Source organism: Amycolatopsis thermophila, assembly GCF_030814215.1.
In the GTDB taxonomy this organism is placed as follows: Bacteria; Actinomycetota; Actinomycetes; order Mycobacteriales; family Pseudonocardiaceae; genus Amycolatopsis_E; species Amycolatopsis_E thermophila.
The window spans coordinates 5,468,658-5,524,753 of sequence record NZ_JAUSUT010000001.1; the positions used below are offsets into that span (position 1 = coordinate 5,468,658).

Below are 56,096 nucleotides of genomic sequence, written 5' to 3' on the forward strand. Positions count from 1 at the left end.
GCCGGACGGGATGACCGGGTCGCACGAGCTGATCGTGTTCGGCGGTCACGTCGGCACCCACATGGACGCGCTGTCGCACGTCGCGGTGGACGGCCGCTTCCACGGGGGAGCGCCGGTCACGGTGGAGAACGGCCGCTACGCCAGTCACGGGATCGACGAGGTGGCGCCGATGGTGTGCCGGGGCGTGCTCGTCGACGTTCCCGCGCTGCGCGGCGTCGGCCGGCTGCCGGCGGGGGAGCCCGTCACCGCCGAGGACCTGCGAAACGCCGACGTCCGCCCGGGCGACGTCGTGCTCATCCGGACCGGATGGGCTCAGCTGTGGCACGACCGCGACGCCTACCTGGGCACGGACAGCGGCGTGCCGGGTCTCACGGCCGACGGCGCGCAGCACCTGGCCGCCGCCGGTGTCCGCGCGGTCGGCGCCGACACGATCGCGCTGGAGCACGTTCCGGCCGGATCCGGCCTGGCGAGCCTGCCCGTGCACCGGATCCTCCTGCAGGACAACGGGATCAACCTGATCGAGGTGATGAACCTCGAGCCGCTGGCCCAGGCCGGCGCGGGCGAGTTCGTCTTCGTCGGCGCGCCCCTGCCGATCGTCGGAGCGACCGGGGCGCCGATCCGCCCGCTGGCGTTGGTGGAGGGCCCGCCGGACCGGGTCACCCCCGGCTGAACGGGTCCGGCATCGGCGGGGCCGCGGACCGGTCCGGGCACAGCAGGTCCGCGACGATGACCGCGACCGCGCTGATCACCACGACGACCCCGATCGAGACCAGCGTGGTCAGGCCGGCCAGGCCCGCCACGACGGCGTCGGCGAGTCCCAGCGCGGCCGCCGTCCCGGCCGGCCACCTCACGAACCGGCTCCGCCGTGCCGGGGCGGTGCCGGTTCGCGGCTCGGGCCAGGACGACGGGCCGCGCGGTGATTCGGCGAAGAGCCCGGCCAGCGTCGCCAACCCCGGCTCGGCCGACAGGTCCCACTCGATCGCGGCGAGTGCTCGACGCTGCTGGGACGACAAGGTCATGACTGCTCCCTCGGCGGCCTGCGCCGGCCACGTCGGCGCGGGCCGCCCCGACTCAGCCGGCGGTCCCGAAGGACTTGATCTCTTCTTCCTCCTGGGGGGTGAGCTCGCGCGGCGCCTCTCCGTGGTCGAGTTTCGCGCGCTGGATGCGATGCCGGATGTCGTCGACGACCTCCGGGTTCGCGAGCGTGGACACGTCCCCGACGTCGGCGAAGTTGGAGATCCCGGCGATGACCCGCCGCATGATCTTCCCGGACCTCGTCTTGGGCATGTCGGACACGATCCACACGTGCTTCGGCCGGGCGATCTTGCCGATCTCCCGGTCGATGGCCACCGACACCTTGTTCTCGATCTCGGTGCTGGCCTGGCGACCGGGTTTGAGGGACACGTACATCTCGACCGCGCGTCCCCGCTCCTCGTCGACCACCGGGACCGCCGCGGCCTCGGCGACCTCGTCGACCGTCAGGCACGCCGATTCCAGCTCCTTGGTGCCCAGCCGGTGCCCGGCGACGTTGATCACGTCGTCGACGCGGCCGAGGATCCGGAAGTAGCCGTCGTCGGCCTGCACCGCCCCGTCACCGGCGAAGTACGGCCAGTCGTGCCAGTCCTTGCTCTGCGGGTTCCGGCAGTACTTCCGGTAGTAGGTGTCCACGAAGCGTTCGGGCTGGCCCCAGATTCCCTGGAACACACCCGGCCACGGGTTGCGGATGCAGATGTTGCCCGCGCGCCCGGTGCCCGCCTCGACCGTGTTGCCCTCCTCGTCGTAGATCACCGGGAAGATACCGAGCGCACCGGGCCCGCAGCTGCCCGGTTTCATCGGTTGCAACGCCGGCAGGGTGCTGCCGAGGAAGCCACCGGTCTCGGTCTGCCACCAGGTGTCCACGACCGCGGCCTCGCCCTTGCCCACGACACGGTGGTACCAGCGCCAGACCTCGGGCTCGATCGGCTCGCCCACGGTCGTCATGTGCTTGAAGTGGTAGTCGTACCGGGCGGGCTCGTCCGGGCCGAGCTTGCGCAGCATCCGGATCGTGGTGGGCGCGGTGTGGAAGATGTTCACACCCAGCCGCTCGGCGATCCGCCAGCAGCGCCCCGGATCGGGGTAGGTGGGCGCGCCCTCGTACAGCACGCTGGTCGTGCCCAGCGACAGCGGGCCGTAGACGATGTAGGAATGGCCGGTGATCCACCCGATGTCGGCGCAGCACCAGTAAGTGTCCTCCGGGTGGATGTCCTGGTAGTACTTCGACGTCCCGGCCACGTAGGCGAGGTACCCGCCGGTGGAGTGCTGGCATCCCTTGGGCCTGCCCGTGGTGCCGCTGGTGTACATCAGGAACAGCGGCGCGTCCGCGGGCATCGGCACGGGCTCCACCACCCGGCCGCGGTAGCGGGCGAGGACGTCGTCGGCGAAGGCGTCCCGGCCGTCGACCATCGGCGTGGCCGAGCTGTACCGGCCGGGATAGCGGCGGAACACCAGGACCCGGTCGACCTCCTGGCCCTGCCGGGCCGCCTCGGCCACCGCCTCGTCGGCCTTGGCCTTGTGGTCGACCAGCTGGCCGTTGCGGTGGTAGGCGTCCATCGTCACCAGGACCCGGCTGCCGGAGTCGGCGATCCGGCCGCCGCACGCGGCGCCGCTGAACCCGCCGAAGACCTCCGAGTGGATCACCCCCAGCCGGGCGCACGCCAGCATCGCCACCGGCAGCTCCGGCACCATCGGCAGGTGGAACGTGACCCGGTCGCCGGGCTCGAGCCCGCAGTCCTCGCGCAGCAGCGCCGCGAACTCGTTGACCCGCCGGTGGAGTTCCTGGTAGGTGATGACGACCGTCGCCTCGTCCTCGGGCTCGGGAACCCAGATGAACGCCGCCTTGTTGCGGTCGGCCGCCAGGTGCCGGTCCACGCAGTTGTAACAGGCGTTGAGCCGGCCACCCACGAACCACTGCCAGAACGGCGGATTACTGGTGTCCAGAATGGTGTGCCAGTAGGAGTCCCAGGTGAGCAGCTCGGCGTATTCGGCGAAACAGCCGGGAAAACGGTCCTCGGCGAAACGCTCGACGATGGCCGGGTCGGTGGCGTTGGCCTGGCCGATGAACTTCGGCGAAGGCGAGAAGTAGCCTTCCTCCCGCCAGTGCACCGCGATCTGTGATTCGGAAAGGGGAACCTCGTCCTCGATGGTCATGTGTCTCAGCCTCCCGGCCGATCTGGAAAACCGGCGGAAGGGGCTTCAGCGCGGATGATTCGCGCCAAAGCTCCTTCGTGCGCTCATCGATGCGGCGCCGATGACAGCGGGAACAGCGGCACCAGGGTCCGCTTCCAGGTGAAGTTGGTGACCCCCGCGAAGGAGGCGTACCAGGCCAGGACAGCCGTCACCAGGCCGAGCCAGCCACCCACCTTCGCCATGGCCGGCGAGGATGCCCACACCCCGATCGTCAGGAACAGGAAGGTCAGCGTCAGGAACACGAAGACGGCCAGCACGGCGCCGCTCACGCGCGCCGCGGCCACCGTCATGTAGGCGGTGAAGATCGTCCACGCCAGCAGGAACAGCCCGGTCGCGGTCGCCGCGCTGGCCCCGAGCCCGGGCTCGACGAACTTCACATATGCCGCGAAGGACAACCAGAACGCCCCGAACGAGGTGAACGCCAGCGCGCCGAAGGTGTTGCCCTTGCGGAACTCCCACATGCCGGCCAGGAACTGCGCCAGCCCGCCGTAGAAGAGGGCGAGCGGCAGCACCACGGCTTCCAGGGTGGTGTTGCTGATCAGATTGGCGTTGAACACGCTGAGCACGAAGGTCGTCATCGCGAACGCGGCCAGGCCCAGTGGTGCCGGATCGGCGATGTGGGCGCCCGGATCGACCTGTGGCGTGACCGGCGCTTCAACCGCACCTTTCTCCGTATGTACCATCACAACTCCTTCTCGCGGACAACCGGCTAGAAGCCGACGCCATCGTTGTGTGACGTACATCTCAGATTAGTCCGGTGTGGCGATATCCACCCGCTGCGCGCAATCGGTCAAGCGGGTGTGGGGCGGGCGCACCGCGGGCACTCGCGGGCGGGCGCCGGCCATTTCCCCGCGCAGTACCGGCAGTAGTAGCGGCGCGCCCACCACACGACGGCCAGTGTGGGTACGGTCGCGGTGAGTAGCAGCCCGGCGCCCAGGCACGCGGGGACGGCGAGCAGGTCGCCGAGAGCCACCAGCACCACGGCGAGCGCGACGCCCGCCGAGAGCAGGAGCACCGCGAGGAACGACGGGGGACCGCCCGGCCGCATCCGGGCGAGACGGCGATCGAGCTCCGGGTCCGCCGCCTGCAGCGCGCGCTCCAGCTCGCGCAGCGCCCGCTCCTCGTCGTCGCTCAGCTTCACCCGTGCCTCTCCTTCACTACCGCTCGCCCAGGATAACGGCAGGGAAATCGCGATCAGCGGCCGAAGTGTCGCAGCTCGCCGCCGCCACCGGTCCCGGTCGCATAGCGCGACCGGCCGATCCCGCGGAGTGCCGGCCCGGGGGTCGCCGGGCGTGAGCTCAGGCGCCGGCGAGGACGGGCTTGACGGCGGCGACCGGCCGTAGCACTGGTAGACGGGCCGCACCGCGTGGCTTGCCCGCCCGGGCCCGGCGGCCGGATCGGCAGTTTCGCGCGGAGCGCGATCTGCCTGTGCATGCGGGCTGAGGGCGCCGACTCCTCCACGTAGCCGGGCGTGTCGTAGTAGTCGCCGAGGCTGGAGGTGTGGGTGAGGGGGTGGTGCACGATCCTGGATGCGATGTCCGCAGCCGCCGGGGAAGCTGCCGAGTCGGGCGCCGTGGGCGAGTCTTCCTCGCTCGACTCGCCCACGCGGTCGAGCGCGCGGGTCAGGCCGGGCGCCTGTTGCCACCGTTCGTCCGCGGCGAGCGCAGCCGCACCACCACCGCCGACGGCGGCGCCGGGCTCGGGTTGGCTCCGGGTCCGGCCGCCGACGCTCAGTTGTCGTTGTACCACTGCGCCGTGCGCTGGTAGGCGTACGGTGTGCCGGACTTGTGCAGGTAGACGCGGAAGTTGATGTAGGCGTTCTCCGGGAGGTCGTGTCCGCTCTCGCTGGCGTCGGCGAGGTCGCAGTTGCCGCTGCCGCCCGCGCTGAGGGTGTAGGAGCCGCCGTTCCAGTACACGTCGAGGCCGACCGCCCAGCCGTCCGGTTCCTGGTCGCAGACGTAGACGTAGTCACCGTGCTCGGTGAACCACGCGACGCCGCCGGGGTCCGGGTCGGCGGTTTGGACCTCGTGATCGATGGCGGCCGCTTCCGGCGCGCCCAGCAGCGCGGTCGTGGTGAGAACACCGGCACTGACGAGGCCGGCGAGCTTGCGTGAGCGTTTCATCGCACCCTCGTTTCGGTGGCAACAGGAGCTGTCCGTATCGGAATGATCTTCGCATTCCGCGGGTACGGGGAGTGGACGTCCCGCTGGCGCGTGGCTTCACCGTCCGCCGTGGAAAACCCCGTGTGGTGCCCCGATGTGCGGCGTCGGTGCGGTTTCGGTACGGGTTCTCGGTTGGACGGAGAGGAGGGGACAGGGACGGGCTCAGATCAGTGGACCCAGGTCACAGTCTCCGCTGCCGTCAGCGGCCAGACTCGACCGAGCCGGAGGTGACGGCGGCACACGAGACAGGACAGGAGCCTTTCCGATGCAGTACTGGCACTTCAGCGAGTGCGCATATCCCGATCTGCCGGATCCGGAGACCTACGACTCGGTGCGCGTCACCCTGCCGAACGGCGTCATCGACCCCGAGCACGCCGCCGGGCTGTGGGACCGCTACATCCGCGAGTGGCAGGTGGCGGACGAATGCGGCATGAACGTGATGGTGAACGAGCACCACCAGACCGCGACGTGCATGAACTCGGCAGCTCCGTTGCTTGCGGGAGTGCTCGCGCGCGTCACGACGAAGGCGCGGATCCTGATCCTGGGGAACCCGGTGGCCAACCGCAACGACCCGGTGCGGATCGCCGAGGAGATGGCGTTGGTCGATCTCCTCAGCCACGGCCGTCTGGACGTCGGGTTCGTTCGCGGTGTCCAGTACGAGGTGGGTGCGACGAACGCCAAGCCGTTCCGCATGACCGAGCGGATGTGGGAGGCCATCGAGCTCATCACGCGAGCCATGACGACGCACGACGGACCGTTCAACTGGGAGGGTGAGTTCTTCCACCATCGCCAGGTGAACATCTGGCCGCGTCCCTACCAGCGGCCGATGCCGCCCGTCTGGATCGCGACCGGTACGCCGGCGAGCGCCATTGCAGTCGCCGACCACGGCTACAAGATCGCCACGTTCCTCGGTGGCACGAAGGCGGCGCGGCAGCTGTTCCAGACTTATCGCGACCGGCTGGAGGAGACCGGCAAACCTGCCGTCGGCGACGACATGTTCGGGTACGCGGCTCTCGCCTACACCGGACGGACCGACGCGGAGGGCTTCGAGGGGGCCCGCAAGTTGCTGTGGTACCTCCGGAGCAACAAGGTGGCGAAGCCGTTCACCTACCCGCCGGGTTACATGCCGTACTTCGCCCGGGCTGCCATGCTGCGCGGTCCGCAGGCGTCGCGCTCGGGTGCACCGGCTCTGTCGCCGCTCCCGGACCTGACGACGATGTCCGTGGAGGACCTGATCGAGCAGGGCATCCTCTTCGCGGGCAGTCCCAAGACGGTCACGTCCCAGATCGAGCGCTTCTACACCGAGGTGGGAGGCGTTGGCCATCTCCTGCTCATGGGCCAGGCCGGTCACATGGAGCACGACGAGGCGGTGCGGGGCATCGAGCGCTTCGCCGGAGAGGTGGCGCCGGCCGTCGACAGGGTCACGGGCGGTGTCACCGTCTGAGCGAGGCATCCCGGCCGGCCAACGTGATCACACTGGCCGGCCTGGTTTCGCTTGAGCGGAGCGGATCCGCGACGACCATGGCAACGATTACGGCCTGAACGACGGCATCGCTAGCGCGCTGCCGACGCCGGTGAGCAACGCGTACTTGACCGGCCGGCGTTCCCGCAGCGCGGGGGTTCCCGCGATGATCTTCCACCGTGGTCCGGACGCGAGCACGGCGGGGCTGACGGCGCGACTCGCCCTGGACGCGATCGCCGCGCCGCGCGGCGGGACGGTGGCGGTGACGGGCGCCGCCGGCGCCGACCACGTCGTCGAGCGCGGCGCCGATGTCGCCGCCCGCATCCGCACGTTGGTGCCCGGCGGCGTCGCCGGCCTCGTGGACGGCTCGTGGCAGGCCGCCGAGGTCGTGCCCGCGATCGCCGACGGCGGGACGCCGGGCGAGGTGCGGGGCTGGTCCGGTCCGGCAGCGCGCGGCATCCGGGTGCGCCCGGGCCGGACCGTCTCCGCCGCCAGGCCGAGGACGGCACCCTGACCCTGCGCGTCGCCGAGGTGCTGGACTTTTCCCACCCCGACCGAGCCCGCACCGGCGAACCCGCCGGGCCGGTGCCTTCCAGAGCCAACTCCGCGGATCCAGGTCACAGTCATCGACGCGGCGGGAGACCAGACTCCTGCTGAGCGAACAGGACCGGACCGGATGGCGAGGGTGAGGGTGAGTGGAGATGGTGGTGTACGTGCCCGACGACGGGCGAGGGGTGCCACAGTTGTGCAGGGCCGAGGACCTGGGCGCGCTGTCGGTCCGCGCCGCGGCGGGCGCACCGCGGTGGGAGCTCCTGTCGCGGACGCTGGGCGCCGCCGGCGCGGGTGAGGTCGCCGGCGAGCACGCCTGGCTCGACGTCGCGTGGCTGCGCTCCGCGGCTGGTGATCGCGATCAGAACTGGCACGACGGGTTCACCCGCATGCTCGCCTACGCCTCGGATCTGGGCTGGGTCAGCGCCGACGGTGGCCGGGTCCGCGCGCACGTCGAGTGGGGGCGGTGACCGTGCCCGGGAAGTTCGGAGGCAGGACCGCGATCGTCACCGGTGCCAGCCGCGGCATCGGGTTCGCCATCGCGGAGCGACTGGTCAGCGAAGGTGCGCGGGTGGTGATCACCGCCCGCCAGAAGGAGGCGCTCGACGAGGCCGTCGCTCGTCTCGGTGGCCCGGAGGTGGCGCTCGCCGTGGCCGGCAAGGCCGACGACACCGCGCACCAGGCCGAGGCGGTCGGTCAGGCTGTCGAGCGGTTCGGCAGCCTCGACATGCTGGTGAACAACGCGGGCGTCAACCCGTGGTACGGCCCGATGGTCGAGCTCGACCTCGGCGTGGCCCGCAAGGTCGTCGAGGTCAACTGCATCGCGGCGTTGTCCTGGGTGCAGCACGCCCACCGCGCGTGGATGGGGGAGCACGGTGGGGCGATCGTCAACGTCGCGTCCCATTCGGCGATCTCCCCCGCGCCGGGGGTCGGCTTCTACGGGGCCAGCAAGGCCATGCTCGTCGCGATGACCAGGCTGCTGGCCGTCGAGCTGGGCCCGGACATCCGCGTGAACGCGGTCGCGCCCGCGGTGGTGAAGACGAAGTTCGCCGCGGCCCTGTACGAGGGCCGGGAGGAGCAGCTGGCCGCGGCCTACCCGCTCAAGCGCCTGGGCGAGCCCGACGACGTCGGTGGCGCCGTCGCGTTCCTGTTGTCCGGGGACGCGTCGTTGCTCACCGGCCACCTGCTCGTCGTCGACGGTGGCGTGACTCTGGCCGGGGTGACCGCATGACGGTCGCGGGTCAGGGCGTGGTCGTCACCGGCGCCGCGGGCGGGATCGGTAAGGCGCTGGCCGCGCGGCTGGTCGCCGGGGGAGCACGCGTCGTGATCAACGACCTGGACCCCGTTGCGACGGAGGCGGCGGCGGCCGAGATCGGTGCGTACGCCGTGCCGGGCGATGCCGCGTCCGTGGCCGGCATCGTGGCGCTCGTCTCGGCCGCGCGCGAGCACCTGGGCCAGGTCGACGCGTGGTTCGCCAACGCCGGGATCGTGCGGGGCTACGGCCTGGACGCGAGCGAGGTCGCGTGGGCGGCGAGCTGGGAGGTCAACACGATGGCCCACGTCCGCGCCGCCCGGCTCCTGGTCCCCGGCTGGCTGGCACGCGGTGGCGGGCGGTTCGTGGTGACCGCGTCGGCCGCGGGTCTGCTGACCGCGCTCGGTACCGCGACCTACTCGGTGAGCAAACACGCCGTGCTCGCCTTCGCCGAGTGGTTGTCCGCGACCTACCGGCACCGCGGGATCGTGGTCCAGGCGATCTGCCCGCAGGGGGTGCGGACCGGCATGCTCGCGGCGAGCGGGCCGATGCGCACGGTGCTGGCCGACGGCGCGGTGACTCCCGAGGACGTGGCCGAGCTGACGTGGCAGGCACTGCACGACGACCGTTTCCTGATCCTCCCGCACCCCGAAGCCGGCGACCACTACCGGCACCGGGCCACCGACACCGACCGCTGGCTCGGCGGGATGAACAAGCTCCAGCGGCACCTCGAACAGGACGGGGCGGCCCGGTGAGCCACCTCCCGGGCCTGGATCTGACAAGGCTGGCCGGCTGGCTCGCCGCCGAGCGGCCCGGCCAGGCCGGAGCGACGCTGTCGGCGCGCCTGATCGCCGGTGGCCGGTCGAACCTGACCTACGAGATCGGTGACGGCGAGCGCGCCTGGGTGCTGCGCAGGCCGCCGCTCGGGCACGTGCTCGCCACCGCCCACGACGTGGCGCGCGAGTACCGGGTCATGGCCGCGCTCGAGGGCACTGGCGTGCCGGTGCCCGCCACCTACGCGCTGTGCACGGACGACTCGGTCATCGGGGCGCCCTTCTACCTCATGGAGAAGGTCGACGGTACCCCGTTCCGGAGCGCGGCGGAGCTGGCGCCGCTCGGGCCGGAACGGGTCCGGCGGATCTCGCTCCGCCTGGTCGACACGCTGGTCGCACTGCACGACGTCGACCCCGCCGAGGTGGGGCTGGCGGATTTCGGTCGCGCCGAGGGGTTCCTGGACCGGCAGGTGCGGCGCTGGAGCGCCCAGCTGGCCGCCTCCCGCACCCGCGACCTGCCGCGTGCCGGACAACTGCACTCCCTGCTGGCGTCGAACATCCCGGCCCAGTCCGCGCCCGGAATCGTGCACGGGGACTACCGCCTCGACAACGTGCTCGTCGACTCCACCGACCACCCCGCGGCGGTCATCGACTGGGAGATGGCCACCCTCGGCGATCCGCTGACGGACCTCGCACTGCTGATCGCCTACCAGAAGCTGAGCCGGCTCCCGGGCGGCGATCTCGTCACCGACGCCGCTTCGGCACCGGGACACCTCACCGAGGACGAAGTGCGAAGCCGCTACCGCGCGCGCAGCGGTCGCGACCCGGCGCACTTCGGTTTCCACCTCGGGCTCGCCTGCTACAAGCTGGCCGCGATCGTCGAGGGAATCCATTACCGGCACCTGCGCGGTCAGACCGTGGGCACCGGGTTCGACGGGATCGGCGCGCTGACCGGGCCCCTGCTGGAAATCGGGCTCGCTGCCCTGAAGGAGGACCGCTGATGGACTTCGCCTACGACTCCCGCACCGAGGACCTGCGCGGGCGGCTGCTGGAGTTCATGGCCGCACACGTCCACCCGGCGGAACCGGTGTTCGAGCGGCAACTGTCCGAACTGGACAACCCGTGGGCGTGGGACTCGGCGCCGGTGCTGTCGCAACTGCGGGCGGAGGCGCGCAAGCAGGGGCTGTGGAACCTGTTCCTCCCCGGGGCGAACGGCGCCGGCCTCACCAACCAGCAGTACGCGCCGCTGGCGGAGATCACCGGGCGGAGCCCGCACCTGGCGCCCGCCGCCCTCAACTGCGCGGCGCCGGACACCGGCAACATGGAACTACTGGCGCAGTTCGGCACCGACGCGCAGAAGCACCAGTGGCTGGAACCGCTGCTGTCCGGGCGGATCCGGTCCTCGTTCGCGATGACCGAACCCGACGTCGCGTCCTCGGACGCCACCAACATCGCCACCCGTATCGAGCGCGACGGCGACCACTACGTGATCAACGGGCGCAAGTGGTGGATCACCGGGGCGATGAACCCCAATGCCGCGATCTTCATCGTCATGGGCAAGTCCGATCCGGACGCCGAGCGGCACCGCCAGCAGTCGATGATCCTCGTCCCGCGGGACACGCCCGGCGTCCGGGTGACCCGGGCGATGCGCGTCCTGGGCTACGACGACCGCGAACACGGAGGACACGCCGAACTGCGTTTCGACGACGTCCGGGTCCCCGCCGCGAACCTCATCGGCGGCGAAGGGGACGGCTTCGCCATCGCACAGGCCCGGCTCGGGCCGGGCCGCATCCACCACTGCATGCGGGCCATCGGGATGGCCGAACGCGCACTCGACCTGATGTGCGCCCGGGCGGAGGAGCGGGTCGCCTTCGGCAAGCCGCTGTCCGGCCAGGGAGTCGTCCGCGACTGGATCGCCGAGTCCCGCGTGCGGATCGAGCAGCTGCGCCTGCTCACCCTCAAGGCGGCTTGGCTGATGGACACGCGCGGCAACAAGGCCGCGCACACCGAGATCCAGGCGATCAAGATCGCGACCCCGGTGACCGTCCAGTGGGTGCTCGACAAGGCGATCCAGGTGCACGGAGGCGGTGGGCTGTCACAGGACTTCCCGCTCGCCTACGGCTTCGCCCTCGCCCGCATGCTGCGGTTCGTCGACGGTCCGGACGAGGTCCACAAGGACGCACTCGCCCGCCGCGAACTACGCCGGGCCGCCGCGCGGCGACCGGCACAGGACCGGTGAGCACCAGGGCCGAAGTCCCGGACCCAGGTCACAGTCATCGCCGCCGCCGGGCGGCAGGCTTCAGCTACCAAGCCCCCGTGGGGCAGTGTTTGGAGGCACAGTGCAGACGCTCGATCTTGTCAGCGCCGACAGCGGCATCGAGTTCGGAGCCGGCGTGCACCTCGACGCTCGGCGCGAGGGGAACGGCAGCCGGGTCGCCCTGGTCCTGCCGGGCGCCGAGCGCGCCGAGGAGGACGCAGCGTTCCTGGCGGCGCTCGCGAACGACTTCACCGTGGTCGCGCCGAGCCACCCGGGCTTCGGCCGATCGCCCCGGCCGGACTGGTGCACCTCGGTCGACGACCTGGCCTACCTCTACCTCGACTGGCTCGACCGGTCCGGGCTGACCGGCGTCACCGTCGTCGGTCTCCAGTTCGGCGGCTGGGTCGCCCTGGAGATGGCGGTGCGCAGCTGCGCGCGGATCTCCCGTCTCGTGCTCGTCGACTCGGTGGGCGTCAAGCTCGGCGGGCCGCTCGACCGGGAGATCGTCGACCTCTTCGCGACACCGCGGACCGAGCTGGACAAGCGCCTCTACGCGGACACGAGCTTCGCGCTGGGCGACCTCGCGCACGCCCGGGAAGAGGACGCCCTCGAGGTGGCGCGCAACGAAGAGGCCCTCGCGATGTACGGGTGGGAGCCCTACCTGCACAACCCGCGGCTGCTCCACTGGATGTGGCGCATCCGCGTGCCGTCCCTGGTGATCTGGGGCGGGCAGGACGGCATCGTCGCGCCCGGCTACGGGCGCGAGCTGGCCGCGCGCATCCCCGGTGCGCGGTTCGAGCAGGTCGACCGCGCCGGGCACCGTGCTCAGGTGGAGTGCCCGGCGGAGATCGCCAAGCTGATCTCCGCCGCCTGATCCCCCCGGAACCAGGAAGGGTGCGTTCCCCGTGCAGTACTGCCATGTCAGCGAGGCGGCCTACCCGGACCCGCCGGATCCCGATCGCGCGGCGGCCCTGTGCGACGGTTGCATCCGCGAGTGGCAGGCCGCCGACGAACGCCCGCGAACACCACTCCACCGCGACGTGCAGATGGTCCGGGGGATCACCTACTTCACCGAGGGCGTCGCGCTCTTGGCCGACCGCGTGACGGGCGGACTCACCGTTTTGTGACATCTCGGGTAATGCTGCCGATCGGAGGACAACGATGTCCCAACCATCCCCGCTGGATTCGGAAGACCGGGTCTCCCCGGAAACGAAAACGCCGCCCCGCACCTCTCTCGCGCGCCGGTCGATCCTCGCCGCGGGCTCGGGAAACGCCCTCGAGTTCTACGATTTCGCGATCTTCGCGTCGCTCACACCGGTCATCTCGAAGCTCTTCTTCCCCTCGGGTGATCCGCTCGCCGCGATCCTGTCGACGTTGGCGCTGTTCGCGGTCGGCTTCGTCATGCGGCCGGTGGGCGCGATCGTGTTCGGGCGGCTCGCGGACCGGCGAGGGCGCAAGATCTCCCTGGCCGTCGCGGTGCTGATCATGGGCGTGACCACCGTGCTCATCGGCGTCATGCCGACCTATCCGCAGGCGGGGACCGTTGCCCCCGTGCTCCTCTGCGTCGCGCGGCTGCTCCAGGGGTTGTCCGTGGGCGGGGAGTTCGGGACGTCGGCCAGCTTCCTCGTCGAGCACGCGCCGGCGCACCGTCGCGGGCTCTACGGGTCCTTCGCCTTCTTCTCCTCGACGCTCGGCAGCGTGCTCGGCACCCTCGTGGTTCTGATCCTGACGGTTTCGGTGTCACCGGCGGGCCTGAACAGCTGGGGCTGGCGGATTCCGTTCCTGCTGGGGTTCCCGCTGCTGGTCATCGGCCTCTACCTGCGGTATCGCATCGCGGAGTCGCCGGCATTCGAGGAGATCAAGGCCGGCAACGCCCAGGAGCGCAGCCCGCTGCGCACACTGTTCACCCAGCACTGGCGGGCGTTTCTCATCGTGATCGGGATCTGCGTCGGCTTCAACATCGCCTCCTCCACGGTCCAGGTGTTCGTGCTCACCTACATCCGCAGCGTCGTGGGACTGTCCGCGGTGCAGGCGCTGAGCACTGTCATCATCGCCACCACGGTCGGGATCTTCCTGGTGCTCGTGTTCGGGCGCCTGTCGGACACCTACGGCAGGAAGCCGCTCCTCGTCCTGGCGTGCGTCCTGACGGTGGTCCTGCCCTACCCGAGTCTGCTCATCATCGGCCTGACGGGATTCGGCCCGGCGCTGCTGGGACAGCTCGTCCTGTGGATCCCCGTCGCCGCGTTCGGTGGCGCCATCCCGGCGCTGTTCGCGGAGCTGTTCCCGACGAAGGTCAGGGCGTCCGGGTTCGGGATCGCCTACGGCTTCGGTTCCGCGATCTTCGCCGGAACCGCGCCGTTCGTCGCGACCTTGCTGATCGAGCTTTCGGGGAACAAGACGTCGCCGGCCTGGTACATGATCGCGGCCGGCCTCATCACCTTGGTTGTCGTGATCGCGTCGGTGGATCGCCGGTCCCGGGCGCACGAGAAGAGCAGGCCGCGAGGCCTGGCCGGAAGGAGTTGAGCATGGGATCCACCGCGGGCCGGCTGACCGGGAAGTCAGCGCTGGTGACGGGGGCGGGTTCGGGTATCGGAGCGGCGACGGCGGAAGTGTTCGCCCGCGAAGGCGCGAAGGTCGTCGTCGTGGACGTGGACAAGTCCAAGGCGGCGGCCACGGTGGACCGGATCCGGGACGAGGGTGGTGTCGCGGAGCCGTTCGCCGCGGACGTCTCGGACGAGGCGCAGGTCGCCGGCGCCGTCGAGTTCGCGGTCGAGCACTTCGGCGGGGTGGACGTGCTGCAGAACTACGCCTCCGAACGGAGCCTGGTCGCCGAGGACGTCTTCGTCGCCGAGGCCGACCTGTCGGTGTGGCTGGGGCAGCTGCGCGTGGACCTGCTGGGCTGTGTGCTGACCGCCAAACACGTCCTGCCGCACATGGTCCGGGCGGGAGGGGGCAGCATCACCAACGCTTCGTCACTGGCTGCCTGGCTGTCCCTCGAAGGCCGCCCCGCCTACGCGACCGCGAAGGCGGCGGTGATCGGGTTGTCGAAGACGCTGGCCGTCGAGTACGGCAAGCAGGGGATCCGGTGCAACGTCCTCGCGCCGGGGCACATCGTCTCGCCCGCGACCGAGAAGATGTTCTCCGCGGCGCAGACCGAGGTGCTGCTGGACCACGTCGCGACGCCGCGGCTGGGCCGGCCGGACGACGTCGCGATGGCCGCCCTGTTCCTGGCCTCACCCGAGTCGTCGTTCATCAACGGGCAGGTGCTCGTCGTGGACGGCGGCATGTCCGCCTACGCACCCATGGTCCCCTCGTTCCGGCGCCTGGCCGGCCGGTGAAGGAGTCGACATGCGTTTCCTGGTGACGGGCGGGCTGGGCGTCAACGGTGCCTGGGTGGTCCGGGATCTGCTGGGCCGCGGGCACGAGGTGGCGGTGTTCGAGAGCCGTGACGACACGTCGCTGATCGAGGACGTGGCGGACCGGGTCGAGCTCGTGGTCGGCGACATCCGCGACGCCGAACGCCTCACCGATGCCGCCGTGCGGCTGCGACCCGACTGCGTCATTCATCTCGCGGCCTTCGTCGACTGCGAACGAGATCCGCACACCGCGATCGCGGTGAACGTCGGCGGCACCGCCGCCGTGTGCGCCGCCGCGGTGGCGGCAGGTGCGCGGCGCGTCGTCTACACCAGCTCGAAGGCGGTGTACGCGCCCGCGACGGGCAAGCGCGGGTTTCCCACCTACGAGTCCGTGCCCGAGGACGACGAGCTGCGGCCGACCGGCATGTACGGCATCACGAAGGTCGCCGCGGAGAACGTGGTCGCGTGGTACGGGCGCAACTCCGAAGTGGAGTGCGTCAGCCTGCGGTTCGCCACGATCTTCGGCCCGGGCAGGCTGCAACGGCACGCCGGCCCGATCAACACCTACAGCTCGATGATCGAGCTGCCGGCCTCAGGCCGCGGATTCGCGATCGAGCAGGGCGGGGACGAGCGGGACGACATCATCTACGTCCTCGATGTCGCCGACGCCATCGCGTGTGTCGCCCTGGCGCCCCGGCCGCTGCGCCACGAGGCCTACAACGTGGCCGGCGGGCACGCGGTGTCGATGCACGACTTCGCGGACGCGATCCGCCGGGTCGTCCCCGGCGCGGCGCTCGACATCGGGCCAGGACTGAACCCCATGCAGATGCCGGACAGTTACTACATGGCGCTGGATGGAACCCGGATGGAAGAGGAGTTCGGATGGCGTCCCCGCTACGACCCGGACCGCGCGATCCGGCACTACTACGAGCTCGTTCGAACCCGGCTCGCGTGACCAGGGAGGTGGTGCGGGCATGAGAGCAGCGGTCTACCGCCGTCCCGGCCCCGCGGCCGAGGTGCTCGAAGTCGTCGAGCTCGAGGTGCCCGAGCCCGGTCCGGGCCAGGTGCGCGTCCGGATCGCCACCTCGGGTATCAACCCCACCGACTGGAAGACCCGGGCGGGATTCGCCGGGCGCACCCCGGACTGGTTCCAGGTGCCGCACCACGACGGCGCCGGCGTCGTCGACGCGGTCGGCGACGGCGTCACCGACCTGCAGGTCGGGCAGCGGGTGTGGCTCTACCTGGCGGCGTTCCACAACCGCTACGGCACAGCGGCCGAGTTCGCGGTCGTCCCCGCCGAGCGGGCGGTCCCGCTGCCCGACGGCGCGTCCGACGACCTGGGCGCGTGTCTCGGGATTCCGGCCCTGACCGCCGCGCACTGCCTGGGCGGGAACCCCGGGGAGTTGGCGGGACGGACGGTCCTCGTCGCCGGGGGAGCGGGCGCGGTGGGGCACTTCGCCATCGAGCTGGCCAAGCACGCCGGCGCACGGGTGGTGGCCACGGTGAGCTCCGACGAGAAGCGCGCCCTGGCGGAGAAAGCCGGAGCCGACCTCGTCGTCCGCTACACCGACCCGGACGCGGCCCGGCGCATCCGTGACGTCGCCGGTCCCGTCGACCGCATCGTCGAGGTCGCGCTCGCGACGAACCTGGACCTGGACATGGCGGTGCTCGGTGCCCCCGGCACCATCGCCGTCTACGCCACGGAAGGGGAGCTGGCCCTGCCGGTGGGGGAGTTCATGAAGGCGAACACGACGCTGGAGTTCGTGCTGCTCTACGGGGTTTCCCCGCATCGGCTGGCCGCCGCGGTCCGGTGGACCTCCGACGCACTCGCGCGCGGCGCCCTGTCCGCGCTGCCGGTGCTCCCGCACAGCCTGGACGAGGTGGCGCGGGCGCACGAGACGGCGGAGCAGGCGCCGCCGGGCAAAGTCGTCCTGCGCCTGGCGGCGCACTGAAGGAGAACACACGCATGGACACCTGGATCACCGAACTGACGCCCCTGTCGTTCCTGCGACGGTCCGCGACCGTGCACGCCGGCAAGGTCGCCGTCGTGCACGGCGGCGAAACCTGGACCTACCGGGAGTTCGCCGAGCGGGTGGAGCAGCGGGCGCGGATGCTGCGCGCCGCCGGAGTGCGGCCGGGCGACCGGGTCGCCTACCTCATGCCCAACACGCCGGAGATGCTGGCCGCCCACTTCGCCGTGCCGCTGGCCGGTGCGGTGCTGGTCGCGATCAACACCCGGCTGGCGCCCGAGGAGGTCCGCTACATCCTCGATCACTCCGGCGCGACCGTGCTCGTCCTCGACGCCGAGTACGCACCCACGGTCGCTCCGATCGCCGGGTCGCTGGAAACGGTGCGGACGATCGCCGTCGCGGTCGACCCGCTCGGCCCCCGGGCGACCGTCGAGGTGCCCGGCTCGGTCACGTTCGACGTTCTCCTCGCCGGCGCGGCGGGCGACGAGGACGAGCTGGTGTGGGCGGTCCACGACGAGCGAGCGCCGATCTCGATCAACTACACCTCGGGCACGACCGGCCGGCCCAAGGGCGTGGTCTACACCCACCGCGGCGCGTACCTGAACTCGTTCGGCGAGATCTTCCACTCCGGACACGACGCGGACAGCGTCTACCTCTGGACGCTGCCGATGTTCCACTGCAACGGCTGGTGCACCGCATGGGCTCTGGTCGCCGCGGGCGGAACCCAGATCTGCCTGCGCGAGGTGCGCGGGGACCGGGTGTGGGAGCTCATCGACCACCACCGGGTCACCCACCTCAACGGGGCACCCACGGTGGTCAGCACGATCATGCGGGCCGACCGCGCCCACACGCTCGACCACCCGCTCGTCGTCACCACCGCGGGAGCACCGCCGAGCCCCACCACCATCCGGCAGATGGAGCGGATGGGCTTCCGGATCGTGCACGTCTACGGCCTGACCGAAACCTACGGCCCGTACTCGGTGAACGAGTACCAGCGGGCGTGGGACGACCTGGCGCCCGACGAGCGTGCCCAGCTGCGGGCCCGGCAGGGCGTGGGGATGCTGCAGGCGGACGGGATCCGTGTGGTGGACGAGAGCTTCCGCGACGTTCCGCGTGACGGGCGGACCATGGGTGAGATCGTGATGCGCGGCAACAACGTGATGCAGGGCTACTTCCAGGATCCCGAGGGCACGGCCAAGGCGTTCGCCGGTGGCTGGTTCCACTCCGGGGACCTCGGGGTGATGCATCCGGACGGCTACGTCGAGCTGCGGGACCGGGCCAAGGACGTGATCATCTCCGGCGGCGAGAACATCTCGACCATCGAGGTCGAGCACGCCCTCGCCGCGCACCCCGACGTCCTCGAGGTCGCCGTGATCGGCGTCCCGGATCCGCGGTGGGGTGAGCGGCCGAAGGCCTTCGTGGTGCCGCGGCCGGGGAGGAACCCGTCCGAGAGCGAGCTGATCGCGCACGTGCGGTCGCGCATCGCCCGCTACAAGGCGCCGCGCGAGGTCGAGATCGTCGCCGAACTGCCCAAGACCTCCACCGGCAAGGTGCAGAAGTACGAACTGCGCGAAAAGGAATGGTCCGGCGAAGCCCTGCGCATCCGCGGCTGACCGGAGTGACCGAGAGGTGCTGATGAAGGTAGGAAACGTCGACATCGTCCCGATCCTCGACGGCACGGCCCGGTTGCCCATCGAGAACACCGTGACCCACCGGCGGAACGCGCGGTGGGACTGCCCGCACCAGCCGCTGGACGAGCACGGCCGGATCTGGATGGACATCGGGGCGTTCCTCGTGCGGCTGGGGGACCGGACGATCCTGGTCGACGCCGGAGCGGGTGACGACTTCGCGCACGAAGGGTTCGTGACGGGCGGGCTGCCGGCGAACCTGAGGCGCGCGGGGGTCGCGCTCGACGACGTCACCGACGTGGTCTTCACCCACCTGCATCCGGATCACGTCGGCTGGTCGACGGTCCGCGGCGAGGTGACGTTCCCGCGCGCGACGTTCCGGGCGCATGCGGCGGACTGGGCCTACTTCATGACCGCACCCACGGCCGATCCCGCGCTGCAGGAAACCCTGGCCCCGATCGAGGGGCGCCTGGAGGCGTTCGACGAGGAGACCGAGCTGGTGCCCGGTCTGCTCGCGCGGCCGGCGCCGGGGCACACCCCGGGCTCGACGGTCTTCGTGGTGAGCGACGCCGGCGAGCGCGCGCTGCTGCTCGGCGACGTGGTGCACACGGTGGGGGAGCTCACCGACCCCGAATGGGAAGGGATGTTCGACGTGGACCGGGCCGCGGCCGGCGCCGTGCGCGAACGCATCGCCGAGGAGCTGGCCGCTTCGGGCGACCCGTTCGCGCCCGCGCACTTCCCGGAGCTGTCCTTCGGCCGCCTGATCACGGCCGACGGGCTGCGCCGCTTCCACTGGGCGTAGTGCTGGTCGTGCCCGCACCCGGCCGGGTGCCGCTGCCGAACGGCATCCAGGTGGTGGCGTGCGACGCGTGACCGGCGAGTCCGGTTCACCAGGCCCGAACGGGAGGACCGGATCGCCCGCCGCGTGGCCAAAGCGTCCCGCGGCGGCGGCCCCCGCTTCGATACTCACCATCGCCGCCATCTGGCGCCGCTGACTCACCGGACAATCCCTAGTAGTGCACCGCGCCGCGGTTGCCGCCCGCCACCGACACCGCATCGCCCGTCACGGCGGCCGCCCGAGGCGAGCAGAGGAAGACGACGACGTCCGCGACCTCCTCCGCGGTGACGAGACGACGCAGACTCGTCGTCGCGGCCAGCTGGTCGTGGACCTGCTCCTCGCTCAGACCGCTGGCCGCGGCCCGATCGGCGACGAGGCCCGGCGTGCGTTCCGTCTCCACCAGGCCCGGGTGCACGACCGTGACCCCGACGCCGTGCGGACCGAGTTCGTCGGCGAGGTTCGCGGTCAGGGCGGCGACCGCGACGTTGCGGATCGTCCCCGACGCGGACCCGGTGCGGCGGGCGTTCAAACCGGAGATGTTGACGATCCGCCCCCACCCCTGACCGGTCATGTGCGGCGCGACCGCCCGGGCGCAGCGGAGGTAGCCGAGGACCTTGGTGTCGAAGTCCGCCCGCACCTCGTCGTCGCTGAGATCGGCCAGCGGCGGGGGAGCGGAGGCGAAGGAGGGTTGGGCCGCGGCGTTCACCAGCACGTCGACACCACCCCAGGTGGTCACCACCTGCTGCACCATGCCCCGTACGGAGGCGTCGTCGGTGGTGTCCGCCGGAACAGCGAGGACCTCCGCTCCCGCGACGCCGGAGCGGAGGCCGCCCGCGGCGGTGTCCAGCCGCTGCGCATCCCGCGCGACGAGCGCCACCCGCGCGCCCTCGGCGACGAGACCGCGCGCGACGGCGAGCCCGAGCCCGCGTGATCCTCCCGTGACGACCGCACGGGTGCCCTGCAACTGCAGATCCATGGTGACCTTTCCTACCGGGACCGCGAGGCGGTTCTGATGGACATCGCGGTCGACGCGATGGCGTCGCCGTCCGCGCCCCGCAGCCAGGCCAGGATCCGTTCGACCGCGCCCGCCACGTCCGGGGTGCACCTGTCGACGAGGCCGTACGCGGCGGCTTCGGCGGCGGTCCAGCGTTCCCCGCCGTAGAGCAGCAGCCCTGCCGGACCGGAGCCCACGGCCCGCACGAGCCGCTGCACGAAAACCGGTTCGTACGTCAGGCCGTGGCCCAGCGCGGGGATGCGGAACTGCGCTGCCGGCGAACAGATCCGGACGTCGCAGGCGAGCGCGAGGCTGCACCCCGCACCGAAACAGGGCCCGTCGATCTCCGCCAGCTTGGGCGGTGCGAGCTCCGTCAGCGCCAGGACAGCCGTCTCGGCCAGGCGCCGATAGCCGGCGACGTGGTCCGGATCCGGGACGCTCAACTCGGCCAGGTCCCCGCCCGCGGAGAAGTTCCCTCCGGAGCCGCTCAGCACGACCGCGGCGACATCGGGCGTCCGTTCGATCGTGCGGACGTGCCGCAGGAGTGCCTGCCACATGTCGCCCGACATCGCGTTCCGCTTCTCCGGCCGGTCGATCGTGAGCCGGGCGACCCGGTCCACGATGTCCAGACGCATCGGATCGCTCATCCCCAGCCGACCTTCGTGTCCGGTGTGGACGCCTCCGCCGCGGCGCCGCCGACCACCCGATCCCGCACCAGGGTCCGGATTTCGTGGTCTCCGATGCCCAGCTCCACCAAGAGCGCGACGGTGTCCTGCCCGAGTTCGGGTGCCTTCCGCCGGGCGCGGGGTGCGCCGTCGGCGACGAGCGGCGTGTTCACCATGCGCCGGTGCCCGAACCGCTCGACGTCGCTCGGGAACATCTCACGGGCGGCGTACTGGGCGTCGTCCAGCATCTCGGGAACGGTGTTGACCGGCCCGCACGGTACACCTGCTTCGCGGAGCCGCTCGATCCAGAAGTCCCTCGGCGCCGTCCGGAACCGGGCCTGGAGCAGCCGGGCGAGCTGCTCGCGGTGGACGAAGCGGTCGTACTCGCCGCGGAAACGCTCGTCGCCGGAGAGGTCGATGTCGAGGACGCCGCAGAAGGCCCGCCAGGACCGCTCGGTCACGCCGATCACGAGCACCGCGTCGTCGCCGCAGGTGAACGCCTCGTACGGGGCCGTGAGCCGGTGCGCGGTGCCCAGCGGGCCGGGGGGCTCGCCGGTCCCGACGAAATCGGCGACCTCCCACAGTGACCATCCGGCGATCGTGTCCGCCAGCGACACGTCGATGTGGGCGCCGCCGAGTCCCGCGCGGGCCCGGTGCAGCGCCGCCAGCACACCGATGGCGCCCCACATGCCGGTGCCGAGGTCCCCGATGGGATAGCCGGCCTTCGCCAACTCCCCACTCGTGCTTCCCGTGACGCTGAGCAGTCCGCCGTAGGCCTGGGCGACCAGGTCGATGCCTTTCGCGTCGCGCATCGGCCCGAACTGGCCGAACCCGGAAATCGAGCAGTACACCAGGTCCGGGCAGTCGTCCTTGAGGTCCTCGTAGGACAGTCCCTGCGCGGCGAGCGCGCCGACCCGGAAGTTCTCCACCAGCACGTCCGACCGGCGCGCCAGTGCGCGGACCACGTTCCGCCCCCGCTCGGTCTTGATGTCGACGGCGAGGCTGCGCTTGTTGCGGTGGATCAGGTCGAACGGCAGCGGCCGCTGTTCCGGCCCGACCAGGCGTCGCCGGAGGGAGTCCCCGTCCACGGGCTCCACCTTGATGACCTCCGCGCCGAGGTCGGACAGGATCGTGGTGCAGTAGGGGCCGGCCAGGGCGCCGGTGATGTCCACGACCCGCACGCCGCTGAGGAAGTGCCGCCCCGCCGGCGGCCCGGTCGTCACGCTCGCCTCAGACATGTGCTCGGTTCCCCTCGTCGTCTCGTGCTGTCGCCGGCCGCTCCAGTGCCTTCCGCAGCACCGTCACCTCCTCGGACAGCTCCCGCCGGCTCACCGCCGCTTCCCGTACCGCCCCGGAACCGTGGTAGGTACCGGGGAACAGGTGCAGTTCGACGGGAACGCCGGCCGCCAGCAGCGACCGCGCATAGTCGATGCCCTCGTCGCGCAACGGATCGAACTCGGCGACGGAGACATACGCCGGCGGGAGGTTCGTCAGGTCCGAAGCGCGCGCGGGTGCGGCGTAGGGCGACACCGTGCCGGTGGCTCCGCAGAGGTAGGCGGACCAGCCGATCTCCGCGTCCCGGCGGTTCAGCGCCGGCGTGTCGGTGAACCGCCTGCTGCTCGCGGTCCGGAGCCGGTCGTCCAGCGCCGGCGATTTGAGGAACTGGAAGTGGATCGGGGGCCCGTTCCGGTCGCGGGCCAGCAGGGCGGTCGCGGCCGCGAGCGCACCGCCGGCGCTCACCCCGTGCAGCACGACGAGGGAGGGGTCGATCGCCAGCTCGCCGGCGTGTTCGTGCAGCCAGAGCAGTCCGCTGTAGACATCCTCGAGCGGCGTGGGGAAGGGCCACTCCGGAGCCAGCCGGTAGTTCACGGCGACGACGACGGCGCCGGTTTCGCGCGCGATCTCGGCGTTGCGGTGGTGGCTCATGTCCAGATCGCCCAGGATGAAACCACCGCCGTGCACGTGGTAGACCGCCCCGCTGTTCGTGCGGCGACAAGGCCGGTACACGCGGAGTTCCACGACGTGCCCGTCCGCGCCGGTGCAGGAGCAGTCATCGACGGCCACGCCCTCGACCGAACCCTGTCCGACGTACCGGCTCGCCACCGCCCGGCGGGCTCCCGCGACGTCGGTGCGGTCGACCCGGGGCAGGGCGGCGATCGACGGCCCCAGCTCCTCGTCCATCCGGTACTGGCTCAACGGTCCCTCGTTTCCGGCAGGCGACGGCCCCGCAGGTCCGTCGACGCGAACGACCGCAGCAGCGCCGGATCCTCGATCCAGATCTGCCGCCGGTACCGGCGGATCGCCCCGATGTCGTCCAGCTTCTTGAGCGCACGCGCGACGACCTCGCGGACGGATCCGATGGTGTGCGCGAGATCGGTTTGGTCCGTCTGCACCAGCAGGCCCTTCACCGTGGGGGTGGCCATCTCGAGCAGGTGCCGGCTCAGCCTCTGCTGGACGGAGTTGAACAGGTTGTCCTCGAGGTAGGCCACGGTTTCGTAGGTGGACTCCGCGAGGTACACGGCGACCTGGTAGGCGAGTTCCGCGCGGGTGCGCATGAGACGGCGGAAGGTGCTGGGGTTGAGCACCGACACCTCGCAGACGGTCACCGCTTCCAGCGACGAGGGCGCGCCGTCGGTGAGCATCGCGGGCAGGGCGGTGAAGTGCCCGGTGGTCGCGTACCGCGTCGTGACCTCCCGCCCGTCCCAGGACGTCACCTTCGCGCGAATCCGTCCCTTGTGGACAAGCGTGACCCGGTAGTCCTTGTCGCCCCGGCAGATCACCGTACCGGCGGAGTACGTCACGACGCGGCTGTCCGCGAGGAGCGCGTCGCGGATCTCCGGATCCTGTCCCGACAGGAAACTCTTCGACCACGCCTGGAGTGCGGCGGCTGTGATCTGTGTGCCGTCGCGGTTCATTCCACCACCAGCTCCCCGGAATCGGGCCGGTCGAGGCCGAACTGCGAAGCGAACCGCGACCGGGGGTCCCGTTCGGGCCACGCGCCCGTTTCGACGGACCGGACGAACCGCCGGACGATGTCGTTGAACTGCCGGGGGTTTTCCAGGTTCGGGACGTGCCCGCTGTTGGGCAGTACCTGCAGGCCGCAGGCGGGTGCGGTCCGCTTCAGCATCAGCCCGGTGGACAGGCAGGCCTCGTCCTCGTCGCCGTCGACGACGAGAAGGGGGACCGGGAACGTCCGGAATTCGTCGGTCAGGTCGTGCAGGGACGGCCTGCGCCCCTGGACTTCCAGGATGGTGAGCGCCAGCCCCTCCGTGGAATGCTCGGCGAACTGCTCGATGAACTCGTGCCACGCCGGCTCGTTGTGGTACTGGAGTTGCACCCTGCTGGGGCCCTCGGCGAACTTGCGGCCGACGAAGTCCGCTCCCCGCGTGCGGAGCTGGTCCGCCACGATCCGGGTCTCCGCCAGGTAGGCGGAGCGGGTGGCCGGGTCGGATCCGGATCCGACGCTGACCGCCATGATCGAGCGCACCCGGCCGGGGTGGCGGAGTCCCAGTTGGACGGCCGTGTACCCGCCCATCGAGAGCCCGACCACGTGCGCGGTTTCCACCTCCAGCGCGTCGAGCACGGTGAGCGCGTCGTCGACGGCGCGATGCCACGAGTACGCCGACGGGTCCGTCGGGACATCGGAGGGCGGGTAGCCGCGCGCCGCGTAGGTGATGCACCGGTGGTCGTCCTGGAGGCCGGCCACCTGCCGCGACCAGCTCCGGTGGTCGCCCGCGTACTCGTGGAGGAAGAGCACGGGGACACCGTCTCCGGTGTCGGTCACGTGCAGCCGGACACCGTCACTGGTTTCGGCGAACAGGCCCGTGCTCATGGCGTCACCCGCGAAATCCGTTGCATCCACTTCGATGCTCCTCCTGCGCTGTCTCAGGCCGCGACCTGAGCGATCCTGTCCCGCAAGGACGATCGTGTCTGTGACCTGCGTCCGTCAACTGCCGGTCCGGTGCCGGTCCCGGCGGACGTGGGTCACAGACACCGCCGCGACGCCGGGGAAGCCTGTTGAGGTGAACACACTCGTCCTTCACCTGTTGTCCGCGGACCCGGCTGAGCGCGAACGCGCGCTACGCCACGCGTTCGCCCGATTCCCGACCGGCGTCACAGCCCTGTGCGCCCTCGGGCCCGAGGGCCCCGTGGGCATGGCCGCCAGCTCGTTCACCTCGGTGTCGCTGGACCCGGCACTGGTGTCGGTCTGCATCGGCCGCGGCTCCACCACGTGGCCCCGGCTCGCGGCCGCCGGGCGTGTCGGTATCAGCGTGCTCGGTGGCGAGCACGCCGAGCTCAGTGCCGCACTCGCGGCCCGCGGCGTCGACCGGTTCGCAGGCGCCACCTGGGAGGCGTCGCCCAGTGGAGCGGTGTTCTTGGCCGGGGCCCCGCTGTGGCTGGAGTGCCGGATCGACCGGACCCTGCCCGCCGGTGACCACGACATCGTCCTGTTCGAGGTGCTGGGCGCGCGCGTCGACGACCGGCACGATCCGCTGATCTTCCACCTGAGCCAGGTGCGCGCACTGGAGACCCGATGAGCCCCGACCTCGCTGCCACCCGCGCGCTGGCCCTCGGCCGCCCGATCGTCGTGGTGAGCACTTGTGGACTGCGGGCCGAGCTGGTGCTCGCCGCCGAGCGCGCCACCACCCACGCCGTGGCCTTCCTCGTTCGCCACGGCACCGGTTTTCTGCGCGTGGCGCTGAGCGACGACGACGCCGACCGGCTCGACCTGCCGGTGATGTACCCGCCGGGCAGCCGCGGCGCCCCGGAACGCGACTGCGTCGCCGTGGACGCCGCGCACGGGACGACGACCGGCATCTCCGCGGCCGACCGCGCCCGGACGATCAGCCTGCTCGCCGCGTCCACGAGCACGCCCCGGGACTTCACCCGCCCGGGGCACGTCATCCCCGTGCGGGCCGCCGCGGACACGACTTCCGGCGGCACGCTACCGACAGCCCTCGCACTCGCCGGGCGAGCCGGACTGCGCCCCGTCGTCGCGACCTGCGCGCTGGTCAGCTCAAGCGTCCCCGCCCTCCTCGCCGGTCCCCGGGAAGCCCGCGAATTCGCCGCCCGCACGGACCTGGCCCTCGTCCACGCCGGCGATCCGCACACCTCCCGACCCCTGCACCGCCAGGCGGTGTGACCCACCTGCCCGGCAGCTGGACCCTTCGCGCTGGAGAGCCCCTCGACGCGATCACCCGGAGGCCCCGACGGCCACCGCCGGTGCGACCACGCCCATGTCGTAGGCGTGCGCTTCTCTACGCGCTCGGCGACGGGGTGTGTCGCGCCAGCCGGGAAGGCGACACGGACCGTGGATCCTCGGCACGCTGCTCGCGGGCGGCCGGGTCGTCATGCTGCCCTCGCCCGAACCGGTGCGCGCCTTCGCCACGACCGGGGCCGAGGGCGTCACCCACACCGCGGTCGTCCCGGCGGTCGCCGCGCGCTGGCTCGAACACGCCGCCGAGCACGGCGCCGGCGAGCTCGCGAGCCTGCGGGTCCTGCAAGTCGGCGGGGCGCGGCTGGCCGACAACCTCGCCCGCAAGGTCAAGCCGGTGCTCGGCGCGACGCTGCAGCAGGTGTTCGGCATGGCCGAGGGACTGCTGAACGTCACCCGCCTCGACGACGAGGAGGAGGTCATCTGCACCACGCAGGGCCGCCCGGTCTCGCCCGCCGATGAGGTGCGCCTGGTCGACGCGTTCGACATCGACGTCCCGCCCGGCGAGCCGGGTTCGCTGCTCACCCGCGGCCCCTACACCCCGCGCGGCTACTACAAAGCCGCCGAACAGAACGCGCGCGCCTTCACCGCCGACGGCTGGTACCGCTCGGGCGACATCTGCCGGATGACACCCGAGGGCAACCTGATCGTCGAGGGCCGGGACAAGGACATGATCAACCGCGGCGGGGAGAAGATCTCCGCCGAGGAGGTGGAAAACCTCGTCTACCAGCTCCCGTCGGTGCGCCAGGTCGCCGCCGTCGCGATGCCGGACCCGGTACTCGGCGAGCGGGTCTGCCTCTACGTCGTGCCCAAGCCCGGCGCCACCGTCACCCTGGAGGAGATCCGCGGGTCCATGGAGCGCTTCGGGGTGGCCAGGTTCAAACTGCCCGAGCACCTGGTGCTCGTCGACGAGCTCAAATCCACGAAGGTCGGCAAGATCGACAAGAAGGCGCTGCGCGCCGATATCGCCGAGCGGCTCGCCCCAGGCGTGACGGCATGACCGGACGGCACGACGACGACCCCGGGGTTGGGTACCTTCGGCCGCAGTAATGACAGGGCCTCCTGCGGGGTGAGGTCTCGCCGTCCTCGACGCTGTTCGCCGGCGTCCGCGGGTCGTGGGAACGGCTGACGAGCGAGCCGGTCGGCGGCTCGCTCGTCAGCCGTTACAGTCGGCCTCGGGGGAACAGTCGTCGGGGGTCAGAGGCTCGTCACCTCCTGCTTCGGGGCGGTGTCCGCGCGGGTGGCGCGGATCGTGGCCAGTGCGAGGAAACCGCCGAGGACGGCGAGGGCGGCGGCGCCGAGGAAGGCGGCGGAGAAGCCGTCGGTGAGGGCGACGACGTTGCCGAGTTCGCCGGCCCCGAACGAGAGGCCGACCGCGGTCATCGCGGCCAGGCCGAGGGCGGAGCCGATCTGGTAGGAGGTGTTGACGATGCCGGAGGCGAGCCCGCCTTCCTCCGGCTTCGCGCTGGAGATCGCCGTGCCCAGCGACGGGATGAACGCCAGCGCCTGGCCGAGGGCGGCCACCAGCGACGCGGGCAGGACGTCGACCACGAACGACCCGGTGGGCCGGGCGAACGACAACCACACCAGGCCCGCGGCCAGTGCCCACAGCCCGGCCACGATCAGGCTCTTCGACCCGAACCGGGCGATCAGGCGCGGCGCGACGCCGACCATCAGGATCACGATCAGCAGGGTCATCGGCAGCAGCGCCGCGCCGCTGGCGAAGGCGCCGTAGCCCAGGACCTGCTGCAGGTACAGGTTGAGGAAGTACCACATCGGGATCCACGCGGCGCCCAGGAGCAGCTGTGCGAGGTTCGCCGCGCCGAGGTTGGGGGTGCGGAAGATGCCCAGCCGCACCAGCGGCACCCGGCGCGAGCGCTGGATGGCCAGGAAGATCACCAGCAGCACGATCCCGCCGGCCAGCGCGCCGAGTGTGGCCGCGGACCCCCAGCCCTGTTCGGGAGCGCGCACGATGGCGAAGACGGTGAGCGCGAGACCGGCGGTGACGGCCACGGCGCCCGCGACGTCCACCGCCCCGCGCCGGGCGGGCGTGACGGGCATGAGGGCGGGCGTGGCCACGATCGCGATCAGCGAGATCGGGACGTAGAGCCAGAAGATCCACGGCCAGGACAGCCATTCGGTGATCGCGCCGCCGAGGAAGACGCCCGCGGTGCCCCCGGCCGGTGCGGCCGCCCCGTAGAGGGCCAGTGCCTTGGTCAGTTCCTTCGGGCGCCCGCCGAACAGCACCATCAACAGGGTCAGGGCCGACGGCGCGATCAACGCCGCACCGGCGCCCTGCAGCACGCGGCCGGTCAGCTCGACACCGGCGGTGCCGGCGAGCGCGGCCACCACCGAGCCGCCGAGGGTGACGACCCAGCCGGCGGCGAACATCCGCCGCGCGCCGAACAGGTCGGACAGGCGTCCGCCGAGCAGCAGCAGCCCGCCGAAGGCGACCACGTAGGCGTTGAACACCCACGACAGGCCGTCGGGGGAGAAGCCGAGGTCGGACTGCATCTTCGGCAGCGCGACCCCGATGATCGACGTGTCCATGATGACCATGAACTGGGCGAGTGCGATGAACCCCAGTGCCCACCAGTGGCGGGATTCGGTTCTCATCTCGGTCTCCTATACCTGTAGGGGGTATCTCTGATCGTGAAGGTAGACCGGTCGAGGGCGGTGGTGCAAGTACCCCTAGGGGGTATTTGTGTGATCCAGGTCCAGCCCGAGACGGTCGTCGCCGCCAGGGCGATGCGTTCGGCCATGACGGCCTGGAAGTGCGGGCAGCCGGTGAAGTCGTCGTACTGGCGTCCAGGGCGCACTCGATCAGGTCGAGCGAGGCGTGGGCGCGGGCGATGCGTTCGGCGAGTTCGTCGGGGTAGGCGCTACCGCAACCTGCTGCCCGACGGCGGATTCACCGAGATCACCGTCGAAGTCAACAACAGCGACGTGCGGCGGCGGGGCGGTTCTTCCTGGCCGCCGTCGGGACCCGCGTGTCGGGCCGGTCCAGAATTCCGCCGTCGTGGTCACATCACAGGTCAACGCGCACGTCTGACAGCCTGGTGGGGGCAGCTCGCCAGGCGAGGATCCGGGCGCAAGCGCCTCCCATCCGCTGCACGAGGATCCAGGCGACGATTCCTGAGCCGAGGCACGCCGCGAGTACGACGGGGAGAGCGAAGTGTGGCAGGAGGGCTGGGAAGACAGCGTAGTGGGTGAGGTAGATGTAGAGGGACGACGCGGCGAGCAGGCTCGTGGCGCGCGCGGCCAGGCGGGGTAGGCGGATGCTGGGCAGGAAGATCAGCAGGGCGAGCCCGCCGAACACGATGAGGTTGCGCCCCGGTTCGGGGAAGTAGCCGGGGACGAGCAAGGTCATCACCGCGAGGACGGTGAGTTTCCGGCCCGAGGTGCTCGCGCGTTGCGCGAGCCAGCCGAGAGCGAAGAACCACGCCGCACCGTGCGTGGTGAAGGCGCTCTCCGGGAAACCGTGAGCGTCGTCGGTGAACAGGCGTGCCAGCAAGGTGACACCCAGTATCGCCGCTGCCGCGCCGAATCGGTGCCGTTGCTCGAACCGCCGGACTGCCGGGATGGTGAACAGGACCGCGAGCAGGAGCAGGGTCTGGACGAGGACTTCGATGAACCAGTACCCGGTGGCGCCGCCGCGCACGTAGTTGTTGATCAACAACACGTTCGAGAGCCGGACGTCGTCGCTGGCCTGGGTGCGCCACAGCAGCCACAACACCGCAGGGGCGGCGATCCTGGCCGCGCTCCGCGCGATTCGTGCCCCGCTGGTGGGCTGTCCTGACAGGAGGAACCGGGCGAACGTCCACCCGGCGACCGCCAGCAGGAGGTGGGCGCCGCCGCGGAGGTGGAAGGCTCCGATGTGGGTTCCGACGACCAGGGTGATCGAGGCCGCGCGCAGCAGGATCTCCGTGTCGATCGGAGTGAGGCGGCGTCGCCGGGGCTGCCGGGCCGAGAGGGTGCCGACGGAGGTGGTGGGCCAGCCCGGCGGGAGGTCGCCGAGTACGCGTTCGAGCGCGAGGGCGGTCGGGATGTAGGACAGGGAGTCGCCGCCCAGGCCGACGAAGGTGTCGTCGTCGGTGATCCGCGTGCCGGGGAACGCCGCGGTGAAGACCGCGCGCACGGACCGGGGCGTGCGCTCCCGCGAGTCTGCCTGGTCCGCGTGAAGCGTTTCCACCAGCTGTGGGTAGTCGACTTTGCCGTTGCCGAGCCGGGGAATCTCGTCGAACTCGCGCACCTGCAGGCTGTGGACGGGAAGCCGGAGATGATCCGCCACCAGGTCCCGGATCGCAGTGGTGTCCTGGCCGGCGAGGACCGCGACGATCAGCGTCTCGTCGGTTCCGCCGCACGCCGCCTGGTAACCCCGTTCGCGCAGCAGATCCTCGGTGCGGTCGAGGTCGACGCGATGCCCGTACAGCTTGACGATCCTGCTGCGGCGGCCGATGACTTCGTACAGCCCGTCCGGTGTCCGCCGGGCGAGGTCGCCAGTGGACAGGGCGGTGGTCGTGCGACCCCGCGCGAGGTCGGCCGGATCCTCGGCGTATCCCAGCATCACGTTGGGGCCGTGGTAGATCAGCTCGCCCTCGTCGGGACGATCGGACGGTGCGAGGTCGAACGAGCCGCCGGGGACCGGAATTCCGATCGCCGCGGGGTGGGACGTGGCGAGTTCGGGTGGCAGGTAGGCCATCCGGGCGGTCGCCTCGGTCTGGCCGTACATGACGAAGAACCGCCAGCCGCGACGTTCGCCCAGTTCGGCGTAGGCCCGAACCCGCTCGGGTGCCAGCTTCCCGCCGGCCTGGGTGACGTAGCGCAGACTCGGCAGCGTCATCCGGTCGAACCCGACCCGGTCGAGCAAGTCGAACGTGTACGGCACACCGTGCAGACTCGTGCCCTCGTGCTGCCGGAAGAACGTCCAGAACTCGGGCTCCGCCACCGAATGCGGGTTGAGCAGGATCGCCGCGCCCCGCGCGAGGTTGCTGTTGACGACGGAGAGGCCGTAGCAGTAGTGCATCGGCAGGGACAGGACGGCGCGGTCGGTGTCGTGGATGTCGAGATAGGTGGCGATGGCGTCGGCATTGGACTGCAGGTTGGCCGTCGAGAGCCGGACCAGCTTGGGGGAACCGGTGGAGCCCGAAGTGGACAGCAAGAGCGCGAGATCCGGGTGGAGCACGTGCGCCGAACCGGCCCGCCGTTCCCGCACGCTCCACCCCTGAGGGCCCGGGGCAGCGACGACGTCCGGGTCGTAGCGATCGATCAGGGTGCCGAGGTGGTGCTGGTTCTCGCCGTCGGCGAGCAGGACCGCGTGGCCCCCGTGCAGACCAGCGAGGTAGGTGACGAGGGTGTCGAGGTCGCTGGAGGCGGCGACGAGGACGAGGCGGCGAACGGTACCCAGCCGGGCGGCGGTCGCGGCAACCCGCGCGGCCAGGTCCCGGTAGCTGAGCCGGGAGCCGTCCGGGCCGACGACGGCGGTCCTCTCGCCCCGGGATCGAAGGCCGTGCACGAATCGCAAGCCCTCGGCGGTGAGGAGCTGACCGTCCATCGCACCGTCCACCTTGGAGTGTTGATCGTCGGAAGCCCGGCCGTGGCGCCCGAGCCAGGGAAGCATAGGCTAAGCAAAGTTGAAAACTGAAGTGTGATCCGTCGCGTGGAAGATCAACAGAAACCTGGGCTAGGTGGTGAACGGTTACCGTGCTCGTGCTCACTGTACGGCGCGGTTCGCGTGGCCTAAGGTATAGCTAGCCTAACTGGCCGAGTGTGGAATGAGGATCGTATGCATAGGTCGAGGCGTGCCGTAGCGGCCATGCTCGGCGTCGTGGTCGCTCTGCTGGCAACGGCCTGCGGGGCCAGTGGCGGATCGGGTGCGGCAGGCGTGTTGACGCTGTACAACGCCCAGCACGACGACCTCGTCAAGGCCCTGGTGGACGGGTTCACCAAGGAGACCGGCATCAAGGTCAACATCCGCTCCGGCAAGGACTTCGAGCTGGCCAACCAGATCGTCCAGGAAGGCGGCGCCTCCCCGGCCGACGTGTTCCTCACCGAGAACTCGCCCGCGATGAGCCTGGTGGACAGCAAGAACCTGTTCGCGAAGGTCGACGACGCGACGCTTGCCCAGGTGCCGGCGCAGTTCGTGCCCTCCAGCCGGAACTGGACCGGCTTCGCCGCGCGGTCCACCGTGCTGGCCTACAACACCCACGCGCTCACGCCCGCTCAGCTGCCCGGGTCGCTGCTGGACCTGGCGCAACCGCAATGGCAGGGCAAGATCGGCATCGCCCCGGCCGGGGCGGACTTCCAGGCGATCGTGAGCGCGGTGCTCGAGCTCAAGGGTGAGGCCGCCACCGCGCAGTGGCTCGCCGGGCTCAAGGCCAACGCCAAGATCTACCAGGGCAACATCCCGGTCCTGCGGGCCGTCGACTCGGGGGAGATCCAGGCCGGGGTCATTTACCACTACTACTGGTACAAGGACCGGGCGGAGTCCGGGGCCGGGAGCGCCAACACCGAGCTGAAGTTCTTCGGCGGCAAGGATCCCGGCGGGTTCGTCAGCGTGTCCGGGGCCGGGGTCCTCGCGTCCGGCAAGAACCAGGCGCAGGCACAGCAGTTCGTGCGATACCTGACCGGCGCCAACGGTCAGCGGATCCTCGCCGACAGCAAGGCGCTCGAATACTCGATCGCGAGCGGCGTGCCGTCGAATCCCCGTCTCAAGCCCCTGACCGAGCTCGATCCGCCCGCGGTCGACGTCAGCAAGCTGAACGGCCCGAAGGTCGTCGAGCTCATGCAGAAGGCAGGTCTGATCTGATCGGCGCGCCAACCGCGACGCCGCTGCCGCCCCGGCGGGCCAAGCGGCGCCCGTCCTCTCCGGTCGGCCTGCTCGGGGCAGCCGTGGTGGTGGCCGTTCTGGCGTTGCTGCCGCTCGGATTCGTCACCGGCTACACGATCAGTGTCGGATGGACGGAGGTTCAGCGCCTGGTGTTCCGTCCCCGCACCGGGGAACTGCTGTGGAACACCGTGCGCCTCACCGGTGGGTGTGTGCTGCTCTGTGCCGCCATCGGCACCGGCGCCGCGTGGCTGGTCGAGCGTTCGGCCCTGCACGGCCGGCGGTTCTGGCACGTCGTGCTCGTCGCGCCGTTGGCGATACCGGCCTTCGTCAACAGCTACGGCTGGGTTTCCCTGCTGCCACAGGCCACCGGCTACACCGGCGCGCTGCTGATCGTCACCTTGTCGTACTTCCCCTTCGTGTACCTGCCGGTGGCGGCGTCCCTGCGCGGTCTCGACCCGGCGCTGGAGGAGGTCTCGTACGCGCTGGGACAGGGTTCCTGGCGGACGTTCTGGCGCGTGGTGCTGCCCCAGCTGAGGCCGGCGCTGCTCGGCGGCTGCCTGCTCGTCGCGCTGCACCTGCTCGCCGAGTTCGGCGCGTTGCAGATGTTGCGGTTCCCGACGTTCACCACCGCGATCTACGACCAGTACCAGTCCTCCTACAACGGGCCGGCCGCCAACATGCTCGCGACGGTGCTCGTGCTGTGCTGCCTGCTGCTCCTCGTCGCCGAGCTGCGGTTGCGCGGCCGGGCTCGCTACGCCCGGATCGGCACCGGTGTGGCCAGGCCGGTACCCCGGATCCGGCTGGGCTGGTGGACGTCCCCGGTGCTGCTCGGACTGAGTCTGCTCGCCGCACTCGCGCTCGCGGTGCCGTTGGGCTCACTCGGGTACTGGCTGGTGACCGGCGCCTCCACCGATTTCGCCCCCGACGAGCTGGTCACCGCGGCGGCGAGCTCGCTGAGCCTGTCGGCGATCGCCGCGGTGAGCACGGTGGTGCTGGCGGTGCCCGTCGGGTGGCTGGCCATCCGCCACCGCGGCTGGCTGTCCACGATCGTGGAGCGCAGCACCTACTTCGGCAACGCGCTGCCCGGGATCGTGGTCGCGTTGGCCCTGGTGACGATCGGGATCCGCGCCGCGCCGGGGCTCTACCAGACGACCGCGATGCTGGTGGCCGGGTACGTGATCCTGTTCCTGCCCCGTGCCGTGGTCAACGTGCGCGCCGCCCTCGCGCAGGCCCCGCCGGTGCTGGACGACGTGGCACACAGCCTCGGCCTGTCCCGGCTCGCGACACTGCGGCGGGTCACCCTGCCCTTGATCGCCCCGGGGCTGGGCGCGGGCGCCGCGCTGGTGTTCATCGCGGTGGTCACCGAGTTGACCGCGACACTGTTGCTCGCCCCTACCGGCACGCAGACCCTGGCCACGCAGTTCTGGAGCCACAGCGACAGCATCGCCTACGGCGCCGCCGCCCCCTACGCCGCCGCCATGGTGCTGCTGTCGGCGCCGGCCGCGCTTCTGCTCACCCGCGACGCGACGAGGACCACACACCCATGACCGCACTGACCCTCAGCGGCATCGCCAAGTCGTTCGGGCCCACCCGGGTGCTCGAGGGCATCGATCTGCACGTGCCGGAGCACAGCCTCACCGCCGTGCTCGGCCCGTCGGGCTGCGGCAAGACCACGCTACTGCGCCTGATCGCGGGGTTCGCCGATCCGGACCACGGAACCATCACCTTCGGCGACCGGGTCGTGGTCGGCGACGGCCGCCCGGTGCCGGCCCGGCGACGTCGTGTCGGCTACGTGCCCCAGGAAGGCGCCCTGTTCCCACACCGAACCGTCGGCGCGAACATCACCTTCGGCCTGCCGCGCCGGGCTCGCCGGGCTGACCGGCGGCTGCACGAACTGCTCGACCTGGTCGGCCTCGACCGGGGGCTGGCCGCTCGCTACCCCCATGAATTGTCGGGCGGCCAGCAGCAACGGGTCGCCCTGGCCCGGGCGCTCGCCCCGGAACCGTCGGTCGTGCTGCTCGACGAGCCGTTCTCCTCGCTCGATGCGGGCCTGCGGGAGGGAACCGGGCGCGCCGTCGCCGCCGCCCTCCAGGCCAGCGGCGCCACTGCCGTCCTGGTCACCCACGATCAGGCCGAGGCCCTCTCCCTGGCCGATCAAGTGGCGGTGATGCGCGACGGCCGCCTCATCCAACTCGACACCCCGCGCGGCGTCTACACGCGGCCACACGACGTCGATGTCGCGCGGTTCGTCGGGGACGCGGTCCTCCTGCCCGCGCGGATCCGGGACGGCCGGGCGGAGTGCGCCCTCGGTGTGCTTCCCGTCCGCGGGGGCGACTCCGGGCGCTCGGCCCAGGTGCTCGTGCGGCCCGAGCAGATCCGGCTACACCGCGTTCCGGCCGGGGGTGTGCCGGCCCGGGTCGATGAGGTGAGCTACTACGGGCACGACGCCGCCGTGCGGCTCACCGTGCTTCCGGACGGGCCGAAGATGACCGCCCGTGTCCCGGGCGACGAGCTCCCCACCCCTGGCACCACAGTTCACGCCGTAGTCGACGGCGAAGCCCTGGCATTTCCGTCGGAGGCGGAAGCAGCAGGTTCTCCAGCCCGGACGGCGACGGTTTGAGACAGCTACCGGCCCGCCGTGCTTCCAGGCGCGGCCAGGTCGGCCACCGGTGATCCTCGGTCAGTGCGGAGGGTCCGGGGCGAGGGTGCCGTCCGGGGCGATGTGGTCGAAGATCTCCTCGACCAGCTTGACGATGTGCGGGTCGTCGACGGTGTAGAGGTGACGGCGTCCCTCGCGACGGGCGGTGACGACGCCGGCCAGGCGCAGTTTGGCCAGGTGCTGGCTGGCGGTCGCGATGCTGATGCCGGCCCGCTCGGCGAGCGTGCCCACGTCGTAGGCGCCGTGTGTGATCAGCCACACCAGGTGCAGTCTTGGTGGACTGGACAACAGGGCGAAGGTCGCCGCGGCGGCTGCGATCTGGGGACCCGACGGCTCGGCCGCCGCGCTGGTGGCGGCCGCTTCTACGGTGGCCCGGCGGGCAGAGTTCGGCATGGCGATCTCGAGTCTTCCGCATTCGCCAACCGATGTCACGCGCGGCCGAGATCAACTCAAACGGTTGCGAAAACAACGAAACCGGGCGCAGGGTGGAGGCGTTCCGGAGGGGAGTAGCCCGCAAGCCCGCACGTCGACACGCTGAGACCCACCTGGTCTCCGGCGGCGGGGCCCAGCGCTCGAGGGCGCTGTGGTGGGCGAGACCTTCGGCCGGCTGCTGGCGCCGACTGGCCGAGACCCCGTCCGTGTCCCGGCCAGCGCGGCTGATCGGGAGGACCTCGTCATGGTGAGCAAGGTGTTGCGCCCGCTGGCGTTGTGCGTGGCGCTCACTGTCCCCGCGCTGGTGCTGCGGTTCTCCGGGCTGGCGCCGGCGCCGGTGGTGTCGCTGCTGCTGTTCGGCATGGCGGTGGTCGCGGCCTCGTTCGTGCTCGCGTGGGCTGCCGAGGCCGCGCAGGTCGACATCTCCGGTGGACTGGCGATCGCGATCCTGGCCGTGATCGCGGTGCTGCCGGAGTACGCCGTGGACTTGTATTTCGCCTACACCGCGGGGTCCAACCCGGACTACGTGGCCTACGCCGCGGCGAACATGACCGGTTCGAACCGGTTGCTGCTGGGGCTGGGCTGGTCGGTGGTCGTGCTCATCACGCTGGCCCTGGCCAAGCGGCGCAGCGGCAAGACCGTGCGCGCTCTGGTGCTGGAATCCGGCTACCGGGTCGAGCTGGGGTTCCTGGCGATCGCGTCGGTGGTGGCGTTCCTGATCCCCGCCACCGGGCAGATCCCGCTGCTGCTCGGGTTCGCGCTGCTCGGGTTCTTCGTGTTCTACCTGTGGAAGGTGTCTCGCGCCGAGGCTGGTGAACCGCACCTGGTCGGCCCCGCCGCCACCATCGCGCAACTGCCGAAGCGGGGCCGGCGCACCCTGGTGGTGGGGTTGTTCGCCTTCGCCGCCGTGGTGATCGTGGCCTGTGCCGAACCGTTCGCCCACGCCCTGATCGCCACCGGCACCCAGCTTGGTATCGACCAGTTCCTGCTCGTGCAGTGGCTGGCGCCGCTGGCCTCGGAGGCGCCGGAGTTCATCGTGGCGATCCTGTTCGCCGTGCGCGGCAAGGGCGCCGACGCGATCGGCACCCTGATCTCCAGCAAGGTCAACCAGTGGACCCTGCTGGTGGGCAGCCTGCCACTGGCCTACCTCGCCGGTGGCGGGGGAGCGGCCCTGCACCTGGACGCCCGTCAGGTCGAGGAGTTCCTGCTCACCGCCACCCAGACCCTGCTCGGCGTCGCGGCACTGCTGGCACTCCGGTTCCCGCGCTGGGCCGCCTGGACCCTGCTCGGTCTGTTCGCCGCCCAGTTCGCCCTGCCCGGCCAAACCGCCCGCTACGTCCTGTGCGGCATCTACGCCGTCCTCGCCCTGGCCGCGCTCGTCCGCAACCGCCGGCACATCCTGCCCACCCTCGCCGCCCCGTTCCGGCGCCATCCGGACCCAACGCACGCCGACGAGCACGAGCAGCTGCTCACCTCATCCCGATGACGGCTCCGTGGTTCTGGTAATTCCTGACAAGCAAGGCGGGACAGGAACTACCGTCGAGCAATCCGCCGGAATCAACGTGCGGGCCTTTTGCCTTCACGGCCGCGGTGTCGGTGCCGCGGTCGGCCCGGTGGCCCTCGACGTCGTCGGCGCGGGCATCCTGCGGCCCGCAGAACCAGCCGCTGTCCGCCGACGACCTCACCCGCCCCGCCGCCACCACTGGCAGTGCGAGCACCCCGCGCTGCGCGGCATGACGCCGCGCCGGTCGTTGAGCCCGCGCCAGGACGCTGTGCGGCAGAAAGGGGCGCTCAGGTGCCGACGCCCAGGGCCGCGAGCAGGACGAGAACCACGGTCGCGACAGCGACCAGCCCGTGCGCTCCGACCACGACGACGGGGAAGTGCTGCTCGGGCGCCGCTTCTCCGGTCGACGCGGTCGCGGCGCGCGTGCGGTAGCCGGGGATCCAGCGGGCGAGCATGGTGAAGCCCAGCAAGGCGACCGGCACGAGCACGATGAACGCGATCCACGCCAGTGTCGCGCCGCCGGCGAACAGGTAGATGATCCACAGGATCAGCCCTGCCGCGGCGAGGGCGAAGTGTCCGAAGATCAGCCCGGGGGAGAACCGGCTGCGTCCCGGTTCGCGGGTCCCGCCCTTGGCGATCCAGGTGCCCAGCATGACGAAGCCGCCCACGGCGGTGACCACCCAGGCGATCAGCGCGGCGATGTCCATGACACGTCTCCTTGGTGTGGTGATGGGACCGGAATGGGTCAGGCGGTGCGGTGGATCGCGTAGCCCTCGGCCTGGGTGGATTCGCCGGCGACGCGGACCCCGTAGTGGTAGGCCAGCTTTCCGCCGAGGTAGCCCGACGCGGCGAGCGCGACGAGGGCGGCCGCCGACAGCACGAGCGGGCCGATCCCGACCGGTCCGGGGCCGTCGGAGGCCGCGCGGCGCCAGAAGAACCCGACGACGTAGGCGGCGGTGACGACGAGGTTGAGGCTCATGTGGATCAGCCCGGTGCGGAACGCCCGCGTCCCGGTGGGGATCGCCAGCAGGTCGAGGGTGCCGACCGTGGCCGCGGCGAGCGCCCCGACGACGCCGATCGCGATGAGCCAGACCGATCCACGGGCCAGAAAACCGGGGTCGTCGACGATGAGCGACCCGATGTCGAACACCAGGCTGGAAACCCAGGCGCCGATGGGGACGGTCACCAGGATCGGGTGGAACGGGTGCCCGTACGGGCCGGCCAACATCGCGCTCACCGGCCGCTTCGCCTGCTCGAGTTCGTTCGTCATGGTGAACTCCTTTTCGCCAATAAAGTTTGGTCTTATTCGCGGCGGTGGTCAAGTCGAGCAGGTGAGCGGCAGTCGATCCGAGTTACATCCATACCTGTCGGTGTTAGCCTGCTGCCATGGACCAGGAGCCGATCAGTGCGCTCGCCGCGCTGGACGATCCGCTGCGGCAAGGCATGTACAGCCACATCCGGCAGGCCAGGCATCCGGTCAGCCGCGACGAGGCCGCCGAGGCGGTCGGGATCTCCCGCAAGCTGGCCGCGTTCCACCTGGACAAGCTGGTCGCGGCCGGGCTGCTGCGAACCCGCTACGAGTTCGTCGGCGGCATCCGCAAGGTCGGGCGCGCCCCCAAGGTGTACGAGCCCTCCGACCTGGAAGTACAGGTGAGCATCCCGCCCCGCCAGCATGATGTCCTCGCCGAAATCCTGCTCGCCGCCGTCCTCGACGAAGGCGACGGCGAAACCGCGCGCGACGCTGCGCTGCGCGCCGCCCACCGCCACGGCGAGACGCTCGGCGCCACGGAACGCGGCCAGGTCCGGCCCGGACGGTTGGGCACCGAGCGGGCGCTGACCCTCACCTCGGCCATCGTCGAACGCCACGGCTTCGAACCGGACCGGGAGACCCCGACCTGCCTGCGGCTGCGCAACTGCCCTTTCCACCCGCTCGCCGCGAAGGCGCCCGAGCTGGTGTGCGGCATCAACCAGGCCTTCCTCAGTGGCCTGCTCGACGGACTCCAGGCAGCCACCGTCGAAGCCGTACTCGACCCTCGCGCCGGCGAATGCTGCGTGGAACTCCGCCGCGCATCCGACGACGATCGCACCGACGCCCCATCGACGTAGCCTTCACCGGGCGTCGAAACACTCTGCGAGCCCGCTGCCGCACCCACGCGGGCCGAATCGGGAACACCAGGACATCTGAACACTGCGCGGTTCTGGTGAACATCTTCCGGGTCGCACAGTGTCGGCATGCTGACATTCGCGCTGCCGGAACCGGCCCAGGCTGGTGGGGTTGCGTGTCGGCACCCTGATCACGAACCTTGACCGAGGAGCGGCTGGTGGCGGAGCAGAAGCGGGATCGGGATGAGGTGTTCATCGAGTACACCAAGAGCATCTGCCCGGTGTGCAAGGTCGTTATCGACGCGCAGGTCAACATCCGCCAGGACCGGGTCTACCTGCGCAAACGCTGCAAGGAGCACGGCGAGTTCGAGGCGCTGGTCTATGGCGACGCCCAGGCGTACCTGTCTTCGACGCGGTTCAACAAGCCGGGCACGATCCCGCTGACCTTCCAGACCGAGGTCAAGGACGGCTGCCCGTCGGACTGCGGGCTGTGCCCCGAGCACAAGCAGCATGCCTGCCTCGGGATCATCGAAGTGAACACGAACTGCAACCTGGACTGCCCGATCTGCTTCGCCGACTCCGGGCACCAGCCCGACGGCTACTCGATCAGCCTGGAGCAGTGCGAGCGGATGCTGGACGTGTTCGTCGAATCCGAGGGCGAAGCCGAAGTGGTGATGTTCTCCGGCGGTGAACCCACCATCCACAAGCACATCCTCGACTTCATCGACCTCGCCCAGGCCAAGCCGATCCGCAACGTCAACCTCAACACCAACGGCATCCGGCTCGCTACCGACAAGCGCTTCGCCGCGGCGCTGGGCGAACGCAACGGCCGCGGCGGCAAGTCGATCAACATCTACCTCCAGTTCGACGGCTTCGACGAGCGCACCCACCGGGAGATCCGCGGCAAGGACCTGCGCGAGCGCAAGGCGCAGGCGCTGGACAACTGCGCCGAGGCCGGGCTCACCGTCACCCTCGTGGCCGCCGTCGAGCGCGGGCTCAACGAGCACGAGCTCGGTGACATCATCGAGTTCGGGCTGGCGCACCCGGCGGTGCGGTCGGTGTCGTTCCAGCCGGTCACCCACTCCGGCCGGCACGTGGAGTTCGATCCGCTGACCCGGCTCACCAACGCGTGCGTCATCGAGCTGATCGCCGCGCAACGCCCGGACTGGTTCGGCAAGGATGATTTCTTCCCGGTGCCGTGCTGCTTCCCGACCTGCCGCTCGATCACCTACCTGCTCACCGGAGGAACGCCGGGGCAACCGGACTTCGGGATCGTGCCGATCCCGCGGCTGCTGCAGGTGGAGGACTACCTGGACTACGTGTCCAACCGCGTCGTGCCCGACTACGCGATCCGGGAGGCGCTGGAGAAGCTGTGGAGCGCCTCGGCGTTCATGGGGACCGCGACCACCGAGGGCAAGCTGCGCGCGGCCGCCGAGGCACTGGACTGCGCCGACGCCTGCGGGGTGAACCTGCCCGAGGCGCTGGCCAACCTCACCGACCGGGCGTTCATGATCGTGGTACAGGACTTCCAAGACCCGTACACCCTCAACGTCAAACAGCTGATGAAGTGCTGCGTCGAGGAGATCACCCCGGACGGGCGGCTGATCCCGTTCTGCGCCTACAACTCCGTCGGCTACCGCGAGCAGGTGCGTGAGCGGATGTCCGGGGTGAAGATCGCCGACGTCGTCCCGAACTCGGCCGAGCTGCAGCCGTTGCTGGTCGACTCGCCGTATGGTTCCAAGATCGCGGCGGGCAATGGAAACGGGCACCGGCCGATCGCGCCGGACACCACCAATGTGGGCCGGCGGGCGGTGCGCGAGTGAACACGCCCGCGGAGATCAAGGCCTGCTGCGCCGCCTCCTACGGCAACGACGCCGTGGCCCTGGTGCTGGGGGAGTCCTACCACCCCGGCGGGCCGGCGCTGACCCGGCTGCTGGCCGAGCGGCTGCGGTTGCGCAGCGGGCGGCGGGTCGCCGACATCGCCGCCGGGCCCGGTGCGACCGCGCGGCTGCTCGCTGCCGAGTTCGACGTCTCCGTCGACGGTGTCGACCTTGGACAGGCCACAGTGGAACGCGCGGCGACGTTGACCGGCGAGGCCGGGCTCGCGGCGAAGGTGCGGTTCCACCTCGGTGACGCCGAACGAATCCCGCTGCCGGACAATGCTTTCGACGCGGTGGTGTGCGAGTGCGCGTTCTGCATGTTCCCGGACAAGGCCGTCGCCGCGGCCGAGTTCGCGCGGATCCTGCGGCCCGGCGGGCGGGTTGGCATCACCGACGTCACCGTTGCCGGGGGTGGGCTGCAGGAGGAGCTACGGACGTTGGCGGCGTGGGTTGCCTGCGTCGCCGACGCCCGGCCCCTGGTGGAATATGCGGCGGTCCTGGAACGGGCCGGGCTGCGTGTCGTGCACACCCAGCCCCACGACACCGCGATCGCGCGGGTGATCGACGAGATCGACGCCCGGCTGCGGGTGCTGCGGATGACCGCGTCCGCCCGGTTGGCCGAGGCCGGGGTGGACACCGACGCGGTACTACGGTACGCGGCGCTGGCCCGGCAGGCCGTCGCTGACGGGCTCATCGGGTACGCGCTGCTCGTCGCCGAGAAGCCTGCTTCGGACAGAGTGTTCGCCGGCTGAGTGGCCTGCTCGGCACATCCTCCCGGGTGGTCCGCCTCCTGGTGGGTGCCGTCGCCGCAGACGCCGTCACCGTGTCCGTCCCTTCTTGCGGGGACCGAGCAGCGAGAGGACCACACCCGCGACGGCGCCGAGCGCGACGCTGAGAAACGCCTCGGTCATCGGCGGGATGCCGACCAGAACAGGCCCGGCCAGCGCGTCGCGCGCGGACAGCAGCACAGTGACCGCGACAGCGATCAGTGCACCGCCGAGGGCTGAGCGGGCTGCCGCGATGATCGGCAGCGGCCGTCCGGCTCGCAGTCGCCGGGCGACCGGCCAGGCCGCGGCGACCACGGCCGGGGCCAGGTGATAGTTGGTCGTCGAGTTGGCCGTGGCGAGGGCGAACCACCCCGCAGCGGCCAAAAGTGCGACGCCCAGGCCCGCGTACCAGGGGCCTGCCGCGCGCGCAGTCAGGCCCTCGACGTCGAGTCCGTCAAGGACGTCGGGTGCCTGTTTCCGGACGGCGTCGAGGACGGCGCCGGCGCGGGGATTGACCATCGCGGTGTCGCCGACCACCACGGTGGGCACGGTCTCGTTGCCGCCCGCCACCGCTCGCACCCGCGCCGCGGCGTCGGCGTCCTCCCAGATGTTGACCTTGTTGACGGGTAGCCCGATCCGGTCCAGGTCGCCGAGCAGGCGCGAGCAGTACGGGCAACCGGGCCGCCAGTACACGGTGGCGCCCGGGTCGTTCCCGGTCAAGATGTGCGACCGAACAGGCGGGCCCAGAGGCCACCGCCGGGGCGGGGTTCGGGTTCGCCCTCGATCCGCACGTCCGGGTAGAACGCGACGTGGTTCTTGATCCGCCGGGCCAGCGGGCTGGGATGCGGATAGTACCACGCCACGTCCAGCTCGCCGCCGCGGTCGGAGGTGAGGTTGTAGTAGCTCGCGAGGCCCTTCCACGGGCAGAGCGTCTTGGTTCGGCTCTTGGCGAAGTACTCGGTGTGCACCGACTCCGGCGGGAAGTAGTGGTTTCCTTCGACGCGGACCGTGCGTGGCGCTTCGGCCAGCACGATCCCGTTCCACACGGCACGCAACACGCCTCCATACCACCACCCCACGGGGGAGCGGGCAGCTGGATTGTCAGCAGGCCGACAGGACGGGAAGTGTGTCACTTCGCTGACACTCGATGACCATTGGACGGGCGTTAGCGGTGGGACGCTGTCACGCTGGACAGCATGGCTCCCTCACACCTGTCGAAGCTGCCGGCCGCGGCGATGGAGCAGACGATGCGGCTGCTGGGCACCGGCCCGGCGGCGGACATGGCGATCCGGCAGGCCGCGTGGGTGGCCCGGTGCGTCGGGCGGGGCGAGGCTGCCCCGCTGGGGCCGGCCGATGTGGACGCGCTCGCCGCGACTCTGCGCACCCAGACCTACGAGCGTGGCTCGGTGCTCTTTCGCGGCGGTGCTGCCGCGGACGGGGTGTGGATCGTGCAGCGCGGCCGGGTCGAGCTGTCGGTGGGTGCCGGCCGGCGCCGGGCCGTGGTTTACGTGCTGCAGCCGGGAGACGTGGACGGTGACATCCAGCACCTGCTCGACATGCCGCTGACCTACACCGCCCGCGCCCTGGACGAGGTGACTGCCCTGGCGCTGGGTGCGGCGTCGTTCGAGAAGCTGCTGGCCGAACATCCCTTGATCGCCCGGCGGTGGCTGTCCAGCGTCGCGCAGCGGCTGGCGACCAGCCAGGGCCGCATCATCGGGCTGCTGGGCCGGTCCTTGACCGAGCAGGTGGCCCGGCTGCTGCTGGACGAAGCGGTCGACGGGGAGGTTCCGCTGCCGCAGCGCACCCTCGCCGCGATGCTCGGCGTGCAGCGCCCCTCGCTGAACAAGATCCTCAAAGAGTTCGAGCGCCAAGGCCTGATCGAGGTGCGCTACGCCGCCATCGGCCTGCGCGACCCGGCCAAGCTGCTCACCACCGCCGGATAGGAGACGAAACCGCGATGTCCACCGAAGTCGCTGAGCGGCTCGTCGGCGGCGTATGCCCCTACTGCGGGTGCATCCCGAACACGATGACGATCCGCGACGCCAGCAGCCTCGCCGAGGCGACCAGGTTGCCGTGGACCGCTTCACCGGCAAAGGCGGCCGGCGACGCATCACCGGCCCACGCGCCGTGCTGACCGGCGACCCGCGCGATCGTGCTCGAGACCGGCACCGACCCGGCCATCCCGTCGATTCCCGGCCTGGAGGTGACGAGGTGGCGGTCGACGTGGCCGGCGAGGTCTGCCGGCACACCGGCAGGCAGATGTGCCCGCGGTGTTCGTGGACGCGGCCCCGCGATGCGGCGCTGCTGGTGTTGCGCGGCCGGACCGCGCGCACGGCGTTACCGGTGGCGATCGTGGTCGGCACGGTGCTGTCGCTGGTGAACCAGGGCTCGACGATCCTCGCCGGTACGGCAACGACGAGCACGTGGGTTCGGGTGGCGGTGAACTACGCGGTGCCGTTCACCGTCGCCAGCGTGGGCTACCTCGCCGGACGCCGGACCGCTGCGGACACCACGCCTTGGCAGGGCTACCTGGTCGGCTACCACGACGCCCGGCCCGGCATCACCGAGCTCATCCTGGGGCAGGCCACGGATCGGCGGGCGGAACGGCCCTACTCGTGGCTGCTGGAACGGCTGCCCGGCCGGCATGCGGTGATCCTTGACCTCGCCTGCGGTTCGGCACCAACCCGTGAGCTGGTTCCGGACGCGCGGTGGCTCGGCGTCGACTTCTCCGCCGGGGAGCTGGCGCTCGCCGTGGCCGCCGGTCGCGGCCCGGTGGTCCGCGGCCGCGCCGAGCAACTGCCGATCGGCGACAACAGCGTCGGGGCCGTGTGTGCGGCGATGTGCCTGCCGGTGCTGACGCCGCTGGATGAGGTGCTGGCCGAGGTGAAACGGGTGTTGCGGCCCGGCGGGACGCTGGTGGCGCTGGTGCCGTCCCGGATGTGGTTCGGGCGTGGGCTGCTCGGGTGGTGGCGGGTGCTGCGGGCGCTGGGCGTCCGCTCCCAGCCGTGGCCCAACCCCGGCGCTCGTGACGGGCTGCCGAAGATCCTGCGCGCGCACGGGTTCGTCGTCGAAGCCGGCGAGCGCCGCGTGTTCCGGCGCGAGATCGGCGATCCGCGCGCGGCGGCTCTGGTCGTCGACGGACTGTACCTGCCCGGCATCCCGCCCGATCGGGTCGAGGCCGCGCGCGCCGCGCTGGCGTCCTGGGCGCGGCCGGGGCGCCGGCTGCCGTTCCCGCTGCGCCGCGTCGTCGCCCACCTGCCCGTCGCGGGTTGAGAGGACAACCAGTTGTCGCACCTGCCGTCGTCGCCGTCCGCCGATGCCGTCTTCCGGGCCTTTCCGACCCCGTGGGACCGTTGGTCGACTATCACGAGGCGCTGCTCGGCCCGGCGCCCGGCCGACGGCGGGTACGCGGGCCTCAAGACGCTTCTCGGCGACGCCCGGTGACGACCGAGCCGGACAGCCGCGCGGCCACCAATGCGCTCTTGGCCGGGTTGCGGCAGGGACGCTGGCAGCCGCGAGCCTGGACGAGCTTCCTGCTGGATGCCACCCGGCGCTCGATCCGCCAGGCCCGGCTGCGGCCGCGCGCGCTCGGTGAGATCACGGTGCTTCACCTCGTCTTCGCCGCGGCCGGTCGCCGGAGGCGTCCCGTGTGGACGGTGGTGAGCTGGGCACTGGCGGTCAGCCACCTGGGCATGCTGGAAGACCGCCGCTCCCTCGGGGTGGCCGATGTCGTCACGTTGACCCGCGCCAACCTGCCCGCGATCAGCGTCGGGTGGGCCGTGCCTGTCGTCGCGCCGGCCAGTGATCTGGCCGACGGCCGCCTCGCCCACGGGCTCAGTACCCCGTCGCGGTTCGGGGCTGCCGCGGACTCGCTGGCCGACGCGGCCTTCTGGGCCTGGTTCGCGCTGCGGCACGAACCCAGCCGCCGGATATGGACCGCCGCGCTGGTGGCCTGGGTGGCTCCGGTCATCGCGGTCACCACAGTCGGCCTCGGACGTGGCCGGATGGTGGACGCACCGCACCCGGCGGTCGTCCGGCCGGCCGCCGCGATGCAGGCCGTACTCGCGGTCCGCGCCGTCCTCCGCTGGACACGGCACTACCGCAGCAGCAGGTAGACCCCGGCAGCGACCAGCGCGGCGACGAACGGAGTCACCGTCCACGCGACGACGAAGTCGCGGAGCGTGCGCGTGTTGAGCCGAGCCGGTTCGGTGCCCGAGGCCCCGGCGATCGCGCCGGTGGACACGTGTGTGGTGGACATCGGCAGTCCCGCGGAGCCGCCGAGGCCGACCAGAACCGCGGTGACGAGGTTCGCGCGAAGCCCCTCTGCGTGACGCAGCGACACGACACCTTCACCGAGCCGGCGGGCCACGGGAATCCCGACGATCACGGCACTGCCGCACATCGCCGCCGCCACGAGGTAGGTGACCCCAGCGAGGGACATCCCCGCCGGCGCCAGGGCGAACGCACCGATCGCGACCAGCTTCGGCGTGTCGTTGAGCCCCCGAGCCGCGCTGACCGCTCCGGCCGACAGCCAGTGCAGGCCCGTGAGAATCGCCGGCGGCACCTTGGCCACCGGGACGAACGGGACCGCGCCGTAGAGGCGCGCCGCGTCCGCGGGCCGGCTCCGGGCGCCGGCCGTCCGGGAGACCACGGCAAGGCCCGCCGAGATCGCGAACGCCGCAGCCGCGCTGGCCAGGAGCGGAATCGCCACCTTGGTCAGCAGGGCTGACCACCGCACCTGATCCGAGCCCAGCAGCAGGCCGGCGCCGATCAGCGCGCCGACGATCGCGTGCGTCGTGGATACCGGCAACCGCAACAGGGTCGCCGCGACCACCCAGACGCTCACCCCGGCCAGGACCGCGAAAGCGAACTCCGGTGTCGGTGCCGCCGCGACGATGCCCGACGAGAACAACCTGAGCATGCTGGTCCCGAGTCCTACCGCCGCGAGGGAACCGATCAGCGTTGTCAGAGCTCCCCAAGCAACCGCCGTCCGATAGCGCGTCACACCGGAACCAGCCAGCGTGGCCACTCCCTTGGACACGTCGTTGGCGCCGTTGGCACCGGCCAGCAGGAGTACGCCCACCAGGATCGCAACGGTCACTGGTCCTCCTCATGCCCCGGGAACCGGTCCGGGCATTCCAGCGTCATGCCCGCGATCGGGGAAGGAGTTGTGTCGTCGCGCTGACACTGTCCGGCCGGACGTCGCTCGTGCGATGTTCTTCCAGCAAGCTCCCGCCATCGGCGCGGTGATCCCGCTGCGGATCCCCGAAGCTGGCCGCGACCGGGCTGGCACCGCCGGTGCGGAGTTGTTCGCGCTACCGGCCAGGCGAACGATGGCGTTTCCAGGATCTGCTGCTGTATGTCGGTGCACCTGCGGCGGGTCCGCTCATCGTCGTGGCCGTTCCCGCGGTGGCGATGCGAAGGCGGCGGCTGGTCCCGCGGATCGGCCCGGTGCCGCGCTCGCTGGGGATCGGCGGGATCTTCCCGGCCGTGGGTGTCGGCGAGTAGCAGACCACGCCGTCCCCGGCGCACTTCGTGTTCGGGACCCTCCTGGGCCTGCCGGTGCACCGGTCCGGCTCCCGTTCACCCAGTGCGGCCGACGCTGCCGATGGCATGGACGAGCAGGCTCGGTCGGCCCCCGAGGGAGTTGACGAACAGACCGGTGACCGAGGCGGCCATCGCCACCATGGCCCACACCGGGTGCACCAGTCCGGTCGCGGACAGGGGGATGCCGAGGCCGTTGAAGGTGAACGCCAGCGCGATGTTCTGCTTGACCCTGCGGTAGGAGCGGCGGCTGATCTCGCGTGCGGTGAGCACGAGCGTGAGATCGTCGCGGACGAGGATGATGTCGGCGGACTCGGTGACGATGTCCGTGCCACTGCCGATGGCCACGCCGACGTCGGCGCGCATCAGCGCGGGCGCGTCGTTGATACCGTCCCCGACCATCGCAACGGTGTGCCCTGCCGCCTGGAGCCAGCCGACCAGCGCGGCCTTGGCTTCGGGCAGCGCCTGCGGGTGCACCTCGCCGATACCCGCCTGACCGGCGATGTGCCGGGCGGCGCGACGGTTGTCACCGGTGACCAGTAGCGGGATCACGCCCGCATCCCGAAGCTCGGTTACGACCTGGGCCGCTTCGGTACGGAGGGCGTCGGCCAGTGCGATCACGCCCAGGGGGCGGTGGTCGCGGACGACCGCGACGACGGTGTGCCCGGCGTTTTCCAGGCGTGCGATGGTGTCCGCCACCGGGGTGAGGTCGAAGCCGTGGCCGGTGAGGAACACGGGCCGTCCCACCAGCACGCGGTGCTCGCCCACCGTGGCGGTGACCCCGAATCCCGTGGAGGCCTGGAAATCCGCCACGGCGGGAACCCCCAGTCTCCGGTCCGTGGCCGCGTCGCGGATGGCGCGCGCGAGGGGATGTTCGGAGTGGGTTTCGGCCGCGGCCGAAACCGCGATCAGGTCCTCGACCGACACACCGTCCACCGTGCACAGCTCGCTGACCACCGGGCGGAAGGTCTGGAACGCCTCGCCGGTGCGCATGATGATGCCGGCGTCGGCGGCCTCGCCGGCGCCGCGGACGATGGCCAGTGGGGCGGCGATCCCGACCGCGCAGGGATAGCCCATCACGAGAACGGTCAGCGCGGCGAAGACCGCCCGCTGCACGTTCACCTCGCCGGTGATCGCGGCGGACCCGGCCAGCCAGCCCATCAGGGACAGCGTCGAGATGCTCAGGACAGTGGGGGTGTAGACGCGCAGGATCCGGTCGACCAGGTGAAGGATCCCGGGTTTGAGGGCGCGCGCGTCCTCGACGTGGCGGACCACCTGGGCCAGGAAGCTCTCCGAGGCCCTCGCCGTGGCCTGGACGAGCAGGCTGCCGGTCCCGTTGAGCGACCCGGACACCACCGCGTCGCCGCGTCCCTTTTCCTGTGGCACGGGCTCGCCGGTGACCACGGACATGTCCACCGTGGAGAATCCCTCGGTGACCCGCCCGTCGACCGGAATCCGTTCCCCAGACCGGATCCGGACCATGTCGCCCACGACGACCTGCTCGACCGGCACCTCGGCCTCGGTGCCGTCACGCACGACGCGGGCCAGGTCGGGTTGCAGGTCCAGCAGTTTCTTGACCGCCTGGCTGGAGCGGGTCTTCACCAGCAGCGACAGCCATTCGGAGAAGATGTGGTAGGCGGCCACGAGCACGGACACGGCGAAGAACGCCGCCGTCGGGTAACCGGGAAACGCCCCGGTCAACCCGATGACCCCGCCGGCCGGCCCGGCGAACGCCCCGATCTCCAGCAGCACGTGCTGGTTGAGAATCCCGCGCCGCAGCGCCTGGTAGGCCATCCGCAGGATGTGGTGCGCCACCCCGGCCACCACGATCACGGCCATCGCCCCGGCCAGCCAGGCGATCAGGGGCTCACGCACTACCCCGGCCGTGCGGAGCACCAGCAGAGCCACCCCAGGAGCCGCGATTCCCGCCGGGCCCGCCACCGCCGTGCCGGGCCCGGCGGGACGCAGGATCGCGACGGCGACCGGCACCATCACCACGACCACCGACAGCGGGACCAGCACCGACCACACGCCGGCCACCGTGGTGATCAACCCGATCGCCGCGAGCGCGGCGGTGATCGCGCCCAGCAGCCGGAGCCCTTCGCGGACCAGCGCCGCTTCTTCCTCCTCGAACGGGCGGAGCTTGCGCGGGTCGTACAGCAGGTAGCCGATATCGCGCAGCGTGGCCAGAATCCGCTCCGGCGCGATCACCGCGGGCTCGTAGTCGACCAAGACCTGTTCGTGCGTCAGGCTGACCGCCACCTGGCCGACCCCGTCGAGCCGGCCCAGCGCTTTGTCGATCGTGCCGGTGCACAGCGAGCAGTGCAGCCCCGCGATCCGAGCCCGGATGCGGGCATGCCCCGGCTCGGCCGACGCTTCACTCGCCCACGCCTCGGCGGGCGCCTGCGTGCCCGTGCTCATCCGGTCATCTCCTGTTCACTGACCCGGAAGCCGGCGGCCTCGATCCGCCGAACCAGGACGGTGCGCTCGGCGGCGGCCGGGTCGGCACGGACTTCGACGCGTCCCTTCCACCCGCATCACCCGCTGCAGGCTGTCTCACCGAGCCCGGTGCAGGCGCAGTAAGGCACCGGTGAGGCGGCGCATGACCGGTGCTCGCAGCGCCTCGCTCGACTCGATCACGGCCGCGTTCCAGACGCCGTCCGTCCACGCCGGGTAGGGGTGGATCACCGAGGCGAGATCCCGTAGCCGTCCGCCGCGGGCGAGCAGACCGGTGAGTTCGGCGATCATCTCCCCGGCACGGGGTGCGACGATCGTGGCGCCGAGCACCCGGCCCTTGGCGTCGAGCACGACGTGGGTGAAGCCGTCGGTGTCGTCTTCGACGATCGCGCGGTCGACGTTCTCGTGCCGGAGCACCCGGACCCGGACCGCGTCGCCGTGACGCCGGCGTGCTCGGTCTTCGGTGAGGCCGACGTGGGCGATCTCGGGGTCGGTGAACGTTACCCACGGAATCTTGTCGTGGTCGATGCGGCGCACCGGGGCGAGCAGCGCGTTGGTCGCGGCCATGCTGCCGTGCACCCCGGCGACGTGGGTGAACGCCGGTGCCCCGGTGACGTCGCCGGCCGCGTAGATGCGGTGATTGCTGGTTCGCAGCTTGGCGTCCACGGCCACGTGACCGCGTTCGTCCAGGTGGACCCCAGCCTGCTCAAGGCCGAGCCCGTCGGTCCGCGGGCGGCGGCGGGTCGCGACGAGGACCCGGTCGACGTCGATCGTCTGGGTGCGGTCGCCTCCGGTGAGCTCCAGCTGGGTGCCGTCGGCCTGCCGGGCGGCTTTGGTGACGGTGGTCGAGGTCAGCACCCGGATGCCGTCCGCGGACAGGGTCGCCGACAGCGCGATCGCGGCCCGGGGTTCCTCACGGGGCACGAGACGTTCGGCGGCCTCGATGATGGTCACCTCGGCGCCGAGGCGGGCGAAGGCCTGCCCGAGCTCGCAGCCGACCGGGCCGCCGCCCAGCACGGCCAGCCGCGCGGGCAGCCGGGTCAGGTCCCACACGCTGTCGCTGGTCAGCGGGTCCACCTCGGTCAGGCCGGGCACCGGCGGGAGCGCCGGGGTGGAGCCGGTGGCGATCAGTGCGTGCCGGAACCGCAGCGGCCGGCCCTCGACGCGGACCTCGTCCGGCCCGGTGAACACCGCCGTGCCGGAGATGACCCGGGCACCGGCACCGGACAGCGACGCGGGCGAGTCGACCGGCTCGATCCGCTCGATCGCATGGCGGACCTGCGCCATCACGGCCGCGAAGTCGACCCGGGGCTCGACCGGGGTGATCCCGAACCGTCCCGCCCTGCGCATCCGGTGGGCGGTGTGAGCGGCCGCAATCAGCGACTTGCTCGGCACGCACCCGGTCCACAGGCAGTCACCGCCCGTGCGGTCACGTTCGACGAGCACGACCCGCGCGCCGAGCCCGCCCGCGGTCTTGGCGGCGATGATGCCCGCGGTTCCGCCGCCGACGATGACCAGGTCGGCCACGTCGCTGCCTCGCGTCACGCTGTTGCCCTCCTTGCGAACCCCGGACTCATCGTCAAGCACACCAGACCCAGCCGCGCGGCGAGCGGGGTTTGTCAGCCGTCAGACACTGCGATTGGCCCGATCGACACCGGCGAGTCATCCTGGAACGAGCGGTTCAGGTTGGAGGCGCAGGATGCCGGATGTCAAGCATTTCGACCCCTCGGCGGTGATCGGCGCCGTGATGCAGCTGCTGTGGCAGCGCGGCTGGGCCGACACCGGGATCGCCGACATCGTGGACACCACCGGCATCAGCCGGTCCAGCCTGTACGCGACGTTCGGCAGCAAGCAGGACCTGTGCCTGGCCGCGTTGCGCCGCTACCTGGCCGAGCACGCCGAGCCCGCGTTCACCGCGCTGGAGACCGGCGGGCGAGGCTTGCCGACGATCGCGGAGTTCTTCGGCGGGCTGATCACCGCCCGCTGCACTGGGCCGCGGGCCCGCTGGGGCTGTCTGGCCACCAACCTCCAGACCGGCGGGCAGGCGCCCTTCCGGGACGCGCTCGCCGAACACCACCAGCGGGTGCGGGACGCGCTGCGGACCGCGCTGGACTCGGCCGATCGCCTCGGCCAGCTCCGCCCGGACCTCGACCTCGACGCCACTGCCGAACACCTCGTGCTGCTGGCCCAAGGCGTCAACGTGCGCTCGCGGGCGGGCGCCGACGCCTCGACCCTGCGCAGCGCGGTCGCCGCGGCCCTGAACGCGCTGGGGCGTCCCGGCGATACCACCGACACCTGGCCACGCTGACCCACGACAAGGATCCGACAACACGGAGGAAACCGATGACGGAGTTCACCATCCACGACGAGCACACCGCCCCGGCCGAGGTCGCCCCGGCGCTGGCCAAGATCCACAAGGGACTGGGGTTCATCCCCAACCTGTACGGCATCATGGCCGAATCCCCGCAGGCGTTCAACGCCTACCAGGCATTGTCGGAGCAGTTCCGCAAGACGTCGCTGCCCAAGGGCGGACAGGACGTCGTCTGGCTCACCGTAAGCCGTGACAACGCCTGCCACTACTGCATGGCCGTGCACTCCACCAACGCCCTGCGGTCCGGTTTGGACAGTGAAACGGTCACCGCGCTGCGCGAGGGCAAACCACTCGCCGACCCACGGCTGGAGGCCATCCACCGCTTCGCCCACGCCGTGGTCGCCGAGCAGGGCAACGTCGGACAGGATGAGGTGCGGCAGTTCCTGGCCGCCGGGTTCGCGCAGCGGCAGATCCTGGACGTCATCGTTGGCGTCGCGATGAAGACACTGTCCAACTACATCAACCATCTCGCCCACACACCGCTCGACGACGCGTTCACCGCGCAGGCGTGGGAAGCCTGATGGCGAACCGCCCGCGGGTCGTGGTCTTCGACGTGGTGGAAACCCTGATGTCGCTGGAGCCGTTGCGACACCGTTTCAGCGAGATCGGCGCGCCGCCGGAGTTGCTGGAGCGCTGGTTCGACCGGCTCCTGCGTGACGGATGGCGCTCACGTTGGCCGGTGACTACGCACCGTTCCCACGGTCGCCGCGGCCGCGCTGCGCACGCTGACGCGTGGCGCGGCCGGCGACGACGCCGCCGAGCACGTCCTGGCCGGATTCGCCGAGCTACCGGCGCATCGCGACGCCGAGCCGGCACTGCGGCTGCTGGCCGAGCACCGGATCCGCGTGGTGTGCCTGAGCAACGGAGCGACGCGGACCACCCGGGATTTCCTGCAACGCACCGGGCTGACACCCTACGTCGAGCAGGTGCTGTCCGTCGCCGACGTGCGCAGCTGGAAGCCACCCGCACGGGTCTACCACTACGCGCTGGAGAAGACGGACTGCGTGGCCGAGCAGGCCGCGCTGGTGGCCGTGCACGCCTTCGACTACCACGGCGCACACCGGGTAGGCCTGACCACGGGATGGTCCAGCCGGCTCGAAGGCTACTACGCCGAGATCTTCGCACCCGCGGACATCGTCGGCGCCGACCTCGTCGAGGTAGCGCAAGGCTTGCTGGACCTGCCTGCCTAGCGCCTGGGTCGCGCCCCTTGTCCCGCAGCGCTGACCGGGTGCGCCGCGACCGTCGGCGCGGACACCACGCTCGTGCGGATCGTGCGCAAGGCGAGCAGGCCCAGGGCGGCAAGGCGCCCGTGCAACGGCTGGCTGGCAACCCGGCCTGGCGGGATGATCGCCGCGGTGGCGGTGCTGATGTTGCCTGCCCGTGCGCGCTGGGCCTAGCCACCCCCCACCACGATTATGGCCGGCGCCGACCTCGGCATCCTGGTGAAGTGCGCCGACGTGCTGGAACGGCCCAAGACGATCGATATCGTGGTGTTCGACAAGACCGTCACCATGACCCTGGGCCGGGTGTGGCTCACCGACCCCGTCCGCACCGCAGCCACCACCCGGACGAGCTGTTGCGGCACGCGGCCGGTGGTGGAAGGGGTTCCGAACACCTCCTCTGCGCGGCCATCGTCGCCGGCGCGCAGGAGCGGACTCTCAGCCTGCCGCGCACGGAGGAAGGAAGGCCGCACGGTCGTGAATGCCGGATGGGACGGCGACGTCCCGGCGTTCTCGGGGCCGTCGACCCCGTGAAGGACGACCCTCCCGACGTGGTCCGGAAGTCGCATGGCTGGGTCTGCACGTCGCGATGATCACCGGCGATGACGACGCGCCCGCCCTGGTACAGGCCGACTTCGGAATCGTCATCGGCACCGGACCTAAGTTGGCCATCGAGTCCTCCGACATCACGCCGACGTCGGGCCGGCTAGCCGCACGCTGCGCACCACCTACCACAACCTCGGCTGGGCATTCGGCTACGACACCGCCGCCATCCCGCTCGCCGCTCTCGGGTTGCTCAACCCGGTCATCGTCGCCGCGGACGCGCTGGTCAGGCGAAGATGCCCAGCAGGGTCGTCAGCCCGTACAACGTGGCGTACGTGCCGACCGCAATGCCGACAATCGCGAGCAAGGGCCATCGCCAGCGCCGCATCCCCGCGACGTTGCACTGGTTGCGGCGCCGCAGCGACAGCCACACCAGACCCGCGAGCACGGCCAGGCCCCCGAGGCGGAACCACCACGCGTAGCCGTCGTAGAGGTTCGTCGCCCACGCGAACGCGGTTCCCGCGGTGACCGCGCCGAGCAGCGCCAGCACGGTCGGGCCGACGCAGCAGAGGATCCCCACCAGCCCGCCGGCCAGGCCGATCCGCCACGTCGGCAGCCGATCAGTCCTGGCCTTGCCGGCCCTCTCACGATGGGATGTAGCCACGGTGCTCCGTTCGCGATCTTGCCAACCATTTCAGCGCGGCGATTGCGCGGTTGGCCACGGAACTGTCAGCGAGACGACACAGGCGTCACGAGGTGGCGCGGCGGCGCAGCCCGTAGAGCGCGCCGGCGGTGACCAGGCCGTAAAGCACGTGGCCCATGAGGCTGAGCCATTGGTCCTTGCCGATGTGGAAGACCATGCCGCGCATGATCGGGTCGGCGGTCACGCTCAACCACAGCGGCATGATCACCAGCGCGCCGAGCACCCACCACACCACGCCGTACACCACGCCGGCGCCCAGCAGCGGGCCGATCCTGCCGGCCAGTGGCCAGACCAGCACCGCGAAGATGACGCCGATTACCGCCGAGTTGACCAGGTGCACGACGAATCCGACGACGGCGTTGTCGACGCCGATGAGCATCCCGATCATCGGCAGCATGCCCATCATCGCCATCAGCACGCCGAAGACGACGCCGCCGGTCAGCCCGGCGATGGCTCCGTTCGCGAGGCGGGCGCTGGTTCCGCTCAAGTGCGCGGTGGTGGACATGATCGGCTCCTCACTGACAGGACGGTGCTGTCAGGTATGGAGACGACGTGGCTTAGCTGGTGATTGCGCTCAATTCGCGGGCAGGCGCTGGGCCAGGGTCGCGAGCCGGCCGGTCGGGAGCGCGGCGGCCACCAGCAGGTCCTCATGGGGGCAGTACACGGTGATTCCCTCGCGGTCGACGGTCCACGGCATGTCACCGGGTGGTGCGTGCTGGGCGTCCGGGGGTGTTCCGA

Annotated in this window: 58 protein-coding genes (2 of these 58 cut by a window edge); 33 read left to right on the top strand and 25 right to left on the bottom strand. The window is 71.1% G+C overall.

Going from position 1 to position 56,096, the window contains the following annotated elements; genetic code table 11:
- Positions 1 to 670: the 3' portion of a cyclase family protein gene (locus tag FB470_RS26800; protein ID WP_306996011.1), read on the top strand. It extends 140 nt beyond the left edge of the window; the window shows 670 of its 810 coding nt (coding positions 141-810); its start codon lies beyond the left edge, outside the window; the stop codon is at positions 668 to 670.
- Here the strand turns inward: FB470_RS26800 and FB470_RS26805 are convergent.
- The 5 genes from FB470_RS26805 to FB470_RS26825 form a co-directional block, all read right to left on the bottom strand.
- Positions 657 to 1,019, bottom strand: coding sequence for a DUF3040 domain-containing protein (locus FB470_RS26805; RefSeq protein ID WP_306996012.1), 363 nt, complete (start codon positions 1,017 to 1,019; stop codon positions 657 to 659). The two genes, FB470_RS26800 and FB470_RS26805, sit on opposite strands and share 14 nt — an antisense overlap.
- A 52-nt stretch (positions 1,020 to 1,071) precedes the next feature.
- The gene (acs, locus tag FB470_RS26810; protein ID WP_306996014.1) at positions 1,072 to 3,186 is read right to left on the bottom strand and encodes an acetate--CoA ligase; all 2,115 of its coding nucleotides are present in this window, start codon (positions 3,184 to 3,186) and stop codon (positions 1,072 to 1,074) included.
- A gap of 83 nt (positions 3,187 to 3,269) precedes the next feature.
- On the bottom strand, positions 3,270 to 3,908 hold the full coding sequence (locus FB470_RS26815; protein WP_306996016.1) for an acetate uptake transporter: 639 nt from the start codon (positions 3,906 to 3,908) through the stop codon (positions 3,270 to 3,272).
- A gap of 107 nt (positions 3,909 to 4,015) precedes the next feature.
- Entirely contained in the window at positions 4,016 to 4,366 is a 351-nt protein-coding gene (locus FB470_RS26820) for a DUF3040 domain-containing protein (protein ID WP_306996018.1), read from the bottom strand.
- Between the two features lie 589 nt (positions 4,367 to 4,955).
- Positions 4,956 to 5,348 (bottom strand): hypothetical protein, encoded by a 393-nt coding sequence (locus FB470_RS26825; protein WP_306996020.1) that lies wholly within the window; start codon positions 5,346 to 5,348, stop codon positions 4,956 to 4,958.
- 304 nt (positions 5,349 to 5,652) lie between these two features.
- Here FB470_RS26825 and FB470_RS26830 point away from each other — a divergent pair, with 304 nt between their 5' ends.
- The 15 genes from FB470_RS26830 to FB470_RS26900 all read left to right on the top strand — a co-directional run bounded on the left by FB470_RS26830 (position 5,653) and on the right by FB470_RS26900 (position 19,436).
- Complete coding sequence (locus FB470_RS26830; protein ID WP_306996022.1) at positions 5,653 to 6,831, top strand: LLM class flavin-dependent oxidoreductase; 1,179 nt, start codon at positions 5,653 to 5,655, stop codon at positions 6,829 to 6,831.
- Positions 6,832 to 7,015: 184 nt separating this feature from the next.
- A complete protein-coding gene (locus FB470_RS26835; RefSeq protein WP_306996023.1) occupies positions 7,016 to 7,363 on the top strand; it encodes a hypothetical protein in 348 nt (115 codons plus the stop codon).
- A 181-nt stretch (positions 7,364 to 7,544) separates the two neighbouring features.
- Entirely contained in the window at positions 7,545 to 7,868 is a 324-nt protein-coding gene (locus FB470_RS26840) for a hypothetical protein (RefSeq protein WP_306996025.1), read from the top strand.
- Positions 7,865 to 8,629 (top strand): SDR family oxidoreductase, encoded by a 765-nt coding sequence (locus tag FB470_RS26845; protein ID WP_370876576.1) that lies wholly within the window; start codon positions 7,865 to 7,867, stop codon positions 8,627 to 8,629. The genes FB470_RS26840 and FB470_RS26845 overlap by 4 nt, the downstream gene beginning before the upstream one ends.
- On the top strand, positions 8,626 to 9,405 hold the full coding sequence (locus FB470_RS26850; protein ID WP_306996027.1) for an SDR family NAD(P)-dependent oxidoreductase: 780 nt from the start codon (positions 8,626 to 8,628) through the stop codon (positions 9,403 to 9,405). Before FB470_RS26845 ends, FB470_RS26850 begins: the two co-directional genes overlap by 4 nt.
- Positions 9,402 to 10,424, top strand: coding sequence for a phosphotransferase family protein (locus FB470_RS26855; protein WP_306996029.1), 1,023 nt, complete (start codon positions 9,402 to 9,404; stop codon positions 10,422 to 10,424). The genes FB470_RS26850 and FB470_RS26855 overlap by 4 nt, the downstream gene beginning before the upstream one ends.
- Positions 10,424 to 11,662, top strand: a complete 1,239-nt coding sequence (locus FB470_RS26860; RefSeq protein WP_306996031.1) for an acyl-CoA dehydrogenase family protein — start codon at positions 10,424 to 10,426, stop codon at positions 11,660 to 11,662. Before FB470_RS26855 ends, FB470_RS26860 begins: the two co-directional genes overlap by 1 nt.
- A 100-nt stretch (positions 11,663 to 11,762) precedes the next feature.
- The gene (locus FB470_RS26865) at positions 11,763 to 12,554 is read left to right on the top strand and encodes an alpha/beta fold hydrolase (protein WP_306996033.1); all 792 of its coding nucleotides are present in this window, start codon (positions 11,763 to 11,765) and stop codon (positions 12,552 to 12,554) included.
- 31 nt (positions 12,555 to 12,585) lie between these two features.
- Positions 12,586 to 12,807, top strand: coding sequence for a hypothetical protein (locus tag FB470_RS26870; protein WP_306996035.1), 222 nt, complete (start codon positions 12,586 to 12,588; stop codon positions 12,805 to 12,807).
- A 34-nt stretch (positions 12,808 to 12,841) separates the two neighbouring features.
- A complete protein-coding gene (locus FB470_RS26875; RefSeq protein WP_306996037.1) occupies positions 12,842 to 14,203 on the top strand; it encodes an MFS transporter in 1,362 nt (453 codons plus the stop codon).
- A 2-nt stretch (positions 14,204 to 14,205) separates the two neighbouring features.
- Complete coding sequence (locus tag FB470_RS26880; RefSeq protein ID WP_306996038.1) at positions 14,206 to 15,018, top strand: SDR family NAD(P)-dependent oxidoreductase; 813 nt, start codon at positions 14,206 to 14,208, stop codon at positions 15,016 to 15,018.
- Between the two features lie 10 nt (positions 15,019 to 15,028).
- Entirely contained in the window at positions 15,029 to 15,991 is a 963-nt protein-coding gene (locus FB470_RS26885) for an NAD-dependent epimerase/dehydratase family protein (protein ID WP_306996039.1), read from the top strand.
- Positions 15,992 to 16,010: 19 nt separating this feature from the next.
- Positions 16,011 to 16,988: an NADPH:quinone reductase gene (locus FB470_RS26890; RefSeq protein WP_306996042.1), complete on the top strand. Its 978-nt coding sequence runs from the start codon at positions 16,011 to 16,013 to the stop codon at positions 16,986 to 16,988.
- Positions 16,989 to 17,002: 14 nt separating this feature from the next.
- Positions 17,003 to 18,619, top strand: a complete 1,617-nt coding sequence (locus tag FB470_RS26895) for a long-chain-fatty-acid--CoA ligase (RefSeq protein ID WP_306996043.1) — start codon at positions 17,003 to 17,005, stop codon at positions 18,617 to 18,619.
- 22 nt (positions 18,620 to 18,641) lie between these two features.
- Positions 18,642 to 19,436: an MBL fold metallo-hydrolase gene (locus FB470_RS26900; protein ID WP_306996044.1), complete on the top strand. Its 795-nt coding sequence runs from the start codon at positions 18,642 to 18,644 to the stop codon at positions 19,434 to 19,436.
- Positions 19,437 to 19,644: 208 nt separating this feature from the next.
- On the opposite strand, the gene FB470_RS26905 is transcribed toward FB470_RS26900, so the two are convergent.
- Genes FB470_RS26905 through FB470_RS26930 form a run of 6 tightly spaced genes read right to left on the bottom strand, consistent with a single transcriptional unit; the run spans position 19,645 to position 24,993 of the window.
- Entirely contained in the window at positions 19,645 to 20,448 is an 804-nt protein-coding gene (locus FB470_RS26905) for an SDR family NAD(P)-dependent oxidoreductase (protein ID WP_306996046.1), read from the bottom strand.
- Positions 20,449 to 20,459: 11 nt separating this feature from the next.
- Positions 20,460 to 21,113 carry an enoyl-CoA hydratase/isomerase family protein gene (locus FB470_RS26910; protein WP_306996048.1) on the bottom strand — a complete coding sequence of 218 codons (654 nt, stop codon included), beginning with the start codon at positions 21,111 to 21,113 and terminating at the stop codon, positions 20,460 to 20,462.
- The gene (locus FB470_RS26915; RefSeq protein WP_306996050.1) at positions 21,110 to 22,369 is read right to left on the bottom strand and encodes a CaiB/BaiF CoA transferase family protein; all 1,260 of its coding nucleotides are present in this window, start codon (positions 22,367 to 22,369) and stop codon (positions 21,110 to 21,112) included. Before FB470_RS26915 ends, FB470_RS26910 begins: the two co-directional genes overlap by 4 nt.
- Positions 22,362 to 23,327 (bottom strand): alpha/beta hydrolase, encoded by a 966-nt coding sequence (locus FB470_RS26920; protein WP_306996051.1) that lies wholly within the window; start codon positions 23,325 to 23,327, stop codon positions 22,362 to 22,364. The genes FB470_RS26915 and FB470_RS26920 overlap by 8 nt, the downstream gene beginning before the upstream one ends.
- On the bottom strand, positions 23,324 to 24,046 hold the full coding sequence (locus FB470_RS26925; protein WP_306996053.1) for a Crp/Fnr family transcriptional regulator: 723 nt from the start codon (positions 24,044 to 24,046) through the stop codon (positions 23,324 to 23,326). The genes FB470_RS26920 and FB470_RS26925 overlap by 4 nt, the downstream gene beginning before the upstream one ends.
- Positions 24,043 to 24,993, bottom strand: coding sequence for an alpha/beta fold hydrolase (locus FB470_RS26930; protein ID WP_306996054.1), 951 nt, complete (start codon positions 24,991 to 24,993; stop codon positions 24,043 to 24,045). Before FB470_RS26930 ends, FB470_RS26925 begins: the two co-directional genes overlap by 4 nt.
- Before the next feature lie 160 nt (positions 24,994 to 25,153).
- On the opposite strand from FB470_RS26930, the gene FB470_RS26935 reads away from it, so the two are divergent.
- The 3 genes from FB470_RS26935 to FB470_RS26945 all read left to right on the top strand — a co-directional run bounded on the left by FB470_RS26935 (position 25,154) and on the right by FB470_RS26945 (position 27,346).
- Positions 25,154 to 25,669 (top strand): flavin reductase family protein, encoded by a 516-nt coding sequence (locus FB470_RS26935; protein ID WP_306996056.1) that lies wholly within the window; start codon positions 25,154 to 25,156, stop codon positions 25,667 to 25,669.
- A complete protein-coding gene (locus FB470_RS26940) occupies positions 25,666 to 26,274 on the top strand; it encodes a 3,4-dihydroxy-2-butanone-4-phosphate synthase (RefSeq protein WP_306996057.1) in 609 nt (202 codons plus the stop codon). Before FB470_RS26935 ends, FB470_RS26940 begins: the two co-directional genes overlap by 4 nt.
- A gap of 136 nt (positions 26,275 to 26,410) precedes the next feature.
- The gene (locus FB470_RS26945) at positions 26,411 to 27,346 is read left to right on the top strand and encodes an AMP-binding protein (protein ID WP_306996058.1); all 936 of its coding nucleotides are present in this window, start codon (positions 26,411 to 26,413) and stop codon (positions 27,344 to 27,346) included.
- Between the two features lie 197 nt (positions 27,347 to 27,543).
- Here FB470_RS26945 and FB470_RS26950 read toward each other — a convergent pair whose 3' ends face one another.
- On the bottom strand, positions 27,544 to 28,962 hold the full coding sequence (locus FB470_RS26950) for an MFS transporter (RefSeq protein ID WP_306996060.1): 1,419 nt from the start codon (positions 28,960 to 28,962) through the stop codon (positions 27,544 to 27,546).
- A gap of 412 nt (positions 28,963 to 29,374) precedes the next feature.
- Positions 29,375 to 31,900 carry an AMP-binding protein gene (locus FB470_RS26955; RefSeq protein ID WP_306996062.1) on the bottom strand — a complete coding sequence of 842 codons (2,526 nt, stop codon included), beginning with the start codon at positions 31,898 to 31,900 and terminating at the stop codon, positions 29,375 to 29,377.
- A 330-nt stretch (positions 31,901 to 32,230) separates the two neighbouring features.
- On the opposite strand from FB470_RS26955, the gene FB470_RS26960 reads away from it, so the two are divergent.
- The 3 genes from FB470_RS26960 to FB470_RS26970 all read left to right on the top strand — a co-directional run bounded on the left by FB470_RS26960 (position 32,231) and on the right by FB470_RS26970 (position 35,795).
- On the top strand, positions 32,231 to 33,154 hold the full coding sequence (locus tag FB470_RS26960; RefSeq protein WP_306996063.1) for an iron ABC transporter substrate-binding protein: 924 nt from the start codon (positions 32,231 to 32,233) through the stop codon (positions 33,152 to 33,154).
- An 86-nt stretch (positions 33,155 to 33,240) separates the two neighbouring features.
- Entirely contained in the window at positions 33,241 to 34,722 is a 1,482-nt protein-coding gene (locus FB470_RS26965; protein ID WP_306996065.1) for an ABC transporter permease, read from the top strand.
- The gene (locus FB470_RS26970; protein WP_306996066.1) at positions 34,719 to 35,795 is read left to right on the top strand and encodes an ABC transporter ATP-binding protein; all 1,077 of its coding nucleotides are present in this window, start codon (positions 34,719 to 34,721) and stop codon (positions 35,793 to 35,795) included. The genes FB470_RS26965 and FB470_RS26970 overlap by 4 nt, the downstream gene beginning before the upstream one ends.
- A 60-nt stretch (positions 35,796 to 35,855) precedes the next feature.
- Here the strand turns inward: FB470_RS26970 and FB470_RS26975 are convergent, their stop codons facing one another.
- A complete protein-coding gene (locus FB470_RS26975; RefSeq protein WP_306996067.1) occupies positions 35,856 to 36,227 on the bottom strand; it encodes an ArsR/SmtB family transcription factor in 372 nt (123 codons plus the stop codon).
- A gap of 283 nt (positions 36,228 to 36,510) precedes the next feature.
- Between FB470_RS26975 and FB470_RS26980 the strand changes: the two genes are divergently transcribed.
- Positions 36,511 to 37,752 carry a sodium:proton exchanger gene (locus FB470_RS26980; RefSeq protein WP_306996068.1) on the top strand — a complete coding sequence of 414 codons (1,242 nt, stop codon included), beginning with the start codon at positions 36,511 to 36,513 and terminating at the stop codon, positions 37,750 to 37,752.
- A 305-nt stretch (positions 37,753 to 38,057) separates the two neighbouring features.
- Here FB470_RS26980 and FB470_RS26985 read toward each other — a convergent pair whose 3' ends face one another.
- Positions 38,058 to 38,477, bottom strand: a complete 420-nt coding sequence (locus FB470_RS26985) for a hypothetical protein (protein ID WP_306996069.1) — start codon at positions 38,475 to 38,477, stop codon at positions 38,058 to 38,060.
- Between the two features lie 38 nt (positions 38,478 to 38,515).
- The gene (locus FB470_RS26990; protein WP_306996071.1) at positions 38,516 to 39,040 is read right to left on the bottom strand and encodes a DUF2231 domain-containing protein; all 525 of its coding nucleotides are present in this window, start codon (positions 39,038 to 39,040) and stop codon (positions 38,516 to 38,518) included.
- Positions 39,041 to 39,156: 116 nt separating this feature from the next.
- On the opposite strand from FB470_RS26990, the gene FB470_RS26995 reads away from it, so the two are divergent.
- The 3 genes from FB470_RS26995 (at position 39,157) to FB470_RS27005 (ending at position 42,505) form a co-directional block, all read left to right on the top strand.
- Positions 39,157 to 39,876: a helix-turn-helix transcriptional regulator gene (locus FB470_RS26995; protein ID WP_306996073.1), complete on the top strand. Its 720-nt coding sequence runs from the start codon at positions 39,157 to 39,159 to the stop codon at positions 39,874 to 39,876.
- Positions 39,877 to 40,091: 215 nt separating this feature from the next.
- Complete coding sequence (locus FB470_RS27000; RefSeq protein ID WP_306996075.1) at positions 40,092 to 41,696, top strand: radical SAM protein; 1,605 nt, start codon at positions 40,092 to 40,094, stop codon at positions 41,694 to 41,696.
- Positions 41,693 to 42,505 (top strand): class I SAM-dependent methyltransferase, encoded by an 813-nt coding sequence (locus FB470_RS27005; protein ID WP_306996077.1) that lies wholly within the window; start codon positions 41,693 to 41,695, stop codon positions 42,503 to 42,505. The genes FB470_RS27000 and FB470_RS27005 overlap by 4 nt, the downstream gene beginning before the upstream one ends.
- 66 nt (positions 42,506 to 42,571) lie before the next feature.
- Here the strand turns inward: FB470_RS27005 and FB470_RS27010 are convergent, their stop codons facing one another.
- Both FB470_RS27010 and FB470_RS27015 read right to left on the bottom strand, forming a co-directional pair.
- A complete protein-coding gene (locus FB470_RS27010; RefSeq protein WP_306996079.1) occupies positions 42,572 to 43,240 on the bottom strand; it encodes a glutaredoxin domain-containing protein in 669 nt (222 codons plus the stop codon).
- Complete coding sequence (locus FB470_RS27015) at positions 43,237 to 43,578, bottom strand: DUF427 domain-containing protein (protein ID WP_306996081.1); 342 nt, start codon at positions 43,576 to 43,578, stop codon at positions 43,237 to 43,239. The genes FB470_RS27010 and FB470_RS27015 overlap by 4 nt, the downstream gene beginning before the upstream one ends.
- A 138-nt stretch (positions 43,579 to 43,716) precedes the next feature.
- Here FB470_RS27015 and FB470_RS27020 point away from each other — a divergent pair, with 138 nt between their 5' ends.
- On the top strand, positions 43,717 to 44,463 hold the full coding sequence (locus tag FB470_RS27020) for a Crp/Fnr family transcriptional regulator (RefSeq protein WP_306996082.1): 747 nt from the start codon (positions 43,717 to 43,719) through the stop codon (positions 44,461 to 44,463).
- A 58-nt stretch (positions 44,464 to 44,521) separates the two neighbouring features.
- On the opposite strand, the gene FB470_RS27025 is transcribed toward FB470_RS27020, so the two are convergent.
- Positions 44,522 to 44,701 carry a hypothetical protein gene (locus FB470_RS27025; protein ID WP_306996084.1) on the bottom strand — a complete coding sequence of 60 codons (180 nt, stop codon included), beginning with the start codon at positions 44,699 to 44,701 and terminating at the stop codon, positions 44,522 to 44,524.
- Between the two features lie 30 nt (positions 44,702 to 44,731).
- Between FB470_RS27025 and nrtS the strand changes: the two genes are divergently transcribed.
- Complete coding sequence (gene nrtS / locus FB470_RS27030; protein WP_306996085.1) at positions 44,732 to 45,793, top strand: nitrate/nitrite transporter NrtS; 1,062 nt, start codon at positions 44,732 to 44,734, stop codon at positions 45,791 to 45,793.
- Between the two features lie 167 nt (positions 45,794 to 45,960).
- On the top strand, positions 45,961 to 46,635 hold the full coding sequence (locus tag FB470_RS27035; RefSeq protein WP_306996086.1) for a CDP-alcohol phosphatidyltransferase family protein: 675 nt from the start codon (positions 45,961 to 45,963) through the stop codon (positions 46,633 to 46,635).
- Here the strand turns inward: FB470_RS27035 and FB470_RS27040 are convergent.
- From FB470_RS27040 to FB470_RS27050, 3 genes are all read right to left on the bottom strand, one after another.
- A complete protein-coding gene (locus tag FB470_RS27040) occupies positions 46,617 to 47,621 on the bottom strand; it encodes an inorganic phosphate transporter (protein WP_306996088.1) in 1,005 nt (334 codons plus the stop codon). The two genes, FB470_RS27035 and FB470_RS27040, sit on opposite strands and share 19 nt — an antisense overlap.
- Positions 47,622 to 48,103: 482 nt before the next feature.
- The gene (locus FB470_RS27045; RefSeq protein WP_306996090.1) at positions 48,104 to 50,485 is read right to left on the bottom strand and encodes a heavy metal translocating P-type ATPase; all 2,382 of its coding nucleotides are present in this window, start codon (positions 50,483 to 50,485) and stop codon (positions 48,104 to 48,106) included.
- A gap of 135 nt (positions 50,486 to 50,620) precedes the next feature.
- Positions 50,621 to 52,066 (bottom strand): dihydrolipoyl dehydrogenase family protein, encoded by a 1,446-nt coding sequence (locus tag FB470_RS27050; RefSeq protein ID WP_306996092.1) that lies wholly within the window; start codon positions 52,064 to 52,066, stop codon positions 50,621 to 50,623.
- A gap of 154 nt (positions 52,067 to 52,220) precedes the next feature.
- On the opposite strand from FB470_RS27050, the gene FB470_RS27055 reads away from it, so the two are divergent.
- From FB470_RS27055 to FB470_RS27070, 4 genes are all read left to right on the top strand, one after another.
- Positions 52,221 to 52,829: a TetR/AcrR family transcriptional regulator gene (locus FB470_RS27055; RefSeq protein ID WP_306996094.1), complete on the top strand. Its 609-nt coding sequence runs from the start codon at positions 52,221 to 52,223 to the stop codon at positions 52,827 to 52,829.
- Positions 52,830 to 52,864: 35 nt separating this feature from the next.
- Entirely contained in the window at positions 52,865 to 53,413 is a 549-nt protein-coding gene (locus FB470_RS27060; protein WP_306996096.1) for a carboxymuconolactone decarboxylase family protein, read from the top strand.
- A gap of 246 nt (positions 53,414 to 53,659) precedes the next feature.
- Complete coding sequence (locus FB470_RS27065) at positions 53,660 to 54,082, top strand: HAD hydrolase-like protein (protein ID WP_370876700.1); 423 nt, start codon at positions 53,660 to 53,662, stop codon at positions 54,080 to 54,082.
- A 225-nt stretch (positions 54,083 to 54,307) separates the two neighbouring features.
- A complete protein-coding gene (locus FB470_RS27070) occupies positions 54,308 to 54,646 on the top strand; it encodes a hypothetical protein (RefSeq protein WP_306996100.1) in 339 nt (112 codons plus the stop codon).
- A gap of 295 nt (positions 54,647 to 54,941) precedes the next feature.
- Here the strand turns inward: FB470_RS27070 and FB470_RS27075 are convergent, their stop codons facing one another.
- The 3 genes from FB470_RS27075 to FB470_RS27085 all read right to left on the bottom strand — a co-directional run.
- Positions 54,942 to 55,319: a hypothetical protein gene (locus FB470_RS27075; RefSeq protein WP_306996103.1), complete on the bottom strand. Its 378-nt coding sequence runs from the start codon at positions 55,317 to 55,319 to the stop codon at positions 54,942 to 54,944.
- A gap of 85 nt (positions 55,320 to 55,404) precedes the next feature.
- A complete protein-coding gene (locus FB470_RS27080; protein ID WP_306996104.1) occupies positions 55,405 to 55,863 on the bottom strand; it encodes a hypothetical protein in 459 nt (152 codons plus the stop codon).
- 69 nt (positions 55,864 to 55,932) lie between these two features.
- A protein-coding gene (locus tag FB470_RS27085) for an anti-sigma factor family protein (protein ID WP_306996106.1) crosses the window boundary here: on the bottom strand, positions 55,933 to 56,096 show its end. The gene runs 517 nt beyond the window's last position; only the last 164 of its 681 coding nucleotides appear in the window; its start codon lies off the right edge, out of view; the stop codon is at positions 55,933 to 55,935.

Bases quoted from the DNA above. Each gene is read 5' to 3' on its own strand.
- FB470_RS27080 (WP_306996104.1), bottom strand. From the start codon at position 55,863: ATGTCCACCACCGCGCACTTGAGCGGAACCAGCGCCCGCCTCGCGAAC.
- FB470_RS26975 (WP_306996067.1), bottom strand. From the start codon at position 36,227: ATGCCGAACTCTGCCCGCCGGGCCACCGTAGAAGCGGCCGCCACCAGC.
- acs (WP_306996014.1), bottom strand. From the start codon at position 3,186: ATGACCATCGAGGACGAGGTTCCCCTTTCCGAATCACAGATCGCGGTG.
- FB470_RS27060 (WP_306996096.1), top strand. From the start codon at position 52,865: ATGACGGAGTTCACCATCCACGACGAGCACACCGCCCCGGCCGAGGTC.
- FB470_RS26850 (WP_306996027.1), top strand. From the start codon at position 8,626: ATGACGGTCGCGGGTCAGGGCGTGGTCGTCACCGGCGCCGCGGGCGGG.
- FB470_RS26915 (WP_306996050.1), bottom strand. From the start codon at position 22,369: ATGTCTGAGGCGAGCGTGACGACCGGGCCGCCGGCGGGGCGGCACTTC.
- FB470_RS26880 (WP_306996038.1), top strand. From the start codon at position 14,206: ATGGGATCCACCGCGGGCCGGCTGACCGGGAAGTCAGCGCTGGTGACG.
- FB470_RS26970 (WP_306996066.1), top strand. From the start codon at position 34,719: ATGACCGCACTGACCCTCAGCGGCATCGCCAAGTCGTTCGGGCCCACC.
- FB470_RS26805 (WP_306996012.1), bottom strand. From the start codon at position 1,019: ATGACCTTGTCGTCCCAGCAGCGTCGAGCACTCGCCGCGATCGAGTGG.
- FB470_RS26830 (WP_306996022.1), top strand. From the start codon at position 5,653: ATGCAGTACTGGCACTTCAGCGAGTGCGCATATCCCGATCTGCCGGAT.
- FB470_RS26925 (WP_306996053.1), bottom strand. From the start codon at position 24,046: ATGAACCGCGACGGCACACAGATCACAGCCGCCGCACTCCAGGCGTGG.
- FB470_RS26990 (WP_306996071.1), bottom strand. From the start codon at position 39,040: ATGACGAACGAACTCGAGCAGGCGAAGCGGCCGGTGAGCGCGATGTTG.
- FB470_RS26885 (WP_306996039.1), top strand. From the start codon at position 15,029: ATGCGTTTCCTGGTGACGGGCGGGCTGGGCGTCAACGGTGCCTGGGTG.
- FB470_RS26955 (WP_306996062.1), bottom strand. From the start codon at position 31,900: ATGGACGGTCAGCTCCTCACCGCCGAGGGCTTGCGATTCGTGCACGGC.
- FB470_RS26950 (WP_306996060.1), bottom strand. From the start codon at position 28,962: ATGAGAACCGAATCCCGCCACTGGTGGGCACTGGGGTTCATCGCACTC.
- FB470_RS26890 (WP_306996042.1), top strand. From the start codon at position 16,011: ATGAGAGCAGCGGTCTACCGCCGTCCCGGCCCCGCGGCCGAGGTGCTC.
- FB470_RS26905 (WP_306996046.1), bottom strand. From the start codon at position 20,448: ATGGATCTGCAGTTGCAGGGCACCCGTGCGGTCGTCACGGGAGGATCA.
- FB470_RS26860 (WP_306996031.1), top strand. From the start codon at position 10,424: ATGGACTTCGCCTACGACTCCCGCACCGAGGACCTGCGCGGGCGGCTG.
- FB470_RS27020 (WP_306996082.1), top strand. From the start codon at position 43,717: ATGGCTCCCTCACACCTGTCGAAGCTGCCGGCCGCGGCGATGGAGCAG.
- FB470_RS26940 (WP_306996057.1), top strand. From the start codon at position 25,666: ATGAGCCCCGACCTCGCTGCCACCCGCGCGCTGGCCCTCGGCCGCCCG.
- FB470_RS27070 (WP_306996100.1), top strand. From the start codon at position 54,308: ATGGCCGGCGCCGACCTCGGCATCCTGGTGAAGTGCGCCGACGTGCTG.
- FB470_RS26910 (WP_306996048.1), bottom strand. From the start codon at position 21,113: ATGAGCGATCCGATGCGTCTGGACATCGTGGACCGGGTCGCCCGGCTC.
- FB470_RS26815 (WP_306996016.1), bottom strand. From the start codon at position 3,908: ATGGTACATACGGAGAAAGGTGCGGTTGAAGCGCCGGTCACGCCACAG.
- FB470_RS27025 (WP_306996084.1), bottom strand. From the start codon at position 44,701: ATGGCCGGGTCGGTGCCGGTCTCGAGCACGATCGCGCGGGTCGCCGGT.
- FB470_RS27045 (WP_306996090.1), bottom strand. From the start codon at position 50,485: ATGAGCACGGGCACGCAGGCGCCCGCCGAGGCGTGGGCGAGTGAAGCG.
- FB470_RS26895 (WP_306996043.1), top strand. From the start codon at position 17,003: ATGGACACCTGGATCACCGAACTGACGCCCCTGTCGTTCCTGCGACGG.
- FB470_RS26980 (WP_306996068.1), top strand. From the start codon at position 36,511: ATGGTGAGCAAGGTGTTGCGCCCGCTGGCGTTGTGCGTGGCGCTCACT.
- FB470_RS26900 (WP_306996044.1), top strand. From the start codon at position 18,642: ATGAAGGTAGGAAACGTCGACATCGTCCCGATCCTCGACGGCACGGCC.
- FB470_RS26995 (WP_306996073.1), top strand. From the start codon at position 39,157: ATGGACCAGGAGCCGATCAGTGCGCTCGCCGCGCTGGACGATCCGCTG.
- FB470_RS26985 (WP_306996069.1), bottom strand. From the start codon at position 38,477: ATGGACATCGCCGCGCTGATCGCCTGGGTGGTCACCGCCGTGGGCGGC.
- FB470_RS26825 (WP_306996020.1), bottom strand. From the start codon at position 5,348: ATGAAACGCTCACGCAAGCTCGCCGGCCTCGTCAGTGCCGGTGTTCTC.
- FB470_RS27055 (WP_306996094.1), top strand. From the start codon at position 52,221: ATGCCGGATGTCAAGCATTTCGACCCCTCGGCGGTGATCGGCGCCGTG.
- FB470_RS26835 (WP_306996023.1), top strand. From the start codon at position 7,016: ATGATCTTCCACCGTGGTCCGGACGCGAGCACGGCGGGGCTGACGGCG.
- FB470_RS26875 (WP_306996037.1), top strand. From the start codon at position 12,842: ATGTCCCAACCATCCCCGCTGGATTCGGAAGACCGGGTCTCCCCGGAA.